The 57,671-nt window shown below is 39.5% G+C and carries 46 protein-coding genes; 13 read left to right on the forward strand and 33 right to left on the reverse strand.

Annotation, left to right across the window (positions count from 1 at the left end):
- Positions 1-523: N-acetylmuramoyl-L-alanine amidase (locus FL972_RS13170; RefSeq protein ID WP_222116039.1), on the forward strand; the 523-nt coding region annotated here is incomplete at its 5' end.
- 170 nt (positions 524-693) lie between these two features.
- On the opposite strand, the gene FL972_RS13175 is transcribed toward FL972_RS13170, so the two are convergent.
- The 8 genes from FL972_RS13175 to FL972_RS13210 all read right to left on the reverse strand — a co-directional run bounded on the left by FL972_RS13175 (position 694) and on the right by FL972_RS13210 (position 12,355).
- Positions 694-1,968 (reverse strand): M57 family metalloprotease, encoded by a 1,275-nt coding sequence (locus FL972_RS13175; protein ID WP_144605924.1) that lies wholly within the window; start codon positions 1,966-1,968, stop codon positions 694-696.
- 1,101 nt (positions 1,969-3,069) lie between these two features.
- Entirely contained in the window at positions 3,070-3,951 is an 882-nt protein-coding gene (locus FL972_RS13180) for a class I SAM-dependent methyltransferase (protein ID WP_144605925.1), read from the reverse strand.
- The gene (locus tag FL972_RS13185) at positions 3,948-5,333 is read right to left on the reverse strand and encodes an O-antigen ligase family protein (RefSeq protein WP_144605926.1); all 1,386 of its coding nucleotides are present in this window, start codon (positions 5,331-5,333) and stop codon (positions 3,948-3,950) included. The genes FL972_RS13180 and FL972_RS13185 overlap by 4 nt, the downstream gene beginning before the upstream one ends.
- On the reverse strand, positions 5,324-6,295 hold the full coding sequence (locus FL972_RS13190; RefSeq protein ID WP_144605927.1) for a glycosyltransferase family 2 protein: 972 nt from the start codon (positions 6,293-6,295) through the stop codon (positions 5,324-5,326). The genes FL972_RS13185 and FL972_RS13190 overlap by 10 nt, the downstream gene beginning before the upstream one ends.
- Positions 6,279-7,568 carry an oligosaccharide flippase family protein gene (locus FL972_RS13195; RefSeq protein WP_144605928.1) on the reverse strand — a complete coding sequence of 430 codons (1,290 nt, stop codon included), beginning with the start codon at positions 7,566-7,568 and terminating at the stop codon, positions 6,279-6,281. Before FL972_RS13195 ends, FL972_RS13190 begins: the two co-directional genes overlap by 17 nt.
- 12 nt (positions 7,569-7,580) lie before the next feature.
- Positions 7,581-8,648, reverse strand: a complete 1,068-nt coding sequence (locus tag FL972_RS13200; RefSeq protein WP_144605929.1) for a GumC domain-containing protein — start codon at positions 8,646-8,648, stop codon at positions 7,581-7,583.
- 2 nt (positions 8,649-8,650) lie between these two features.
- The gene (locus tag FL972_RS13205) at positions 8,651-11,233 is read right to left on the reverse strand and encodes an SLBB domain-containing protein (RefSeq protein ID WP_144605930.1); all 2,583 of its coding nucleotides are present in this window, start codon (positions 11,231-11,233) and stop codon (positions 8,651-8,653) included.
- A 117-nt stretch (positions 11,234-11,350) separates the two neighbouring features.
- Positions 11,351-12,355 carry an SPASM domain-containing protein gene (locus FL972_RS13210; RefSeq protein ID WP_144605931.1) on the reverse strand — a complete coding sequence of 335 codons (1,005 nt, stop codon included), beginning with the start codon at positions 12,353-12,355 and terminating at the stop codon, positions 11,351-11,353.
- A 114-nt stretch (positions 12,356-12,469) separates the two neighbouring features.
- On the opposite strand from FL972_RS13210, the gene gldB reads away from it, so the two are divergent.
- A complete protein-coding gene (gene gldB, locus FL972_RS13215) occupies positions 12,470-13,474 on the forward strand; it encodes a gliding motility lipoprotein GldB (RefSeq protein ID WP_144605932.1) in 1,005 nt (334 codons plus the stop codon).
- Here gldB and FL972_RS13220 read toward each other — a convergent pair.
- From FL972_RS13220 to nth, 3 genes are read right to left on the reverse strand one after another with little or no spacing between them, the layout of a single operon-like run.
- Entirely contained in the window at positions 13,437-14,660 is a 1,224-nt protein-coding gene (locus FL972_RS13220; RefSeq protein ID WP_144605933.1) for a glycosyltransferase family 4 protein, read from the reverse strand. The two genes, gldB and FL972_RS13220, sit on opposite strands and share 38 nt — an antisense overlap.
- On the reverse strand, positions 14,657-16,432 hold the full coding sequence (gene asnB, locus FL972_RS13225; protein WP_144605934.1) for an asparagine synthase (glutamine-hydrolyzing): 1,776 nt from the start codon (positions 16,430-16,432) through the stop codon (positions 14,657-14,659). Before asnB ends, FL972_RS13220 begins: the two co-directional genes overlap by 4 nt.
- Entirely contained in the window at positions 16,433-17,104 is a 672-nt protein-coding gene (nth, locus tag FL972_RS13230; protein ID WP_144605935.1) for an endonuclease III, read from the reverse strand.
- A 112-nt stretch (positions 17,105-17,216) separates the two neighbouring features.
- On the opposite strand from nth, the gene FL972_RS13235 reads away from it, so the two are divergent.
- The 4 genes from FL972_RS13235 (at position 17,217) to FL972_RS13250 (ending at position 22,645) form a co-directional block, all read left to right on the forward strand.
- Complete coding sequence (locus FL972_RS13235) at positions 17,217-18,329, forward strand: DmpA family aminopeptidase (RefSeq protein WP_144605936.1); 1,113 nt, start codon at positions 17,217-17,219, stop codon at positions 18,327-18,329.
- A 263-nt stretch (positions 18,330-18,592) separates the two neighbouring features.
- Entirely contained in the window at positions 18,593-20,386 is a 1,794-nt protein-coding gene (locus FL972_RS13240) for a patatin-like phospholipase family protein (protein ID WP_144605937.1), read from the forward strand.
- 56 nt (positions 20,387-20,442) lie between these two features.
- A complete protein-coding gene (locus FL972_RS13245; RefSeq protein WP_144605938.1) occupies positions 20,443-21,957 on the forward strand; it encodes an amidase in 1,515 nt (504 codons plus the stop codon).
- Between the two features lie 22 nt (positions 21,958-21,979).
- Positions 21,980-22,645 (forward strand): heme exporter protein CcmB, encoded by a 666-nt coding sequence (locus tag FL972_RS13250; RefSeq protein ID WP_091653335.1) that lies wholly within the window; start codon positions 21,980-21,982, stop codon positions 22,643-22,645.
- Between the two features lie 324 nt (positions 22,646-22,969).
- Here the strand turns inward: FL972_RS13250 and fumC are convergent, their stop codons facing one another.
- Complete coding sequence (fumC, locus tag FL972_RS13255) at positions 22,970-24,370, reverse strand: class II fumarate hydratase (protein WP_144605939.1); 1,401 nt, start codon at positions 24,368-24,370, stop codon at positions 22,970-22,972.
- 77 nt (positions 24,371-24,447) lie between these two features.
- Positions 24,448-24,933, reverse strand: coding sequence for a hypothetical protein (locus FL972_RS13260; RefSeq protein ID WP_144605940.1), 486 nt, complete (start codon positions 24,931-24,933; stop codon positions 24,448-24,450).
- 102 nt (positions 24,934-25,035) lie between these two features.
- Here FL972_RS13260 and FL972_RS13265 point away from each other — a divergent pair, with 102 nt between their 5' ends.
- Positions 25,036-25,455, forward strand: coding sequence for a DUF2867 domain-containing protein (locus FL972_RS13265; protein WP_144605941.1), 420 nt, complete (start codon positions 25,036-25,038; stop codon positions 25,453-25,455).
- Between the two features lie 16 nt (positions 25,456-25,471).
- On the opposite strand, the gene FL972_RS13270 is transcribed toward FL972_RS13265, so the two are convergent.
- The 3 genes from FL972_RS13270 to FL972_RS13280 all read right to left on the reverse strand — a co-directional run bounded on the left by FL972_RS13270 (position 25,472) and on the right by FL972_RS13280 (position 29,520).
- Positions 25,472-25,852 (reverse strand): RidA family protein, encoded by a 381-nt coding sequence (locus FL972_RS13270; protein WP_144605942.1) that lies wholly within the window; start codon positions 25,850-25,852, stop codon positions 25,472-25,474.
- Positions 25,853-26,278: 426 nt separating this feature from the next.
- The gene (gene recG, locus FL972_RS13275) at positions 26,279-28,372 is read right to left on the reverse strand and encodes an ATP-dependent DNA helicase RecG (RefSeq protein ID WP_144605943.1); all 2,094 of its coding nucleotides are present in this window, start codon (positions 28,370-28,372) and stop codon (positions 26,279-26,281) included.
- An 86-nt stretch (positions 28,373-28,458) separates the two neighbouring features.
- The gene (locus FL972_RS13280; protein WP_144605944.1) at positions 28,459-29,520 is read right to left on the reverse strand and encodes a phosphotransferase enzyme family protein; all 1,062 of its coding nucleotides are present in this window, start codon (positions 29,518-29,520) and stop codon (positions 28,459-28,461) included.
- Between the two features lie 157 nt (positions 29,521-29,677).
- On the opposite strand from FL972_RS13280, the gene FL972_RS13285 reads away from it, so the two are divergent.
- The gene (locus FL972_RS13285; protein ID WP_144605945.1) at positions 29,678-31,453 is read left to right on the forward strand and encodes a sodium:solute symporter family protein; all 1,776 of its coding nucleotides are present in this window, start codon (positions 29,678-29,680) and stop codon (positions 31,451-31,453) included.
- Here FL972_RS13285 and gldD read toward each other — a convergent pair.
- Positions 31,450-32,022 (reverse strand): gliding motility lipoprotein GldD, encoded by a 573-nt coding sequence (gldD, locus tag FL972_RS13290; protein ID WP_144605946.1) that lies wholly within the window; start codon positions 32,020-32,022, stop codon positions 31,450-31,452. The genes FL972_RS13285 and gldD overlap by 4 nt on opposite strands.
- Positions 32,023-32,099: 77 nt before the next feature.
- Here gldD and FL972_RS13295 point away from each other — a divergent pair, with 77 nt between their 5' ends.
- A complete protein-coding gene (locus FL972_RS13295) occupies positions 32,100-32,630 on the forward strand; it encodes a DinB family protein (RefSeq protein ID WP_091653350.1) in 531 nt (176 codons plus the stop codon).
- Between the two features lie 39 nt (positions 32,631-32,669).
- Here the strand turns inward: FL972_RS13295 and FL972_RS13300 are convergent, their stop codons facing one another.
- The 4 genes from FL972_RS13300 to FL972_RS13315 all read right to left on the reverse strand — a co-directional run bounded on the left by FL972_RS13300 (position 32,670) and on the right by FL972_RS13315 (position 36,644).
- Positions 32,670-33,278 carry a nitroreductase family protein gene (locus tag FL972_RS13300; RefSeq protein ID WP_144605947.1) on the reverse strand — a complete coding sequence of 203 codons (609 nt, stop codon included), beginning with the start codon at positions 33,276-33,278 and terminating at the stop codon, positions 32,670-32,672.
- 14 nt (positions 33,279-33,292) lie between these two features.
- Positions 33,293-34,645 carry an FAD-dependent oxidoreductase gene (locus FL972_RS13305; RefSeq protein WP_091653353.1) on the reverse strand — a complete coding sequence of 451 codons (1,353 nt, stop codon included), beginning with the start codon at positions 34,643-34,645 and terminating at the stop codon, positions 33,293-33,295.
- A gap of 158 nt (positions 34,646-34,803) precedes the next feature.
- Entirely contained in the window at positions 34,804-36,090 is a 1,287-nt protein-coding gene (gene kynU / locus FL972_RS13310; protein ID WP_144605948.1) for a kynureninase, read from the reverse strand.
- 41 nt (positions 36,091-36,131) lie between these two features.
- On the reverse strand, positions 36,132-36,644 hold the full coding sequence (locus FL972_RS13315) for a 3-hydroxyanthranilate 3,4-dioxygenase (RefSeq protein ID WP_144605949.1): 513 nt from the start codon (positions 36,642-36,644) through the stop codon (positions 36,132-36,134).
- Between the two features lie 122 nt (positions 36,645-36,766).
- Here FL972_RS13315 and FL972_RS13320 point away from each other — a divergent pair, with 122 nt between their 5' ends.
- Positions 36,767-37,747, forward strand: coding sequence for a dipeptidase (locus FL972_RS13320; protein WP_144605950.1), 981 nt, complete (start codon positions 36,767-36,769; stop codon positions 37,745-37,747).
- Positions 37,747-38,367, forward strand: coding sequence for a thiamine pyrophosphokinase (locus tag FL972_RS13325; RefSeq protein WP_144605951.1), 621 nt, complete (start codon positions 37,747-37,749; stop codon positions 38,365-38,367). The genes FL972_RS13320 and FL972_RS13325 overlap by 1 nt, the downstream gene beginning before the upstream one ends.
- Here the strand turns inward: FL972_RS13325 and FL972_RS13330 are convergent.
- The 4 genes from FL972_RS13330 to FL972_RS13345 all read right to left on the reverse strand — a co-directional run bounded on the left by FL972_RS13330 (position 38,354) and on the right by FL972_RS13345 (position 41,557).
- Positions 38,354-38,839: a GAF domain-containing protein gene (locus tag FL972_RS13330; RefSeq protein WP_144605952.1), complete on the reverse strand. Its 486-nt coding sequence runs from the start codon at positions 38,837-38,839 to the stop codon at positions 38,354-38,356. The two genes, FL972_RS13325 and FL972_RS13330, sit on opposite strands and share 14 nt — an antisense overlap.
- The gene (ribD, locus tag FL972_RS13335; protein WP_144605953.1) at positions 38,832-39,857 is read right to left on the reverse strand and encodes a bifunctional diaminohydroxyphosphoribosylaminopyrimidine deaminase/5-amino-6-(5-phosphoribosylamino)uracil reductase RibD; all 1,026 of its coding nucleotides are present in this window, start codon (positions 39,855-39,857) and stop codon (positions 38,832-38,834) included. The genes FL972_RS13330 and ribD overlap by 8 nt, the downstream gene beginning before the upstream one ends.
- Complete coding sequence (locus FL972_RS13340; protein WP_186300116.1) at positions 39,857-40,657, reverse strand: DUF4382 domain-containing protein; 801 nt, start codon at positions 40,655-40,657, stop codon at positions 39,857-39,859. The genes ribD and FL972_RS13340 overlap by 1 nt, the downstream gene beginning before the upstream one ends.
- Positions 40,658-40,744: 87 nt before the next feature.
- A complete protein-coding gene (locus FL972_RS13345) occupies positions 40,745-41,557 on the reverse strand; it encodes a DUF4382 domain-containing protein (RefSeq protein WP_186300117.1) in 813 nt (270 codons plus the stop codon).
- Between the two features lie 104 nt (positions 41,558-41,661).
- Between FL972_RS13345 and dgt the strand changes: the two genes are divergently transcribed.
- On the forward strand, positions 41,662-43,005 hold the full coding sequence (dgt, locus tag FL972_RS13350; protein ID WP_144606219.1) for a dGTP triphosphohydrolase: 1,344 nt from the start codon (positions 41,662-41,664) through the stop codon (positions 43,003-43,005).
- A 110-nt stretch (positions 43,006-43,115) separates the two neighbouring features.
- Positions 43,116-46,118, forward strand: coding sequence for an AsmA-like C-terminal region-containing protein (locus tag FL972_RS13355; protein WP_144605956.1), 3,003 nt, complete (start codon positions 43,116-43,118; stop codon positions 46,116-46,118).
- Between the two features lie 60 nt (positions 46,119-46,178).
- On the opposite strand, the gene FL972_RS13360 is transcribed toward FL972_RS13355, so the two are convergent.
- The 8 genes from FL972_RS13360 to FL972_RS13395 all read right to left on the reverse strand — a co-directional run bounded on the left by FL972_RS13360 (position 46,179) and on the right by FL972_RS13395 (position 57,609).
- Positions 46,179-47,972, reverse strand: a complete 1,794-nt coding sequence (locus tag FL972_RS13360; protein ID WP_144605957.1) for an acyl-CoA dehydrogenase family protein — start codon at positions 47,970-47,972, stop codon at positions 46,179-46,181.
- A gap of 18 nt (positions 47,973-47,990) precedes the next feature.
- Complete coding sequence (locus tag FL972_RS13365; RefSeq protein ID WP_091653369.1) at positions 47,991-49,166, reverse strand: acetyl-CoA C-acyltransferase; 1,176 nt, start codon at positions 49,164-49,166, stop codon at positions 47,991-47,993.
- A gap of 91 nt (positions 49,167-49,257) precedes the next feature.
- Positions 49,258-49,629 (reverse strand): four helix bundle protein, encoded by a 372-nt coding sequence (locus tag FL972_RS13370; RefSeq protein WP_091653371.1) that lies wholly within the window; start codon positions 49,627-49,629, stop codon positions 49,258-49,260.
- Between the two features lie 61 nt (positions 49,630-49,690).
- A complete protein-coding gene (locus FL972_RS13375) occupies positions 49,691-52,096 on the reverse strand; it encodes a 3-hydroxyacyl-CoA dehydrogenase/enoyl-CoA hydratase family protein (protein ID WP_144605958.1) in 2,406 nt (801 codons plus the stop codon).
- A gap of 47 nt (positions 52,097-52,143) precedes the next feature.
- Positions 52,144-52,605 (reverse strand): MarR family winged helix-turn-helix transcriptional regulator, encoded by a 462-nt coding sequence (locus tag FL972_RS13380; protein WP_144605959.1) that lies wholly within the window; start codon positions 52,603-52,605, stop codon positions 52,144-52,146.
- 255 nt (positions 52,606-52,860) lie between these two features.
- On the reverse strand, positions 52,861-54,609 hold the full coding sequence (locus FL972_RS13385) for an AMP-dependent synthetase/ligase (RefSeq protein ID WP_144605960.1): 1,749 nt from the start codon (positions 54,607-54,609) through the stop codon (positions 52,861-52,863).
- Positions 54,610-55,141: 532 nt separating this feature from the next.
- On the reverse strand, positions 55,142-56,842 hold the full coding sequence (locus FL972_RS13390; RefSeq protein WP_250161354.1) for an Ig-like domain-containing domain: 1,701 nt from the start codon (positions 56,840-56,842) through the stop codon (positions 55,142-55,144).
- The gene (locus FL972_RS13395) at positions 56,839-57,609 is read right to left on the reverse strand and encodes a class I SAM-dependent methyltransferase (protein ID WP_250161355.1); all 771 of its coding nucleotides are present in this window, start codon (positions 57,607-57,609) and stop codon (positions 56,839-56,841) included. Before FL972_RS13395 ends, FL972_RS13390 begins: the two co-directional genes overlap by 4 nt.
- Positions 57,610-57,671: the final 62 nt, after the last annotated feature.

Consider the following 57,671-nt stretch of genomic DNA (forward strand, 5'->3'; position numbering starts at 1 on the left):
CTCAATCATACAAATACAAAATCACATGATCTCAAAAACCCGATATATCAAACACCTTGTAATTCATTGTTCTGCGGGATATGCAGGCAGAGAGGGAATCGAAAGATTTTGGAACGAGACACTAAAATGGAAAGTTCCAGGCTATCATTTTTTGATTGAAGTGGATGGCTTAATTCATCAATTGCTTCCATTGGATCAAGTCAGTAATGGAGTGAAGGGTTACAATCAGCACGCCATTCATATTTGTTATGTGGGTGGAGTGCATCCTGAAAATGTCCATTTGGCTATGGATACACGGACAGAGCAACAGCAAGCGGGTATTCTAAACTGTATTTTTCAATCCTTAGCATGGGCCAGGCAGTTTCAGGACATCTCAACCATCAAGATTTTAGGACACAGGGACTTTTCGCCTGACAAAAACGGGAATGGAATAATAGAACCTTGGGAACGAATCAAAGAATGCCCCTCCTTTGAAGCGATCTTAGAGTATCAGTGGATTATGAAGAGAGGGAATGAGGTTTAAAGTTGTTTCCGGAGTTACGAGGGCTTCATCTCTCAAAAAACATGTGATTGGTAAAGAGGAAAAGTAATTTTAAAAATTAGAATCTTTGAGTGAATCCAAAATATTTATAAAAAATCACCTCCTTGATTATAAGGAGGTGATCAAGCATTATGAGCTTTGAAAATTAGAAATTAATTAAACTGATCAACTTTAAGAACATAGAAGGCAATTCCCCCGCCAGTCCATCCGCCAGAAGATACAACACCATCGTTTAAAATTGTTGTAAAATGAAATCCTTTATCAGGATGATAATATTCGTAAACAGGAACTCTATCACTTGCAGGGCCAGAATAAACATAAGCTAATAGGCCTTGGTTTGCATAACTAGGGAATTCATTAGATAAATTTGGGTTAGTAGTCATGTAATCTACATGGGTAATCGTATTTCGGTATTTATAAAGTGGTACAGTATTTGGTTTTGATGAAGTAAATACATAGCCATTAAAACCCCAATAGGCGAAGCCTTGACTTCCAAATCCGTATAAATTCCAGTTAGGCGTCCAATTGAACCCTCCAGTTGCTACTTTTTGATAAGCATAAAATGGTTTTTCACTTAAATCCAAAGGATATAATGTTCTTATTGACAACTGATCTAAATAAGGGAACCCAGTCCAACCTTTAGTCAGTTGATGATTCATAATTGAATTAGGATCACTTGTCCATGTTCCTGCTATCAAAATTCCAACCGTGTTGTTTGGGTTTGCTCCTGGTGTATTATAATCAGTATGATGAAATCCAACAGTGTGGCCAATCTCGTGCGCCATTGTTTGAATTTTCCAATCCAAAGAAAGATAATTATAATATGTATTTATATAAATTTGACTTCCTGGATTTCCTAATCCATTAGGCCCTTGCGCAGCTGCTATACCAGATCCGGAGGAAAAAAAACCCGAAATTTCAATATCTGCAACCCCTGTTGTAGGCTCAAAATAAAGACTTGAGTTTCTTATTGAATTCCATTCATTAAATGCTGCTGTGGTTGCTGTTCTCCATTGGCCACCGTCCCCTGAAATTGGCACAGAAGAGGCAAACTTATATTTTATTCTTCTTATAACATTCGGAGTATAACTAACAATATTTTGAAAACGGTACTGTTGATTTTCTGAAGTTAAACCTTTCTTTCCTTCATTATCTCGTTTTTTTTCAGTGAAAATACTAAGATCTTGATTAGTGATTAATAAATCTCCATCGACAAGAAAATCATTATTGAATTTTTCAATTGACTTCCCTTTCAACCCAAAATACTCCATGTAGCTAATTAACCTTGGATCTGGATTTTCAATCTTTTCAATAAAAATCTCATTTTCATTTAAAGCTTTTGGTTCATCAATTTCTGTTTGACAACCAAATAAAATAACAGAGGCCAAAATAGTTACCCCTATAAAATTTTTAAATAAATTTTTCATATAAAATAAGTTTAAGTGTAGTAATTTAGAAAAGATTTAATAAAAACAAAAATCATTTTAAGTTTTCCTAAACTTTTTTGAGAAGAGAAAGTGAGTTTCACCCCTAACCCTCTATATCAACGTAGGAGACAGTCCCTCCGTAAAGTCGAAAGCTTCCAAAGTCTGCTCTCTTGCTCTTGCAAATGAATAATTGTAGCATTTGCTGATTTACCAATAGATTAAGGTTTCTTCGAAGGCCAATTTTAAAACACTTGATAGCTTTTATTTTCTTAATACTTCGTTTCTTCGTCATCTTCCACTTAATAACCTTTTTTTTCAGCCAAAGCCATATTCACACCGTTGATGTTGCCATTTATGAAACTTACTGTAATAATTAATCTAGAATTTTATCATCATATTGATGGCTAAAGCCAGTTCTTGTATAGCTCCTTTAATTTGTCCCCATCGAAAATCTTTAAAGTTTATTCTTGGCAAAGATCATAAAAATTTCACTTTTAAATCGGCGGAGATCTGTAACAGTCAATAGGTAGTCGGACGCCAGTAAACCTTTAAAGTTTTTCCCAGAAAAGTTAACTGATGATGCTATCTGAGGGTGGTATCTTTTTCGGTTATTTCGGCTGTTCACAATCATTATATTTACTTATTTAATGGAAAGTCTGAAAATGTACAGCCTTTCCGCTATTTGGTTATCATAAATACTGATGGGTTGTTGCTTAAGGAGTGATTTAAGGTCTCATCCTAGCAACCTTCAATAAGAATAAGCAGGCTTAGGGGAATAATTATTTATAGAAATTTGAATAACAAAGCTAGGATCTTCCTAAAAAGACATATTAGATAAGGATCTACTTCATTGGTTGGATACATATCTTTAAAATCTAAAACTTTATAAGTCATCTCACCAATTGCTGTCCTGATATAAATCTGGACCTAGAATTACTCTGTTCCGTAGGCTATGTTACAAAAACTTCAAAAAATCCAGAAGTTGTTTAAGCAAATAGGGCTTAATAAATTTTAGGTTTTATTAAGATTTTAAAATGTAGAAACGCCTTATAAAGTTACTAAAAACTAAAATAACTATTTTAGTCATTTGAGATATTCATATTAATTATTTTTCTCGCAAACAATCCATTGATTGACTTGAAACATATTTTGAACCAGTCTATTTAACTTTTTCCTCAGTGACATTTTATACTTGACCAAATTACTCAGCTTTTCGCCGTAGTTTTGAGTGAAATGTTGAACTACATTAAAACCCTGTTCTTCACAAATTTTTTGAAGCAACTCTTTTGGGAAAAGAAAAGTGTGTTCAACTCCATCTATAATATCAGGTACTTCCAGTTTAAGCAGCTTAACCCAACGATGAATCTTATACAGGTTGCTTGAAAAGTTAGGAGTTCCAATAGCTAAGTGCCCGCCAGGTTTAAGAATTCGCTTCATTTCTTGAATATATGCGATTGGATCCAGGACATGCTCTATAACATGGGAAATATGAATAAAATCAAAAGTAGAATCAGGATAATTAGCTTCCCAAATATCACCATGAAATGTAGTAACGGGAAAATGCGATTTAACAAACTCTAATGCACCACTATCAAATTCAGTTGCAAATAATTCGCAATTCATTTGATTAGCATAGGCAAGACCAAGCCCTAAACCACAACCTACGTCTAAAAATCTAGTCCCCCCACCCAACAATTTAAGAAACACTGCTTCTTTCCTGATAGACTCCTCATTTAGAGTAGAAATTCTAATAAAATGTTCAGAAATTAATTGCTTGTAATTAACAGCTTCATAATGTTCCTTTTCATAATAATTATTATAGTAGGATTCTAATTCCTTTTCATCTGCCATAGGATTTGCAAAAACTAAATTACAATTCACACACTTCACCCGAGAAATATGAGGACCTTTTCTTAAAGTATCTATTGCAAACCCTTTTAAAATCTTTGACCCACAAAGTGGACACTCTCTATGTAAAATCATTTATATTTTATTTTAGAATACTCCCTAACACTCAAACCTATCATCCACCAAGTTACCCAAGATATATAAGTGTAAATTTCAACATTTGCAGTGAATAGTGGCAAAAGCAATCCAACCTTAACAATTCCTCCTACAAAAGCAATTCTGGCATTGTAAGTATTATCTGTAAAATTAAAAACTATAAGTGCTGTCCTAATCCCGCTTAAAAGTGTAGCGATATACAGAATCATTCCTATCCATCCCAATTGTGCCCCAAAAATAAGAAATTGATTTTCTCCACCCACCCGAAGATCATCTTCCACACTTCCGAAATTCCCACTCATCGCTAAACCTATTCCCAATGGGTTGGCTATCATCGAATCCAAAGCCAAAAGCCATTCAACCACGTGTCCTATGCTGGATGTATTTTCAAAAGTCAGAGTGTCCAGTACAAAGAAGTAAAAGTCTTCTGAGGCGAAAAAGACCACGTAAATTGCAAATGCAACTAGAGCCAAAAATCCAGCTCCAATTAATTTGTAAAGCTTAAATACCAAGGCAATGAAAAAAATCATCACAAAAAAGGCGGCAAAGGCAGCTCTGGAGGCAGAGAACACCAAACTTCCCAGAGAACAGGCCATGACCAATAAGTAAAGCCAGTTGTATTCTCGTCTGCTGGTCAGAAACCAAATCAGTCCTGCAGCAAACCCCATCAAAACAGAGCTCGCCATTTCCAAAGGATCAGAGAAAAAGCTAGCTAGGCGCTTCATGGCATTGGTGGTTTCAAAAGTCCAAGTCAACCCGTAATTCCCTGTTGGCTCAATGTCGTTGATGTATAAATTAAAAAGGGCATAACCGGTGAATTGCTGTAGATGGGCATTCAATAGAAAATACTCTACTAAATTGACCAAAAAGGCCCCAATAGCCACGAAAAAGATGATTTTGAAAATGCGTCCTATTTCCCAATCCTGAAAAGAGCTGTTTCTTCCCAGAAAATAAATCAAGCCAGGAATCAACATACTTTTAAAATACAAAGCCTTATTTAAAAAGGAAGCTTCTCCTATGGGTAACAAAAGGTAGAAAAAAGCCAAAGCCAAAAAGGCCAGAAAAAACCAATCTGTGGCAAGCAATCGAAAGGGATATGAGCCAATTTTCTTATTATACAGAAGAAATACTGCTAAGGCTATAAGAATAATGAGCTCCTTCAAGATTTGAAAAAATCCTACTACAGCCGAAGATTCTGTAGCTAAATAAACTACGCTAAGACTAGTGATATAAATAGGAAGAAAAGCGGCTAAGAAATAGATAAAATAGCTCCATTTACCTTGAAAAATCATTTTTTCCAAAGTCCAAAGAAAGCCTGCGCTGACAGCCAAAGTGATGAGTAGAAATACGATTAAGGCCATTGGGGTGCTGGGCTAAGTGGTGTTGAAAACCCATCTCTAATGCCTTTGGCCACTGCTCTGAGCTTTCGAAAACGTCCCCTCAGCAGGAAATAGACCATCCATAAAGTAAACCTACACATATGATAGGCGAACCCTCCAAGGTTTCTCAAATAAGCCTCTAAAGGTTTGAAACCCTTGGAGGATTCATCTTGAGCTAATCCTCTCAAAAGGAAAAATTGATTACGCACGTGGAAATAGAATACCCGCGCATTGAGGGTTCCTTCTGAGTGTTTCTTTTTAGAAGAAGCCCCAGCTTCATGGTAAATTTTTGCATCTGGAACGAGACCGATTTCAAAACCTTCCTTTCGGATTCTCAAAGACCATTCTACATCTTCAAAATAGGCGAAATATTGCTCGTTCAATAAGCCTACTGCTAAAACAGCCTCTCTAGAAATCAGCATGCAACATCCAGTTGCCCAATCTAAATTAGAACTGGTAACTCTATATTTTTTTAAATTTTTTCTATCTCCCAGCGTTTTTGCCCGACCAAGTCCTTCAATCCATTTTCCGCCTGCAGACCATATTTTTTCTCTATCATCCAAAAAACAGATCATGGGTTGCACGACTCCCAATGAAGCTTTTTGCTGCATTTCAAGCACCATTTTTCCCAAAAAATCAGGCTCTACAAGCGTGTCATTATTGAGTAATAATAAATGGGAAAAACCCATTTCCAAAGCCTTTCTGATTCCAACATTGTTGCCTCCTGAAAAGCCTAGGTTTTCCTCATTTTCAATTAATAAAATATCTGGAAATTCATTTTTCAGGACTACTCCTTCAGGCTTTTGGGAATCATTGTCTACCAGAATAATTTTAAAATCCGGGAAGTCTAATTTCAGTAATGAATCCAGACAATTCCGGGTAAAATCTAACCCATTCCAATTGACTAGGATAATAGCAACCGATGGATCAGGAGTAAAAACCATGAACGAGATTTTTTTCGTGGCGATATAGCAAAACCAGACAAATCAAAAACACGATGATTTCGGTGGAAATAATCCCGAAACATAAACCTATTCCTCCAAAGTAATAGGTTAATATAGCGGATACAATAATCATATACACGCACATCATCCAACTGGCCTTGAAGAGTAATTCTTTCAAGTCTGCAACCAAAAGGAGCGTTACATTTCCCACATTTAAGCAGGCTAAAAAGGGGACCGCCGCTAATATTTTCAGATACATAACTGACTCTTGCAAATCACTTCGTGACAGAACCTGAATGATCCAAGGCGCAGCAAAATGGGTTCCTGCGGATATAAATATTCCAGCCAGTAAAACTCGGAGATATACGTTTTTGAGAAACTTGTAAAATCGAACAGGGTCGGCTTGATATAGTTTGGAGGCATTGGGAAAAATAGCCTGAATAATCAAGGCAGGGAATAAACGCAGAACCATTACAACACGCTCGGCCAAACTATACATTCCCAAGGTTTCTGCCACAGAGAAAAAGCTCAAAATGATTAGCCCACCATTTGTTGAAATAAAACTTGTTGCGCTACTTAAAAAAAGCAGAAAATTCTGAATATAACTTTTTAAAATTTCAGACCATTCTGGTTTAATAATTTTAATTCCAAAAACTCTATTTATATAAAAAATTAAAAGGATGTTGATAATCAATCCAAAAAGGCCTAACATAAAATTGACCCAATGGCTCTGCTCTGGTCTGTGGATAAACAAAACGATTCCCATTAAAAATAGGAGCTTTGAAAATATGTTGGCGATAGAGACCAACTTCATCTTTTCCATTCCCTGAAAAAACCAAAGGGGCAGGGTGGCTTCGGAAAATAATAGCAATGATGAGAAAACCAGAATGAGTTGATATTCCTGAAAAAGGTTGAACCCAAATGCTCCTACCAATATCAGAATTGTAGCAATGGCTGCCAAAATGATTTTGCCTGAAAAAACGTTGGAAACCAGATGTGATAAAGCTTCCTTATCCTGTTGACTGACTGCCACTTCTCTCGGAGCACTTAAGTTAAAACCATATACTACCAAAACATTCATTATCACAATTACAGAAAGCGCCAAATTAACCAGTCCAAATTGGTCTACCCCTATGCTTTGAATCAACAAGGGCATGGAAATAATAGAAATTAGCACATTGGAAGACTGAATAATGCCCAAAAAGAGAAAGTTCTGAATGGACTTATTGCGAATAAAATTGCTGAGCGGAAGTAATGTGAGTTTTTCAAACATGGCAGCTTTATTTTAGCTTTCCTGCACATGTTTTTGGTACAGTCTGTTGAAATACAAGCCAAAAAGCACCAGCAAACCTATAATAACTGCACCCAAAACAATCCCTTTCACCAAGCGGATTTCAGTTCTTTTTAATGGATATCTTGGAGAGTCGATAATCTGTATCAGCGGGGAATTGTTTCTGTGATTAACCCGGGCTATTTCCAGATTTTTCACTATCTCTTGATAAACAGCCCCCGAGGCCTGTACATCAATCTGTCTTTTGCGGCTTTCAATGGTAGCTGTGGAAAGTAAAGGGTTGGCATTGGGAACTCTATCCTGCGCACTGGCATATGCCCCTATACTCTCATCCAAAATCGCCCGAACAGAGTCAGCCTGAGATTGGAGAATAGCCAAATTTTCCCCTGTTTTTTTTGTCTTGGTTTCGTAATAGAAAGTATTGACTTTATTGACCAAGGTCTCATTGAAAACCTTAGCAAAAGCCTCATCCTTGGAAGAAATACTAACCTGTATGATGCTCAGCTTTCGATCAGGCTTGGTAACAGCCAGCTGCTTTTCTCTGATCAGTTTAGCAACTTCTTTTACCACGGAGTCCTGTGCCACGCTAAACTCCTCTCTTGGGATAGAAAAGTCCATAGACGGAATATCTACTTTTGAAGACCATTTTTCATCTAGCTCTTCAAAAGTAACAAAGCGATCAATCAATAGCTCTTCCTCAGAAAATGGGCTTAGCAAGGTTTCTCCCAGCATCCTATCGGACTTGTACAACTCCATGATATTGTCCCCTTGGAATAGACCGCTAGTACTTCCCAAAGAACCTAAATTAACACCTACGAGAGAAGCGAGTCCGGACATTTGACTCAAGCTGCCTGTATCTCCTTCTTCCAATACAAAGGAGGTTTCAGCATGAAATACGGGTTTCTTGAAAATTGAAACCAAAGCACCTAAGACCATACCTATTAGTCCGGCAAGCAATAATGTCTTCCATTGGGATAAAAAATACCGAAACCAATCTCTCAGGTTCTGAATGACTTCTTTCAAAGTGAACTGGTTATCAGAAAAATGCTTGTTTTCAGCCATAATTAATTCCAGTTGATTTGGGAAAGTACAAGAGCCAAAGTAGCCAAACCGGTAGTGACTCCAACTACATCACCCAATCGTAAAGGTATTTTTGGTCCCTTGGTTGGAACAATCACTTCTGCTCCTGGCTCCACAGGTGGATAACTCCTAATTCCCAAAAATCCTTTGGTTCTTTTCACGGCACCATTCGCATAGACCACATAGGTTTGTTTTCTATTGGCTCTCCTTTCAAATCCCCCAGCTCCGTTGATATAATGTTTCAAGCTTCTTCCGTTTTCATGTCGCAGTGTTGTAGGGTAAACTACATCTCCACGCATTCTCACTGTTTGCAGAAGTTTCGGAACAGATAGTACATCCCCTTCCTCCAAAATCAAATCATCTTCGGATCCCGGATTTTTTAAGATGGTTTCCAAGTCTATCGCTACAGCTTCAGTTTCTCTTATTTTCACATTAAAACCGGGAGTTTCAGCTGCAATTTGATCTAAGGACTCTCGCTTCGTATTGGCAACTGTTGATTGGGCAGCACTATCCCCTTTTGGAAGATTGGAAAAAAGCCTTTGAACCAACTCTTCTTGTGCTTCTGAATTGTTCGGGTCGCGCATGAGTTGCATGCGAAGTTCTTCCAAATTTCTTTGTCTTCGAATTTGCTCCGACTCGGTATTGAAAAACTCTGTTCTTCTGATCAGTGTTGCTCCCTTGGAATAGGCGAATTGATTGAGTCCACCTGCTCTTCGAACTAAATCAGAAATCCGCTCTCCGGAACTCTGAATCGCGAAAATACCGGGAGAATTAACCTGACCCTCTACAGCCACTAACCTTTGCATGGTAAAACTAGCCTTCTTACGAACAATGACTTGGTCATAGGGGATCAGCGTTTGGGAATCAGCTCTATAGGATAAATCTGGATTGACCTGAACAGGTATGATATCTGATAAAGTTCCTAAATCAGTATCCTCTAATCTCCTTGCAATTTCGATATCATTAGGATTGGCGGACTCCTGAAAACCTCCTGCCAAAATCAATAATTCCTCCACGGTCATATCAGAAGAGAATGGATAAACTCCAGGTCTTTTTACCTCACCCAAAACTTGAACATACTGCTCATTTCTAATATCGTAAATACTGGATATACGGACTACATCCTCTCTTTTTAAAGGAATATCAGCGATAGAGCCCGCCAAAACAGCTTTTAGATTCACCTGAATCATTTCAGTACTGAGATCAGGCTTGGTTCTTAAAATGCTAGCTTGCTCGGTGTAGGCATCGCCTCTCAGTCCCTCCGCATTTTTGATCAGTTGGGTTAAGGTCAGCCCATCAGACAGCGCAAAAGTACCTTCCCTAAACACCGCACCTTTGATTTGCACGCGATTAGAATACCTGTCCAGGATTTTTCCTACAGTAATCTCATCTCCCCCTTTGAGAATAAACATCCCAAATTGGTTCTTGTAAACATCTGATACGGAGCGCTGATTTTCTGTAATTCTGGATATTGCTACTCTGTCTTCAAATGCCAAATCAGTGAATCCACCAGCATAGTTTAAGAGGTCTTGGAATGTGTCACCTTTTTTAATTTCAAAGGTCAGCGGTCTTTTTACCTCTCCTTTGATGCTTACTCTGGAAATAAAGGGAGTAACCAAAATCACATCCTGATCGCGTAGCTGCAAGTCTAAATTGGCGGTACCATTAATCAATAAGTCATAAACATCGACCATCGCAATCTGCTTATTGTTTCTGACCACTTTAATTTGGCGCATGGTGCCATTATCATTGGGACCTCCAGCTGCATAAAGCGCATTGAATACAGTTGAAAAAGCACTGAGCGTGAAAGTTCCCGGCAACCTAACTTCTCCTAAAATGTGAACTTTGATAGTCTTTACATTTCCCAAGGTCACCTGTAAAAAGGTTTTTGGGTTCGGACCATTCAAGCTGGGGTAAAATCTACCCACTCTGTTTCTAATAATTCCAGAGGCTTCTTCAATGGATTTTCCTGATACTGAAATTGGGCCAATATTTTCCAGAATTACAAATCCATCAGGATTGACTGTGGCTTCATAATATTGCTCTGACTGTCCATAAATATCTACAAAAATGACATCTCCGGGACCGAGCACATAATTCTGAGGGGTGGCTTGGTTCAGGCTTGGCTCAAAGCTTAGCCTCCTGTTTTTCTGATAAAAAAGATTGCTGCCGAACAACTGACTATTTCCTGATTCTACTTCAGGCTGTACTTCATAAATGCCTTGAGTAATTTCATTCAGATCAATTTGTCTTCTAGGCTCCCTTTTGCTGGCATTTGTACTCCGACTGGCAGTTGCGCTCAGATCTAAGTCCTCAAGTCTTTTTCGTAGTTTTTCGATTTCGGCTCCAGACATTCCCCGCATTTGAGCCATTTGAAGAAATTGAGTCGTACTGAGTCCAGCCTCATTGGCTCTTTTGACAAGCTCTTGTAATTGTTCATCACTAAGTTCATCAACCTTGATACTTGAAATATCCGTGTTTTGCTGAGCAATAAGCGGCTCAGGGTTACTGAGAAGAATGCCTGCCAAAAGGCAGAAAAAGTACCAGAATCTTTTTAATTGAATCATGCGAAAATGCTGTCCCGGGTGAATTTCAAACAAATATGCAATTTAAAAATCCGTGAATTTCTGTTTTTAACCAAAAATAGTTCCAAAAAGCTACCAAAAACAAAGAGATAAGAAGTCTTATTCGGTGCAGTTTTTACAAATCTCAATTTGAGTTCGGTCATTTAGCAACTGTTTTCTAAAAGATTGGTAGTTAGCTGATTTCCAGATTTCCTTGATCGCCTGAGATTGAAAATCGCCCATCACATGGGTCGCGTCTTTATCAAAGCAACAAGGAACTACCTTTCCATCCCAAGTTACTACCGCTCCCTGCCACATTCTCCAGCATTTGTTTTCCACTTTCTTTTTCAATTTCCAGCGACCGTTCCCTGCAGGGATATACCTGGAGTAGCCCAAATCAGATGGAATCAATTCGGAGCCATTTTCAAAATCATAGATTTGTGTGCTTTTTAGCTGGAGCTCATCGACTTCCAGAGCTTTCGCCCACTTTTTTAATTCAGGAATCTGATGTTCATTTTGTCCGGTCACCAAAAACTGAAGTACAATTCGTGGAAAAAGCTTCCCTTGCCTTTTTCTCTCAGAGATTAAATTGTCTAATCCTTCCTGTACTTTTTTTAAGTTTCCTCCAATTCTGTATTGTTGATAGACTTCCTGAGTGATTCCATCCATGGAGACTATCAGTTGCTTCAGGCCACTGGCTAAAATCTGCTTTACTCTTTCCTTATCCAGATAATGCGCATTAGTGGAAGTGGAGGTGAAAACTCCCTCTTTATTTGCAAAACTGACCATTTCTAAAAAGCGTGGATTTAGAAATGGCTCTCCCTGAAAGTAGAGATGTAGCCAGGTCAAATGTTTTTTGGATTGTAGAATTACTTTTTCAAAAAGCCCATTTTCGAGCATTCCTGTAGGTCGGCTGAAAGACCTTAAGCCCGAAGGACATTCCGGGCAACGTAAGTTACAGCTAGTAGTAGGTTCAATACTTAATGTAGTCGGCTGACCCCAGATAATGGGTTTTTTCAGGATTCGGCTCAGTTGAAAAGAAAGGCCCAACATAGCAATATTGCTCACCTTTCTGAAGGAAAGCTGTTTGGAAAATGCAAAAGCGGTTAGGAGCTGATTTTTCACTTCAGAAAGAAAAGCAATCCTTAAGGAAAGGCCAAGTATGCATACTCAAAAGGGAAGGAATTCGTTTCCATTCATTATCATTGCAAGGATATTTTCGAATCAAAAGTGAATCACATGAAGGCTTCAAGGTTAATTCTTATTAGCAGTTTAATTCTATTGATATTTTCCTGCGGCAAAAAAGAAGAAACATGTCAGCTTGATGAAGATATTCTAGATCAAGAGCTGGAGCTTACTATTACCCGGCTGGAGCAGGAATTTTTTTCAGCAAAAACCCAAGAGGATTTCTCCTTCTTGTTGGAAAAACATCCAGAGTTTACCCAAATTTATTTACAGGCGGACTTATATCCCTCTTTGGATACATTGGCTTCCGAACTTTTAGCTATACATCAGGACTCAGCCATGCAGGTGCTGAATGACTCCGTGCAACAGGTTTTCACAGATTTTTCTGATGTGGAAAAGCAGCTGGAAAATGCATTTAAATACATCAAACACTACTTCCCAGAATTTAAAATACCCAAGGTTTACACATTTGTTTCGGGCTTTAACTCAGACTTGGTGGTGACTGAGGACATCATTGTCATTGGTTTGGATTATTACCTTCCTCCCAGCCACACATTTCAGCCAGAACTTGCACGCTATATGGCAGAACGATATGACAGGCCTTATATCGTACCGATGATTGTCACAGCAATTTCCTCCAGATTTAATCAAACAAACCCTCAGGATAAGACGCTTTTGGCAGAGATGATTTATTATGGAAAAGCTTACCATTTTACTAAAGCAATTTTGCCATGCACTTCTGACCAGTTTATCATTGGGTATACTCCTGAGCAGATTTCTGAGTCCTTTGCCAATGAGGAATTTATCTGGGCTCACTTTGTGGAAAATGAGCTGCTTTATGAAACCAACCCATTTGAAATCAGAAAATATATGGGAGAGGCTCCATTCACAGATGCCATCAGCACCAAAGCTCCGGGAAGATTAGGAAGATGGTTGGGATGGAATATTGTGGACGATTATGTATTCAACCAGGACGTGAGCCTATACCAATTGATGGGTAATCCGGATGCGGAGCAAATTTTCAGGCAGTCAGGATATAGACCTCGTCCCCCTGCTTAGGAGGGTTTTTTCCTGGATCTAATAGATGAGCAAGCCTCTCTACAGCATGCTCTTTGGTGAAATAGTTTTCTGCCAGAAGACGGCTATTTTCCTGGTAACTTTTCAGGGTTTGGGGGTGTTGTTCGAGTATTTCCAGTTGCTCAAAACATCTAGCCATTTTCCCTGGCAAGCAAGAAATCCCGAGCTGATGCTTTTTGACCAATTGATATACCCAGCCTTTGTGATTGACAATTATACCCTTGCCAGCTCCTAAGGCATCAAAGAACTTATTGGGACTATTTGTCTTTAATACAGGTAAGTGAGCAAATGAAATCCAGGCCAAGTCGGCTATTCCCAATAATTCGTTGACTTGTTCTTTTGAACCAAAGGGAAAGAAATGGACTTGTTTTAAACTCAATTTTTCAACGCTCTTTTCCAACGTTTGCTTTTCGCTACCATCTCCCATGATTAAAAATTGCCAGGTCTTACCCTGTTGCTGAGCGATTTTAGCCAAATCCACCAATTCGTCAACCGCATTAACTTTTCCCAAGGCTCCCGCATAGGCTATAGTCAAAGATGGATTTAATCCATGCTTCTGAAGTAGGTCTTGGTTTTTCTCCTGAGGAAAAAATTGCTTTAAGTCTGCGAAATTTGGTATGATCTGAACGTCAAACTGTGGATTGATTTGTCTGATGTAGGCAGCGATTCCGGGTGAAAGGGCTACTATTTTTAATGCATTTCGATAAATTTTGGCTTCAAGCCGAAAAAGGTACTTTTTAAGTAATCTATTTTGGATAGCCCCAACCTGAACAGGTGCTTCCGGCCAGAGATCACGAACTTCAAAAATATAGGGGATTGCTAATTTCTTCTTTGCCCAAAGCCCAATCCAACCCGTGGTCAAAGGAGTGGAAGTAATATAAAGTAAGTCTGGACGATTTAGCTTTGGAATTAGCTTTTTACATTGCTTTACAAAAATCCAGAATGCCTTGATCCTCTGAAAAAAGCCAAACTTTTGATCATAGGAAACCGGTAAATAATGGACCTTGATTCCTTCTATCCATTTTTGATCATAGTGCTGCTGATTCCCACCAGTAATAAGTTCAACTTCAAATCCTTTTTCTACCAAGCCCTTTGCCAAATGAAATGACCTAACTGCACCACCTTCTTCGGGCGTTCTGAAATACTGGTGGATGTAAAGGATTTTCATAGCTTTTGAATTTTCAGCCATTCAGCTAGTAAAAATAAGTTGTACAAAGTCAAAAAATGACTTTTGACATGGTTCTCTGGCTTTTCCAAAAGTTCATTGGTAACCTTTGGAAGTATATCCTGATAATCTTTTTTAAAAGTCGCTAGTTCCTGAAAGATCCTTTCCCGGAATTCTCCCTTCTCTGAAAACCATTCCAATAAAGGTAATCCAAATCCGGTTTTTTTACGATTGCCCACCCAACTTAATCCTCGATCCTTGAGAATTTGCCTCAACCATTTTTTCCCCAATAAAAGCTCATCAGATTTAATTTCTTTCCAAAATTGAATAACCCCTTCATCCAAGTAAGGCGACCTTCCCTCGATTCCATGCGCCATTAAGGCACTATCCTGAATTTTTAAGACATCCTGAACCAGATAAACTCTTCGATCGAAATCCAACATTTGCTTGTAAGATGATAATCGCTCATCAAAAATTCTTTCATGATCTGAAAAGAGGTCTTCTTGAAGACTTTCCAGTGCGGAAAAATTCATGAACGTTCTCTTAGGGTTTTCCTCTATACCTGTCAGAAACTTTTCCCAATTTCGGTTCAAAGGTAGTTTGAGAAGAAGTGGCTTTAGACGCAGGAGCCAATCCTTTCTTCTCCAATAGAAATCAAAAGCCTGATGCCGCTGATATCCTCCCCAGAGTTCGTCCGCACCTGCTCCGGACGCCAGTACTTTGACGTGTTTTTTAGCCTCCTTACCAATTAGCCAAGTTAAAAAGCTGGCCGAATCCCCAATAGGTAAATCCAAAGTCCTGAGATATTCCTCCCAGTTTTCCCAAAATATGGTTTGATCTACCTGGATCAAATGATTTTCCGAAGGAAGAGTTTTTCCAAGTTTTTTGACCGCCTCAGCATCTCCATATTTGTTAGAATACGCAGCTTCATGAGCGATGGTGAAAGTATGCAAAGGAACTCCTGTTTCCTGATACCAAAGCGAATAAAGCGAGGTGCTATCTATTCCTCCACTGAGTAGCATCCCCACAGGCACATCAGCATGAAATTGCTTTAAAACGGCGTCTAATAGCAGTTCTTGAAGACGATTTTTCGAGACTTCTTGTTGTGCTGATGGAAGAGAGGGAATATTATCCCAGCGAAAAGCGGAATGCTGTCGAATTAAACTGAATCTGGAGGGTTTCCATTCTTTGACACCCTTGAAAAATGTCTTTCCCTGAAGGGGAGTTCTCATGTAATAATAATATTCCAACTGACTTTTATCCAGCTTGCTCTTCGCGAGTTTGCCTACTCCTCTGCTTTCTGAGGAAATGATTAAGCGATCTTGATTTTGATGATAATAGAGCGGTTTTTCACCATTTTTATCTCTTGCCACCAAGACTGTTTGGTTGCTTAAATCCACAAAAATCAAGGCAAACATGCCCTGTAATTTTTCAAGACCTTTTGCACCAAAAATTCTCAGCCAATGAGTCAAAACTTCAGTGTCTGAATGGGTAACAAACTCTACTCCCATTTTTTGAAGTAAATTTCTCAGATCCTGATAGTTGTAGATTTCTCCATTCCAGATAAGCATCGACCTCCCATCTGGTGCCCAAAAAGGTTGATCAGCATCAGGTCCGGGATGTAAAATTTTGAGTCGATTAACACCAAGCCAAAGCCCCGGCCAAGGGCTAAAAGAGGCTTCCTGATCGGGACCTCTGTGCCTACTTTCGTTTAGAAGTCCCTGAATCGATTCTTCTTTGGCTCCTTTACCCCAAATCAGATGAATGCCACACATTTATTTTTTCTTTGGTTCGGCGGTTAATTTTTCTTGGTTTTTTTCAAAATACCTACAAAAATGGGTGATGCTACACTCTTCGCATTTGGGTCTTCTGGCCAAACAGGTATATCTGCCATGTAGAATCAACCAATGATGAGCCTTGTGAACATGTTCTTTCGGAATATGGCGGATCAAATGTTTTTCTACCTCTAGAGGTGTTTTTGCAGTTTGAGGAACCAGGCCGAGTCTTCTTGATACGCGAAACACGTGCGTATCTACGGCCATGTTGGGTTGATTCCAAACTACTGAGGTAATCACATTTGCGGTTTTCCTTCCCACGCCTGGAAGCTTGGTGAGTTCCTCTACAGTTTCAGGTACTTTCCCTTCAAACTCTTCTATGAGCATTTTGCCTAAACCCAACAGGTGCTTGGTTTTATTATTGGGATAAGAAACGGATTTGATATAAGGGAAAAGCTCATCAAAATGGGATGCAGCCAAATGAGCGGGAGTAGGAAAATCCCGAAATAAGGCCGGAGTGACCATATTGATACGCTTGTCAGTACATTGAGCGGATAGTACTACTGCCACCAAAAGCTGAAATGGATCCTCGTATTGAAGCTCCGTTTCTGCTACGGGCATGTTTTCCGAAAAGTAATTGATAAAGGCTTCGTATCGCTCTTTTTTTAGCATGGAAATCTAAACTTGTATGGAGGGCTTAAGATAGGTAATATTGGAAGAACTTCTCCAGCGCAACTGGATTGGAAAACTAAATTACATTTTCCTTTTAAAATTCTTCAAAGGCATGCAAAATCTACTTATCCTGACCCTATTTTGTTTATTTATCAATATGGAAATTTCTGCCCAAAGCCGCCCTAGAGAATTAGGCATTCAGTTTGGATTGCTTCCAACTGGACCCTTGAATGCAATTACGGATGTAAAAGGAGTGAAAGTAGGGCATCTTACTAAAATAGAAGGAACACCTATTCGAACAGGCATTACGGCAATACTAGCTCACGATGGAAATCTCTTTCAGGAAAAGGTGCCCGCAGCGATTTTTGTTGGAAATGGATTCGGAAAGCTAGCAGGAGTAACTCAAGTGCGGGAACTGGGAAACCTAGAAAGCCCAATAATTTTAACCAATACGCTTAGCGTGGCTGCTGGTATTGAAGGAGTGGTACGCTATTCTTTAGATCAGCAGGGAAATGAAAATATTCAGTCTGTCAATGCAGTGGTAGGTGAAACCAATGACGGTTTTCTGAATGATATCCGGGGGATGCATATCAGTCCCGAAGAGGTAATACAAACAATTCAGGCCGCAAAAGAAGGGAAAGTTACGGAAGGAAATGTTGGAGCCGGAACTGGAACGGTTTGCTTTGGCTGGAAAGGAGGAATCGGAACATCTTCCAGAAAATTACCAGAAAGCTTGGGTGGATACACGGTCGGAGTATTGGTTCAAACAAACTTTGGAGGAAACCTACAAATAGCAGGAGTTCCGGTGGGCGAAAAATTGGGAAAATACCCATTTAAAGATGCCTTGGAAAAAGCCGATGGAAGCTGCATGATCGTTGTCGCAACGGATGCACCAGTCTTAGAAAGGAACTTGGAAAGAATGGCTCAGCGTGCCATGATGGGCCTGGCAAAAACTGGAGGAATTGCTTCCAATGGCTCGGGTGATTATGTGATTGCCTTTTCCACAAATGAAGGTCTTAGAATCCCTTATACCTCTGATAAAAAACTGAAGTCAGAATTTTTAGCGAATGAGGAAATGAGTCCACTTTTTATGGCCGTAATTGACGCTACAGAGGAAGCAATAATCAATTCACTTTTTGCTGCAGAAACGATGATGGGCAAAGAGGGCAGAACTGTGGAAGCCTTGCCAAAGGAAAAAGTTTTGGAGATTATTAACTCTAATTGAAAAAAGGGTTGGCTTAAAGATGACTTTTTTTGATTAGAATTTTCATCAAAGGAATTTCTACGCCAGAGCTCAATTTACCTTTCAACTACAAATTTCTAAAATTATTTCGGCTCTCATTTTTTTATCAGATAATTTTATCGAGATTAGTTGAGATAACTGATTTTGAGAGTGATAAGTCAACATTTGAAGTTTATTTTTCGGGGTTTCGATCAATTTTTCCCAGAAGATAGGCTGATTAATAATTCAAAACCCAAATAACTCCGATGAAAGATTTTAATACGCATTATCATCATCTTTTTCATAAGCTTTTTGGAGGGATGAGCGATGAAATGCTGGATCAAATTTTTAAAATAGGTACTAAAAAAGAACTGAATACCGGTGAATATCTTTTCCATCAGGGTGCCAAAGAAAACATCCTTTACATAGTACTTTCTGGTAGGCTAAGAGCGATTAAAGAAGATATCAGTGGAACCTTAATTTTGGGAGATATTGGAGAAGGAGAGCCGGTTGGAGAGTTTGCCTTATTTACCGGTGAGCCTAGAATGGCCTCAGTATTAGCGATTAGAAAATCAGTGGTTTTGGAATTTAATCAGGAAGAATACCTGACTTTGGTAGCCAAAAACCCATCCTTAGCGAATTCCTTGACAGGCTTTGTAATCAACAGACTTAGAAGAAACACATTTCAAAAAAACCAGTCAACTCCACCTAAAAACATTGCTCTTATCAACCTCCAGGCTGATCATGATTTAAGTCCTTGGACAGCAGATATGGAAACCTTTTTTAGGGAAAATCAAATTCCGGTTCAGGTGTTTGATTATGATTCTCAGGCAGAGCATGCTGATCAGACATTCTTCGATTCACTGGAGCAGTATGAGGGAATCAACATTTTGGTCTGTAGTGAAACCCACCCTGAATGGTCTCACCAATGCATGGTCTATGCGGACTTGGTAATTTTGGCCACTGATTTCAAGGCAGATCCTCAAATCTATCCTATAGAAAAGGAGCTAGAACTCTATTCACAAAGTATCCTCAATAAAAAGATATATCTATTGATGTTGCATCCTCAAGATGCACCAATGCCAGAATCTACTTCCAATTGGCTAGAAAATAGGGATATCAATCTGCATATCCATGTGAGACAAGGGAATGGAAGAGATATCCGCAGGTTCTGTAGAATTATTACCAATACCGCTGTAGGCTTGGTCTTGGGCGGAGGAGGAGCCAAGGGTTATGCCCACCTTGGGGTAGTTAAGGCATTGCAGGAAAGAGGGATAGAAATAGACTTCCTGGGTGGTACTAGTGCAGGCGCGATATACGGTATTACCATGAGCTATGCTGATTTTGATTTTGATAAAATTGAAGAAATCACTCAGGTGGCTGTAAAATCCAAACTGACTTCCAATGATATGGCTTTGCCTATGATTTCCTTTTTAAGTGGAAAAAAAATCCAGCGCTTCGCCAAAACTCTTTTCAAAAATTATGACATGGAGGACATATGGATTAATTCCTACTGTGTGTCTACCAATTTTTCCAGAGCTACAACCAAAATCCACGAAAGAGGACTTCTCTGGAAGCAAATCATGGCCAGTATCGCGATTCCGGGAGTTTTTCCTCCTGTCGTTATTGATCAATATTTACATGTGGACGGGGCGGTAATGGATAATTTGCCGATAGAGCCCATGTATAAATATCCGGTATCCAAAATTATTGCCGTTTCCTTGTCAGGCTTGCCAGACCGCAAGGTGGATTATGAGGATTCACCGAATGGTTGGGCCGTTTTCATGGACAGGTTTAGAAAAAAGAAACGCTTTAAAATTCCCGGTATAGGTTCATTGATTATCAATTCACTTACGCTGAATTCCTTGCAAAAACAGGAAGTAACCAAGTCCAAAGTTTCCCATTATTTCGAATTGAATCTGAAAGGAATTGGCTTTATGGATGATAGAAAGTGGAAGCAAATTCTCCAAAAAGGATATGATCAGACCAATGAGTATTTGGAAAGTTTGCCGAAGGAAGAGCGGTTTTGGGATAAAAACAAAGAAGAGGAATTCGTATAAGGGAACTTTGAAATAAGAGAATAAATAAATCTCAAAATAAAATTCTAAATTCCCTGATGAAGCATTTCATCTGTATCATTGGAGTTTTAGGTCTTTTCTTTTCATGTAATACAAAGAAAGACATCTCTTTAGAGGAGCTCACGATTTCTCAAATCCATGAGGCCTATAAAAACGGAGACTATACAGCGGAGGATCTGGTCAGAGCCTATATCTATCGCATAGAGGAAAACGATTCTGCGATCAATTCCATTTCTGAGATCAATCCCGTGGCAATTGGAAGAGCAAGAGCCTTGGACGCAGAATTTGCAGCGACAGGAAATTTGCGCCCCTTGCACGGAATTCCAGTAATTGTCAAGGACAACATCAACACCATTGGTCTGCCAACTAGCGCTGGTACCTTGGCCTTGAAGGACTTTTATCCTGAAACGGATGCTTTTATCATTCAAAAACTGGAAGAGGCGGGAGCTATCGTATTGGCTAAATCCAATATGGCAGAGTGGGCTTTTAGCCCTATGCATTCTGAAAGTTCCACTAAAGGCATCACTAGAAATCCCTACAATTTAGATCATGTACCTGCAGGATCAAGTGGTGGAACAGGTGCTGCTGTTGCTGCAAATTTTGGAACTTTGGGGATTGGTACGGATACAGGAAATTCCATCAGGGGTCCTTCTTCTCATAATGCTTTGGTAGGTTTTCGAACTAGCTTAGGGTTAATTAGCAGGGAAGGCATTGTTCCGCTTTATTTAAGAAATGATGTCGTAGGCCCCATGTGTCGCACAGTTGAAGACGCCACTCGCATGCTGGATATCATGGCTGGAAAAGATCCCAAAGACCCGATTACCAATTTTTCCGAAGGGAAAATTCCTGAATCCTATATGGACTTTTTAGACAAGAATGGCCTTCAAGGAGCTAGAATTGGTGTTTTTAGGACCTTGAGTGAAAATAAAGTACATCCTGAAATTTCAGACCTTTTCAATCAAGCATTGAAAGATATGGCTGGCTTGGGAGCTGTAATTGTAGATTCGGTGGAGGTAGAAAATTTTCAAGAGCTTAGACAAAATCAGTGGTGCGCAGATTTTCGAAAAGATCTGGAGGAATTTTTAGCTGAATATGTCAAACGCGATACTTTGTCAAGATTGGAGGATGTAGTAAGAATAGGCACCAAGTCTGATTTTGCAAGGACCAGAATAGAAATGTTTATCACCAATTTAGGCAGAGGGCAAAATTCAGAGGTCCCTTGCGGAGATGCTTTCACGGACGTGAAAAGGGTAGCTTTTCGGGAAGCAATTGAAAAAACCATGGACTCTTTGAATCTTGATGTCTTGGTTTATCCGAGCTGGAACCAACCTGCTGCCACCATCGCTAATTTTCAGGAAGAATATAAGGGTGACAACTCTCAAATCATTGCACCGCATACTGGGCAGCCTGCCTTTACTGTACCTATGGGTTTTTTGTCGGGGAATTTGCCGGCAGGAATTCAGTTTTTGGGAAGGGTATTTGATGAAAAAACCTTAGTAAAGCTAACCTATGCTTATGAGCAAGGAACCAAACACAGAAAGGCGCCGAATTAAGTTCTATTCCTATCTTTGAGGCATGTTGAAGGAAATCGGCATTTTGATTCAAAAAGAAATCACCTTAGAGTGGAGGCAAAAATATGCCCTCAACGGAATACTGCTATATGTGATTTCAGCTGTTTTTATTACCTACTTAAGTGTAGGAGCTAAGATGGGTAACCTTTCGGTACCTACCTGGAATGCATTGTATTGGATTATTATTCTTTTTTCTGCAGTCAATGCAGTGGCGAAAAGTTTTGTACAAGAGCATCAGGGAAGGCAATTATACTACTACATGATTGCATCGCCTGAAGCGATCATCCTTTCAAAAATTATTTATAACACCGGCCTAACCCTGATTTTGGCCTTGCTGGGTTATGGGGTTTTCTCGGTGATTCTGGGTAACCCTGTGCAGGATCAGGGTTTGTTCTTATTGAATTTAGTCTTGGGAGCCATGGGCTTTTCCGCAAGTTTGACAATGGTCTCTGGTATAGCTTCCAAAGCCGGAAATAATGCCACTCTGATGGCAATTTTGAGTTTCCCGGTGATCATCCCCATATTGCTAATGGCTATCAGAATTTCCAAAAATGCCTTGGATGGATTGGATTGGTCCGTGAGCGTAGATAAGCTTTTGAGCCTTTTTGCAATTAATGCCATTGTGGCGGCAGCAGGCTATATTTTGTTTCCTTATTTGTGGAAAAGTTAAGAAAGTCAAAAGGCTAAAGTGAGAAGGCTGAAAGGGCTCACGCTTAATTAATGGCTTCCTTTCTTATTGAAATTGGCTTGATTTAAAAAATAATCTGATTATCCGCAATCATGCCAGTTGCCTTATTTTCCTTGCTTGACTGGTTGGAAGACCGATGACCGAAGACCGAAGCTTCCGGATTCTGATCCTTTCAGCCGACAATAAGCCATTTTTTTGTCAATACTGGTAAAAAAGCGGATATCCAAAAAATAAAAAAGCCTCCCCATCGCAGGAGAGGCTTTATAATCTTAGATTTTTTCAGAATTCAAACTTCTAAATTCATACTTATTTCAGGCTTCCTATCATATCCTCAGGCTTCACCCACTCGTCAAACTGTTCGGAAGTAAGAAGTCCCAAAGCAATGGCTGCTTCACGTAAGCTAGTACCCTCTTTATGCGCTTTTTTAGCAATAGCTGCTGCATTTTCATAGCCGATATGTGTATTCAATGCGGTTACCAGCATCAGAGAGTTTTCCAAATGACGCTGAATCATTGGCGTATTTGGTTCGATTCCCACAGCACAGTTGTCATTGAAGGAAACACAGGCATCACCGATCAATCTTGCAGACTGAAGGAAGTTGGCGGCGATCATTGGCTTGAATACGTTTAGCTCGAAGTGTCCATTGGAACCTCCAATTGATATGGCTACGTCATTTCCCATCACTTGAGCGGCCACCATGGTCATGGCTTCCACTTGAGTTGGGTTGACTTTTCCTGGCATAATGGAAGATCCTGGCTCGTTTTCAGGGATTAGAATCTCACCGATTCCTGATCTTGGGCCTGAAGATAGCATTCGGATATCATTAGCAATTTTCATTAGGGAAACGGCCAATTGTTTTAGGGCTCCGTGAGCCTCTACCATTCCGTCATGGGCGGCTAATGCTTCAAATTTATTTGGTGCCGTCACAAAAGGCTGACCCGCGAATTCAGCAATTTTCTTTGCTACTAATTCTGAATACCCTTTTGGAGTGTTGAGGCCTGTTCCAACAGCTGTACCGCCTAATGCCAATTCAGATAAATGGCTTAAGGTATTTTTCAAAGCTCTCAAGCCATGATCCAATTGAGCCACATATCCGCTAAACTCCTGTCCCAATGTCAATGGAGTTGCGTCCATAAAGTGAGTTCTACCTATTTTCACCACATCTTTGAAGGCTTTTGCTTTTGCGTCTAAGGTATCTCTCAATTTTTGCACACCAGGAATAGTGGTTTCGACCACCATTTTATATGCAGCGATGTGCATAGCTGTTGGATAGGTGTCATTAGAAGACTGGGACTTGTTGACGTCGTCGTTAGGGTGGATTTTTTTCTTTTCATCTTCCAAAGAACCCCCCATGAGCACGTGTGCTCTATAGGCGATGACCTCATTGGAGTTCATATTGGACTGAGTACCGGAACCAGTCTGCCAAACCACCAATGGAAACTGATCATCCAGTTTACCGGCAAGAATTTCATCACAAACCTTAGAAATCACATCGGCTTTTTCTTGGGAAAGAACGCCTAATTCTGCGTTAGTTTGAGCAGCTGCTTTTTTCAAAATGGCAAATGCCTGAATAATTTCAATTGGCATCCGGTTTTTTTCACCGCCGATTTTGAAATTATTAATGGAACGTTGGGTTTGTGCACCCCAGTATTTGTCCGCAGGCACCTCTACAGGTCCCATGGTGTCTTTTTCTATTCGAATGCTCATGCTATAGGATTTATCGAGTTCTTAATTCAGGCCGCTAAAATAATTCTAAAAGCCCTTTTTCCCTAGATAAGAAGGATTTAATCCTTGATTTGTAAGTTGATCAACTGATGGAATTCCTTTCGCGAGATCTTAACCTGACGATGAAAGAAAAAAAGCGCCAAGGCATAATTCAGAACTGCCAAAACTAAGCAAATGCTTCCATTCAAAAGATTTTGAGCTAATCCGAAGAAAAAGGCTGAAAAAGCCAAGAGGATGATGCTCCAGAAAACCACAAAAAAGAGAGCTCCTGGAAAAAGCTTGTATTCCAAAAATAAGATAGAACCTCTGGCAGTATCCTCCACTTCCCCCAGAATCAAAGGAAGGAAAGTATTGCTTCGATTGATGACTCTGGAAATTCGAAAACTGTTTTTTCCCACAATTCCATTAAAAGCCACATTTTTGGAGCTTTCAGTTCTTTTATCTAAAAAGTTGACCTCCAACGTTTTTTTAGAAATATGTTCCATGACCTCTTCCTTAGAAAGTGCGCTGACTAAAGTTTCGCTTTGAAAGGGAATGAAGTTCATGCTTAATTAACTAAATGTAGTCGATTGGGTTATCACTTTGTGAAAAAGTCTCCAATCAAAATTAAGATCTTTCAGTCCAATCCTCAGGAAATCATCGAAAAAATGTATTTTCCTATTGAGGTTAATAAAGACGCTGTTGTGGAAAAAGTTTGGAGAATCGGAGGGGAAAATGGCTGGTATTTTGGGACAAAATTATGGAGAATCAGGGGGCTTCTAGATCAATTCACAGGAGGAATAGGCTTTAGAAAAGGGAGAATATTGGCCACTGAATTGAAAAAAGGGGATCCAATTGACTTTTGGAAAGTTTGTCAGGCAGATAAAAGAGAGGGAATTTTAGAATTGGAGGCAGAAATGAATTTGCCGGGCAAAGTTTTTTTGGAGTGGAAGATAGGCTACAATGAGCTGATCCAAACTGTGCGTTTTTATCCTGAGGGAAAATGGGGACGCTATTATTGGAAAATAGTGAAGCCTGTTCACCGCTGGATTTTCCTAAATATGGGAAAGGAAATTGCCAAAGGGTAAACAGGCTTGACAAATTTTATTTCACCGCAACGCAAGAAATCTCAACATTCACATGTTTAGGCAATCGACTTACCTCCACTGTTTCTCTCGCTGGAGGGTTGTTTTTAAAATATTGACCATAGGCATCATTGATGACACCAAACTGATCCATGTTTTGAATAAATATGGTGCACTTGACCACATCGGAGAAACTAAAGTTGGCGGCTCTTAACACCGCTTCCAGATTTTTCATGACCGCATGTGTTTCTTCTGTAATATTCTCGTTGATTAAGTCGCCAGTTTCTGCATCCAGTGCTATTTGACCAGAAACATATAGGGTATTTCCAGCTAGAACTGCTTGAGAATATGGACCGATTGGAGCTGGAGCTTCTTTGGTAAAAATGATCGTGTTAGGCATGGGGATTTGGGTTTTTGGAGAAGTACAAAGGTAAGGTTTGTGGAGGAATTTACGATTTTTGAGTTACGAATTACGAGGGGAATAGGGACTTTTAAGGCTTTTTTAGCAATTGATTTCATTGTCGCGGACCTGTCTGAGGTCCTGGCAGGTTTCTCACAGATTTTTGAGAGCGGATAAAAATCTCTGCACTGTTGTTTTTAAGCAAGTTATTCTTTTAAACCACATAGGAATGATAGGAAACATAGCCATTAAAGAACTTTGCGACTTCTTTTCTTTGCGGGAGATCAAATCGCTGCATCTTGGCGAGAGAATTTGAGACTGCCGCGCTCCGCAAGCTGCGCTCGCAGTGACGACCAAACTTTAAACTTTTCCTTTGCCACTTCTTTTCTTTGCAGGAGATTAAATAGCTGCGTCGTTGCGAGCAAATTAGGATATCCTACTCCAATTCATGGCCGTTTTCTTCTGCTGCCTAACTTGCCTTAAGATCGGCGCATTCTCAGGCAATGCTAAATTCGGATCATTCGCTAAAATCTGTTGAGCAGCATCCCTCGCCAAAGTCAAAATTGGGGCATCTTTACTTAAATCCGCGATCAACAAATCCGTAACTCCACTTTGCTGTGTTCCCATCAAATCTCCCGGCCCCCTCAGCCTCAAATCTACATCTGCTATCTCAAATCCATCATTGGTTCTAACCATGGTCTCCAGTCTAACCCTAGAATCCTTGCTTAGCTCGTACTTACTCATCAAAATGCAATAACTCTGCTCGGCACCTCTACCCACCCGACCTCTCAACTGATGGAGCTGAGACAAGCCAAATCGCTCTGCATTTTCAATCACCATTACAGAAGCATTTGGAACATTCACGCCTACTTCAATCACTGTAGTGGCAACCATGATTTTGGTTTCCCCCTTCACGAAACGTTGCATTTCATAATCTTTGGCATCTGACTTCATGGATCCATGAACAATGCTCAGTGGATATTGTGGAAATGCACGGGCTATACTTTCATAGCCATCCATCAAGGACTTTAGATCTAAAGTTTCTGAATCTTCTATCAAAGGGTAAACAATGTATACCTGTCTCCCTTTTTGAATTTCCTGATTGATAAAACCAAATACTTTTAAGCGGTCTTTATCATATCGATGCACTGTTTGTATTGGTTTTCTTCCGGCAGGTAATTCATCAATCACCGACACATCCAAATCTCCATAAAGGGTCATCGCCAAAGTCCTGGGAATTGGCGTTGCAGTCATGACTAACACATGGGGGAGAAATTCCTCATTTTTTGCCCAAAGCTTCGCTCTTTGAGCTACTCCAAAGCGATGCTGCTCATCTACAATGGCCAAACCCAAATTTTGAAACTGTACTATATCTTCCAACAATGCATGGGTTCCAATGAGAATTTTCAATTCGCCCGACAGCAGTTCTTCATGTATTATTTTCCTGGCTGATTTTTTAACAGAGCCGGTGAGGATTGCGATTTTCAAACCCATCATATCCGCAAACTCTTTCAGGCCCTCATAATGCTGATTTGCCAAAATCTCAGTTGGAGCCATCAAACATGCCTGTGCACCGGAACTGATCGCTATCAACATACAAATAAAAGCGACCATGGTCTTTCCACTTCCTACATCTCCCTGTACCAGGCGATTCATCTGCTTACCTGACTTAAGATCATGATAGGCCTCTCGAATAACACGCTTTTGTGCATTGGTTAATTCAAAAGGAATATGATTTTGGTAGAAATCAGTCAACAATTCCGTGTTGTCCAAAACTTGTCCCTTGAACTTTTCAGTTCTGGCAACTTTCATCATCAAAAGCCTCAACTGTAAAAAGAAAAACTCTTCGAACTTTAGGCGTTTCCTGGCTCGGTGTAAAAGGCCTGGCTCCGATGGAAAATGTATTTCCTTAACAGCTTCTCTTTTTCCAATCAGTTGATATTGTTGAAGGATCTCCTGAGGAAGTGTTTCCTGAATATGAGGATAGCAGGCCTGCACCAACTGCTCCATGATTTTGGAAATCCCTCTACTATCCAAAAAGCGGGCTCTCAGCTTTTCCGTAGTTGAATAAACCGGCTGAAAATTATTTCTCTTTTCCGAAGCTTGGGATAGTGGTTCCATCTCTGGATGGGCGATACTCCATTTTCTCCCAAACTGAGCAGGCTTTCCAAAAAATATGAATACCGCCCCAGTTGGCAATTTCTTTTGGACCCATTGAATTCCCTTAAACCAAGTCATTTCCATTTCTCCGGTTTCATCAGCCACATGAGCTACCAGTCGCCTTTTTCCGCCCATTCCAATCAGCTCCACTTTCAAAATCCGGGCGATTACTTGGACATTTTCTAACTCCTCATGGAGCTCCCGGATTTTATAAAACTTGCTTCTATCTTCGTAGCGAAAAGGGTAATGCTGTAACAAATCTCCATAAGAAAAAATTGAAAGCTCCTTATTCAGCAAATCCGCCCGTTGGGGACCAACACCTTTTAGAAATTCAATTTTTGTGTCGAAAAATCCGGACAAGAGATTCTGGTTTTAGAGGAAAGCAAATTAAATCGGGTAAGCATCAAAAGCCAAGTTTTTGACTAAAATTGTCAGGTCCTACTGGTTTAAAGACAAACTTTATTTCCTATCTCTTCAAGAATCTTTCTTTTGGCTTGCTGATCTTTTAAAAAGATCATCTGATTTTTCGCTCTGTGAAGATTTTGCTCGGGGTACTTTACCTTATAATAGACATTCCCCATCAAATGATCCGTAAAAAATCTCAATCCCATGATACAAGTCATGATTTCTCCTGCCAATAGCAATGACTCTTTTTCCGCTGAAGTTGCAATACTTCTAATTCCTGACCAATACCCTTTTAGAAGCTCTTCATAAACGTCAATATTCAAATGGATAGCCGGCCAATTGATACTTGTTTCGGATACCGAGCAGCCAACTGTACGAATCAGGTCTCCCAAATCATAAAGCAGATATCCTGGCATTAAGGTATCCAAGTCGATCAAGGCTTTCACATTTTGAGCATTTTCAGAAAAAATCAAATTATTGATCTTGGTGTCATTATGGGTTAAGCGTAAGGGAAGATTGGAGATCCAGGATTTGTAAGCCTCCACTAAGGGCTTTTGGTTGATATAAAACATCAAAATTGACTGTTCCTCTTCATTAAGGTTTTGCTTTGAACTAGCCACCTCCAAAAACCTCTCATACCGCAAGTCCAACCGATGAAAATTGGGAATAGTTTCCTGATAAAGACTGAGGTCAACATCCTTCGCCCAGGATGCGAAAAATCCATACGCTTCCCCCGCAACATATGCCTGCTCTTTACTTTCGATTTCTTGAATAGTGGTGCCCTGAACAAAATCAAAAAGCCGATAGAGTTTCCCTTCCCAGTCTATCATATTTTTTCCTTCAGCAGACTTTAAAGGCAGAGGAAGATCATATTGAAATGGATGACTGTCTCTATATTCAGCCAGCAAGCTTAAATTGGAGGATATTCTTTCCGGGAATTGAAATACTTCCCGATTAAAGGCTTGGAGAACAAATAAACCTTCTGGAGTATTCAATAAAAAAGTCTGATGAATCAAACCCTCTCCCAATTCAGTGAGGGTAGCTTTGGAAATAGGTCCTAATTCATATTCCTTAAAAATGGCTGTAAAGAGTGCTTCATTCATAGTTTGAAAATACAACAGATCCCATTTTAGACATTGAATTCAGGAAATTTTATCAAAAGAGCGAAAATTTTTAATGTTTTTAAAATTTATTAAAAAAGCCAGAAGGCATTTTAATAAATTTTTTGTTATTTGGGCGAATTAAATAAACCCATCACCCATGAATGTCAGCACTTTAGACTGGGCCATCATTGCAGCCTTCTTTATCATATCCCTTTTGATAGGGATTTTCACTTCCAAAAAAGCCGGAAGCTCAGCAAAAGAATTCTTCCTTTCCGGGAGAAATATGCCTTGGTGGCTATTGGGGGTATCAATGGTAGCGACCACCTTTTCAGCAGACACTCCCAACTTGGTTACCGATATAGTCAGAAAAAACGGAGTAGGAGGTAACTGGGCCTGGTGGGCATTTTTGTTAACAGGGATGCTTACGGTATTTGTGTATGCAAAACTTTGGAGAAGATCCGAGGTCACCACCGATTTGGAATTTTATGAATTGAGATACTCTGGAAAAGGTGCTGCTTTCCTGAGAGCTTTCAGAGCATTGTATTTGGGTATTTTCTTTAATGTAGTCATTATGGCTACGGTATCATTGGCTGCGATCAAAATCGGTGGAGTGATGTTGGGGCTTTCTCCCGTACAGACTCTTTTGATAGCCTCAGTGGTTACGGTGATTTACAGTTCTTTGGGAGGTCTGAAAGGCGTTTTATTGACAGATTTCTTTCAGTTTTTTATAGCCATGATAGGTTCATTTGGAGCCGCTTATTTTATCTTGGATTTACCAGAAATTGGCTCTCTGAATAATCTTTTGGCACATGAAAATGTGGTAGACAAATTGGATTTTGTTCCGGACTTCACAGATCCCAATGTGTATATTCCTTTATTCATCCTTCCGATTGCAATTCAATGGTGGGCCACTTGGTATCCAGGAGCTGAGCCAGGTGGCGGTGGCTATATCGCCCAGCGTATGCTTTCGGCAAAAGATGAAAAAAATGCCGTAGGTGCTACTTTATTTTTCAATATTGCCCATTATGCCATGAGACCTTGGCCTTGGATATTAATAGCCCTTTCCTCATTGGTGATTTTCCCTAACATATCTGATATGCAGGAGGCATTCCCTCAGATTCCGGTGGATAAATTAGGAGATGATTTAGCTTATTCAGCCATGCTTACTTTCCTTCCTACAGGCCTAATCGGAATTGTATTGGCTTCATTGATTGCCGCGGTCATGTCAACTCTTTCGACACACCTTAACTGGGGATCCTCATATATCGTGAATGATTTTTATCTCCGTTTTGTAAAGCCGGAAGCTTCTGATAAAGAATTGGTAGCTGTGGGTAGGATTTCCACGGTAGGATTAATGGTATTGTCAGCATTCTTGGCTTTAGCACTTTCTTCTGCTTTGGATGCGTTTAACATTCTGCTCCAAATCGGTGCGGGTACCGGCTTGATATTTATACTTCGTTGGTTTTGGTGGAGAATCAACGCTTACACAGAGATTTCTGCTATGGCCATTTCATTTGTAGTAGCCATATTTTTTGAGGTAATCAATCCTAAAGTCAACTGGATTTTAATTCCTGAAAATCAAGCTTACCTCAAACTCATCTACTCAGTTTCCATCACAACTGTAGGCTGGTTATTGGTTACTTTCCTGACTCAACCGGAAAAGGACGAGGTATTACTCAGCTTTTATAGAAAAGTATATCCGGCTGCTTATGGTTGGAAAAAAGTGTTGGATAGATATCCTGAGGAGAAGCAGACCGTTGGCCAACTTCCAAAAGAAATTGGTTTGATGCTGATTGGTTCCATCATGGTATACGCCGCATTATTTGCAACTGGCTTCTGGATCTACAGTGAGACCTTTCCAGCAATCATCGCTTCAGCAGTGGCAATAGTGGGTGGAGTGATAATTATTAAATCCTGGAAAAATCTGCGTTAATCCCGAAATTTCACTGAATTCATCAGGTGGGCCATGTCCACCTTGATGTATTCTATTACAGGTGCCAACGAATCATTTTTCATAGCTGTATTAAAATACAAGGCTCCACGAAGGAAATGCTCTGTGGAATCTGTAACAAAGAACTGAAATTGGGTAGGTACTTCTCCCTGTAATTCTGCCACGACACCCGTATATCCATTGGGCGTTACCAAGACCGACTCTTCGATTCCATAGGCTTTGATTTGATGCTTGGCTGTCAACTTAAAGGCATCCGTTGACAAAGTTCTGAAATCCTGAGTCTGGGTGATCGGCTTGTAGGTCAAGTGAACTTTAGCTCCAAAGTTCGGATAGCTTAAATTAATCCAATTTTTCTCCGCCAAATTAAAGGAATCTGGCTCAACTCTACTGTGAACGGATAACTCAAATTGATATGCATAATCACCTGATAGAGGCTGGTAGCTATGATTTGGTAAATCAATTCTATTATATCCTGGAGGTTTGGGAAGATAGTTTTCCTCACATCCCATTAGAGCAATTAAAAATATGCCAGCCAATACCATTCTCTTCATGCTTTAAAATTAGTCTTTTGAATTTGATTTGAACTTGGAATAATGGAAATTTAACATGTAACCAACCATAGTTTCCTATGAAAAAGACAATAAGTACCCTGATTTTCAGCCTAGCTGCAGGAATGATGATGCTGGCTTCAGGCTATGCGAATGCCCAAACTACCATGGAGGAGTTTGTGAGCAAATGGAACAACAGTAAGCAGTTTACGATTGATGTGTTAAATAAAATGCCTGACTCAGGAATGGATTACAAAACTGATCCGGATGCCATGAGTTTCAAGGAGCAAATTCATCATATTGGTTCTGCCATTGTAGGCATCTCGAAAGGATTCCTTGGAGGCGGAGATTTTGATTTTACAATCGATGTGGCAACCGCGTCAAAAGCTGAATTAGCAGATTATGTTGCCAAATGCTATGACTATGGAACAGCAACCGCCAAGGCATTAACACCCGAAAAAGCTGGGGAACAAATAGAGGTTTTTGGAAATAAAGTAACTCGAAGACAAGTTTTGGCCCTAATCATGGATCACAGCACTCATCATAGAGGAGCTGCCATTGCATACCTTAGAGCAAATGGTGTAGAGCCTCCTGCTTTTGTGGGATTTTAAATCAAAAGAGGCTGGTTTGATAGAAACCAGCCTCTTTTTTTATTCTCTTATCCAGCCAACTTTATCAGCAATTGGCTCTCTTTTTCCTGCTGGCCAGTTTTCAGTAGCTGGCTTTGCAACATAAAAGAAGCCCATCAGCATATCTTCGCCCTCCAGTCCAAAATCTTCTCTGGCTTCTTCCCAAAACGTCGGTCCACCAGTACCCCAATAAGCTGCTAAGCCATGAGCGGAAGCAGTGAGATACATATTTTGAACGGCCATAGAAACTGCTGCGATTTCTTCCATCACAGGAATACCAGAACCCTCGGTTCTTTTCATCAAAATTGCAATGACATGAGATGCTTTTAGAGGATTCTCTTTGAATTTTTGGTAGGTAGCTTCAATAAATGGGGTCCTATTCTTTTCTGCCCTTTTCTTGTACAACTCGGCCTGATAATCAGCAAATTTTTTCAAGCCCTCACCAGTGTAAACAATAAATCTCCAAGGTTGGGTCAATTTGTGAGTAGGTGCCCAATTTGCGTTTTCCAACATTTCTTCAATGATGCTGTCATCTACGGGGTCATTCTCTTTGAATTGAGCTACGAACATGGATCTTCGTCCACGGATAATCTTATTAACTTCTTCGATGTTAAAATCGGGTTTCTGCATATTGCTATTAAAAGTTATACTGCTTTCGCAGTTTCCATGATATTGATGATTTCTTCGTAGTCCAGCTTGTCCCAATTTTCGGTGATTAAAGGATCTGCCATCACCTTATCCATTACTGCTTCCTGTAATTTTCCTTGAGCATAGGCTTCTGCATATCCCATATCGGAAAAAGTAACCATGGAATACAAAGGAATCCAGTCATTAGGATATAAATCGTGCAATTTTGCCTCAATCTTTTTCCTAAGAATAAATTTAGGATCTGCTACAGAATCACGCATTTCCACGAAGTTTTCCATCGCTAATTGGCAAATTGCGTCTGTATCAGGCTTACGTTGCTTCTGGAATTTTTCAAATACCAAGTCCCAAGAATTGTGACCGAATTTATCCAGATAGCTATTTAAAATATAGCAGTCCTCAAATCCGCAATTCATTCCCTGACCATAGAATGGAACCATCGCATGGGATGCATCTCCCAATAAGATACTGTGCCCTTGAACCCAAGGATAACACTCAATATTGATTAGTGCTGCTGTAGGGTTTTTAAAATATTCCTCCTTTAAGTTGGGCATCAACTGATAAGCATCATCAAAATAATGCTTGAAAACAGATTCCAAATCTGAATCATCATTGATTTTTTCAAAGCAAACTTTACTTCCCTCAAAAGGAAGAAACAAAGTGCAGGTAAAGGACTTGTCTGGATTGGGAAGTGCTATCAGCATAAATTTTCCCCTTGGCCAGATATGCAAGGCATTAGGGTCCATTGCAAACTCCCCTTTGGAAGTTGCCGGAATCGTCAATTCCTTATAGCCATGAGAAATATATTCCTGCTTGTAATTAAATCGAATTTGCTTTTGCATAGCCATTCTCAAAGAAGAGTAGGCTCCATCTGCACCAATAATTACCGGTGCTTCTTTCTTATAAATTCCTTCTTTGGTTTCGAAGGTTATTTCCTGATTAGAAAAATCAACATCCACGCATTTGTGCTCAAAATTGATCACAGCACCTAAGCGCTCTGCCTCCTCAGCGAGAAGTTGATTGAATTTTCCTCGGGAAATAGAATAAATCGCTTGCTTGTTTTTCCCATAAGGAATGAAAGTGGTTCCTCCATGCTCATCATGGACTTTTCTTCCATACATTGGAATCGCTAAAGGAAGAACTTTATCTTTCAGACCAACCTGCTCCAAACTTTTCCATCCTCTATGGCTCAGAGCCATGTTGATAGATCTTCCTCCTTCGTAATAAGGCGTTTTGCGTTTATCAGGCCTTTTGTCGTAGACAGAAACATCCAGACCTTGACGCTTAAGATATATGGCCATCAATGATCCGATTAATCCGGCGCCAAGGATGGTGATTTCGTTTTGTTTCATGAGATTATGATCGCTTTTTAAAAGGCCTTAAGCCTTTCCCGAATAGCTCCACTTGTTGGATGCTCCACTCGGAAATATCTCGCATGCTGGGTGATTAGACTTCTGTTCATCAACTGTATCATGCTCGAACTCATAAGGATTGGTTGATCCTCGCTCTTTTAAGCGAATTTTTCTATAGATTGTTCCAATATCTGTGCAAATCGGAATACATCCTCAAAGCTATTGTAAAGTGGAGTAGGAGCCAGACGAATCACATTTGGATTTCTCCAATCTCCAACAACTCCGTGTTTGTACCATTCATCAAAGACGGCTTTTCCGCCTCTATGAATGTGCAAAGATAACTGGCAACCTCTTTCCAATTGATTTTCAGGGGTAATTATTTCCAAAACACCGGATTCACCACTGATTTTCTTGATCAAAAACTCCAGATAACCAGTTAGCAAAAAGCTTTTTTTCCGAAGGTTTTCAATTCCAGCCTCCTGAAAAATATCTAAAGAGGCCTGATGAGCCGCCAATGCCAAAACATTACTGTTGGCCAATTGCCAGCCGTCTGCTCCATGCATGGGGATAAATCCCTTTTCCATCAGAAAGCGCTGTCCCTCATCATGCCCCCACCAGCCTGCAAACCTAGGTAAATCCGGACTTTCGGCATATTTCTCATGCACATAGATCCCCGAGACATTTCCCGGGCCTGAGTTCAAATACTTATAACTGCACCAAGTAGCGAAATCCACTTCCCAATCATGAAGCTTCAGAGGAATATTTCCTGCAGCGTGGGCCAAATCAAATCCAGCGAAAGCTCCAACGGAATGTGCAGCTTGGGAAATGGCTTTCATATCAAAAAGCTGACCTGTGTAGTATTGAAGGCCTGCCATATTGACCAAAGACAATGAATCTCCCTGCTTTTTAATCTCTGCAAGAATATCTTCGGTTCTTAGCGTATGCTCGCCTTCTCTTGGCTTCAACTCAACGATGACCTCAGCGGGATTTAAACCATGAAATTTCACCTGGCTTTCCAACATATACTGGTCTGAAGGAAATGCCCCAGCTTCAATAATGATCTTATTTCTGGACTTAGTGGGTCTGTAAAAAGAAACCATCAAAAGGTGCAAGTTCACGCTCAGGTTGTTCATAGCCACTACCTCATGCTCATGTGCACCAAATAGTTCTGATAATGCAGGCTTAGACTTCTTTCGGATATGGTACCAGGCATCTTCCCCGTGAAAATGTCCATCCACGGCTAAATTACCCCAGTTTTCAAGTTCTTTTTCCAAATAGCTTTTGACTGATTTGGGTTGTAAGCCTAGAGAGTTTCCACAGAAATAAATGGCTTCTTTTCCATTTACTCTAGGGAATAGAAACTCATTTCTAAATTTTCTCATAGGATCTTCCTGATCCATTTTTTGAGCGAATGCTTCTGAATATTGATAGTCTGGAAATTGCATATGTTTGAGGATGGGTGAAAAGATAAGTTTGAATTTAAACCTTACTTTTCCATGACAGTACCGCAGTTTTTACAAGTAGTGTGTTCGGGATTGTTCCAGAATCTCTCCATGATTGGAGGCAATTGATTTACTATATCCGTCAGCTCGACATATTCTTCATACAGCAAATCACCGCAGTTTTCGCAATGCCAAATAAAGCCATCCTTTTCCCCTGGCCTTCTATAGCGTTCAATTACCAGGCCGACAGTATTAGCAGGTCTTCTTGGAGAGTGAGGAACCTTGGGCGGTAAAAGAAAAATCTCTCCCTCTTTGATATGAATATCTTTAGGCTTGCCGTCTTCAATAATTTTTAAAGTAATATCTCCTTCCAACTGGTAGAAAAATTCTTCTCCCTCATCGTAATGGTAATCTTTACGGGAATTGGGACCTCCCACTACCATCACGATAAAGTCATCATTCCCTTTAAAAACTTGCTGATTTCCAACAGGCGGCTTTAGCAAATGCCTGTTTTCATCTATCCATTTTTTGAAATTAAAAGGTTGGGATACTGCCATTTTGTTTGCTTTTAGGATGATTTGGAAAATATGCTGATATCTAAACTAGTAACAAGATTCCAGCCTAAAAGTATTAAAAAACACGCGTTTTTTTGGTTTACTTTGTCCAAATGCCAGAATTCATGCCCTTCCCAATAGTCGACCTACACTGTGATTTATTATCCTATCTAGCCAAAATACCAAATGCTAGTCCTTTTGCAACAGAGGATATTGCCTGTGCTTTTCCTCATCTGATCAATGGAAATGTAAGATTGCAGATTTGCGCAATTTATACGGATGTACGCCCTAGTTCTATGGATTTGGGTTGGAAACAAGCTGTGATTTTCAGAGAATTAATCGAAAAAGAGTCTACTTCTTTTATGGAGTTCGATGGAGAAAATTTAGCTCCTTCTGAAAAAGTGGGCATTATGGCATCCATAGAAAATGCGGCTGGAATTGGACATGAGGACGCTTCCTGGAAAGAAATTTACGAGCAGTTTGATCGGATTTTGGAAAAAACAGGAAAGCTGGCCTATATCAGTCTTACTCACCATACCGAAAATCGATTTGGTGGTGGGAATTACACGGAAGGAATTGGTCTGAAAGATGATGGAAAAAAATTGCTCGACTACATGAGTGGCAAAAAGATTCCCATTGATCTTTCACATACCTCCGATTTATTAGCAGAAGGAATTTTAACTCACATCAAAAAAGAAAATCTTTCCATCCCTGTTATTGCCAGTCATTCCAATTATAGGGCGATTTGGGATCACAAACGTAATTTGTCAGATGAGTTTGCTCAAGAAATTATCATCCAAAAAGGGATTATTGGGGTGAATTTTCTCCGGGCATTTTTGGATAATGATGTGCCGGATAGATTATACGAACATATCCTTCATGGATTTGAAATTGGTGGAGAAGAGGCGCAATGTTTTGGTGCAGACTTTTTTTACACACTGGATTTTCCTGATCCCAATCGATTCCCTTTCTATTTTCCACTCGCTGAAAATTCTGGAAAGTATCCTGCTATTTTGGAGGCACTTCAAGCTAATTTGGAGCAGAGTTCACTGGAAAAGCTAGCTTATAAAAATGCTCTTAATTTTTACCAAAACCTGTACCGCTAATGTCTTCCCATCATTTTGTCAAAGAGCAACAAGAGCCTGCAGTTTTAATTTTAAATACGGAAGGCTTCAGTTTTGATTCAATCAGTCCCTTATTGGAATGGGTGCCTACTGTATTGGTCGCCGAAACTTGTGTGGAGCAGGTATTGACTTGGGTTATTAAAATAGATGTGATCCTTGCAAGCCAAGAGTTTCAACAAAAGAATTTGCAGCTTTTAGAAGAGCAATATCCCCTGAAATTTTACACTTCTTCTCCTCAGGAATCTTTGGAAAATGCTCTCCACTATTTATTGGCCTCCGCTCATCAAGCAGTACACCTGGTTGGTTTTCCTCATGAAAAGGCTTTGGAATTATCTCTTTTTTTAGAAAAAATGGACCTCACTATTCTGGAGCCAGGATGGAAATTTTACCCAGTAAAAAACGGTGCTTTCAAAAAATGGCTGCCCGAAACTATTTTGGAGATTTTTGGAAAGGAAAATTTGCCTCTAGAAATTGAAAACTCCAACGGAAAAATAATTCTTCCTCTCACATACATCACTAGAATAGAAGTGCCAGAAGGCTTTACCAGCATTCAATCCTCAGAGCTTTTTTGGGTGGGAGAACCTTTGATTAGCTCAAAGTAGCACTCAGAGATTTCATCAGTTTCTCCAAATATTCTTGATCTGTGTTGTCAAAATCATTCAATTGATCAGAATCGACATCCAAAACCATCGCTACCTGATCCCCTTTAAATACAGGAACTACAATCTCTGATCGAGAGGCTGAACTGCAAGCAATATGTCCTGGAAATGCATCCACATCCGGTACCAGTTGCGTTTTTCCTTCTTTCCAGGCGGTTCCACAAACCCCTTTTCCAAAAGAAATTCTCGTACAGGCAATAGGTCCTTGGAATGGACCCAAAACCAGTTGATTTTCTTTGACTAAATAAAAGCCAACCCAAAAGAAATCAAAGGCCTGTTTTAAAGCTGCGGCTACATTGGATAGGTTGGCATATAAGTCCGGCTCCCCCGAAATCAAGGCTTCAATTTGAGGAAGCAAGGCTTCATATTTTTCAGCTTTGGTGGCTGTTTCAGGGATGAATAAATTTTCAGACATGATAATAAATGGCTAGTTCGTCTTCTTGGAATTGGATTCGTTCGGTGGCAGAAATAGGAAGCTGTGGAGCTTCGACACCTTCTTTGAATCTGGTTTTGGAGGTAAACACTCTTGCTTCGTCCCAAAGTTCGGATTCAATAAATTTATTCAAAAGGAAAGCCCCTCCCTCCACCAAAACACTTTGAATTTTTCGCTTTTGAAGGTCTTCCAAAAGTGCGGAAATTTTAAAGTTGGGAGAAAGCTTTACCCATTCAATATTTCCTTGGATTTCTGATTTGACTGTATTGTAACAAATGGTAGGTATCGCTTGATCGAAAATTTTCAAATCAGGTTTAAGTTCCAGTTTCGGATCAATGACCAAGCGAAGTGGATTTTTACCTACCCAATCTCTCACATTCAAAGCTGGATCATCATATAATGCTGTATTTTTCCCTACCAAAATAGCATCTTCTTCGGCTCTCCATTTATGCACCATTTGCCTACTTTGGGAATTGGATATCCACTTGGAGGAGTAATCTTTTCTAGCTACAAATCCATCCAAAGTTTGGGCCCATTTCAATATGACATAAGGTCTCTTTTGCTCGATTTGAGTGAAAAATCTTCGGTTTTGCTTTCGCGCTTCCTTTTCCAAAATGCCTGTTTCAACTTCAATTCCTGCATTTTTTAAGATTTCTATTCCTTTCCCTCCAACAAGTGGGTTAGAATCTGTTGCGGCAATCACCACTTTTTTCACCTGCTTTTCTACCAAAAGGTTGGCGCAAGGAGGAGTTTTTCCAAAATGAGCACAAGGCTCCAAGGTGACGTAGACTGTGGATTTTTTTAGCATTTCAGAATCAATGACAGAATTGACTGCATTGACCTCTGCATGGGGACCACCGTATTTTTGATGATAGCCTTCTCCGATAATTTTATCATCGTAAACAATTACGCAGCCTACCTGTGGGTTGGGGCTTACATTTCCTCTTCCCAATTCCGCTAGCTCTAGAGCTCGCTGCATATATGTGGCATGCATTTCCATCAGGGTCTAGGTCTAAATGTCAAACGATCCAATGCAAGTGTTTCTCCAGCTTCAACCTCGACGTTCTGAAGGGTATCTGGAAGGAAGTTTTGATTTTTGGGATCAAAGTAAAGCGTATAAGTACCTTCTGGCAATCTGAAAAGATACGTTCCGGAACTGTTTGCATGAGTACTGGTGCTATCTCCATTTGCAATGGCAAAAATGGCTGGACGTAATTGATTTTGAGAAAATGTACCTCTGATTTCTCCAACATTTCCCGGAATGACCAAGTCTATGGAAGGAGTAAAATTTAATCTCAAGGGATTTGTAGAAATGGTCTGAATGGATTTTTCCAGATCAAAATCCAGAATCACATCATAGGAAAACCCAGTTTCTATATTCAGGCTTAAAGGTAAAACCACCTCTTCCGAAACGCCATCTGCGTAATTTAAAGCATATCTGTTTTCTCGTTCCCAAAGGAAATTTCTTGTACCTAACCTGACAGCTAATTGGGTGATTTGACCAACAGGCAAGGGACTTCTACCCAGAAGTAAAACCTCTCCGCCTACTAAATCAGAAACCTTGACTTGCTTATTTCCCAGTTCATATGGTATGAAAAATACTTCTTGCGTGCTTTCTCTGCCCTGAACATTCATACTCACATCAACCCCTAGAATTTCCACGAAAACAGAATCATAGGCTGGAGGAGCATCTACCAAAACCAAATTGAGAAGGCCTTCTTGTCTGTCTGCGATGCCATCGCAAGATCCAAAAAGAAGTGTCAGGGCCGAAAAGAAAAAGAAATATGCTGATTTATTCACAATGCAAATTTAGTCCAAAAAGTCAAACTCAGGCCTTAAAAACAAAAAAGCCGGCGAACCGGCTTTTGAGGGTGTATTATTAACAGCTTATTCTTCTTTCAAAGTCACTGTGACTGGATCTAAAACAGTGATTTCGCCTTGCTCAACCACTACCGCTTCCAAACTCACTGGAGTATATCGCTCATTTGGAGTGATCAAAATCGTATATGTTCCAGGCTCTAAGCCTTGAATTTTAAAGTTCCCGGCTTCATCAGTAAAAGTGTTGAAGCTTTCTCCATTTCTGCTAGCTGAAACAGCTATGGTCTGCGCATCCAATGGTAATACCAATCCAGAAATCCCTGCTGCTTCCTCTAAATAAGCTCTCAAAACAGGCTTAAGAATAATGTTTCCTGAGTTTCCTGCAACTACAATTGACTTGGCAACATCGAAATCAATTACCAAATTATAGGATTGTCCTCCTTCAATAGGCTGATTTACCTTAATTTTTAGACCATTTTGTTGAGCACTTGGTGTCTTCAAACCGAACTCATTTCCGTCAGAAACTACGTAATTGTTTTCTCCAAGTACCAATCTGATTTGATCAATTTCCCCTTCTTCAAAATCCTCGGTTCCCAACAACAAAGAATTGTTACCGGTAAGGTCCAAAAGGTTGACCATTTTATCTCCTGGCTCATAATTCATTTCTCTCCAAGATGAATCATCATTCTCATCCGAGTTATCAGATTTCATTCGAACTCTTACGGAGAGGACTTCCACCCAAACTTCATCAAAATCTCCAGGGGCATCCACTAAGTAAAAATTTACGCGGGCCATTCCTTTATCCGGCGAATCATTGTAATCACAAGCGAAGCAAAAAAGGGCAGTTATCGCAAGAAGAAAATTAGAAATATGTTTTTTCATTGGTTTTAGTTTTAGTGCTATTAAAACCCGCCCAATGTCCATGCCAAGTTCAATATTCTATTCTTTTGAGGATTTAAGTCTAGACCTTCTTATTTTTGGGCATGATGAAATGGGAAAGACTCCTCACCCGAGGAAGATTTGGAGACAAACCTGGATTTATTCCAACTCAAGCCGCAAGAAGTGAATTCGAAATCGATTATGACAGAATTATTTTTTCTGCCCCATTCCGAAATTTACAAGATAAGACGCAAGTTTTTCCACTTCCTGAGCAGGCTTTTGTTCATACCCGACTTACTCACAGTCTAGAAGTTTCTTCAGTTGGCAGATCATTGGGAAAAAGTGCGGGGGAATATTTGATTGGAAAATATCCAAGCCTTCAGAAATTAGGAATCAGCAGTTCAGAAATCGGAGGAATCGTAGCTGCAGCTGCTTTGACTCATGACATTGGAAACCCTCCTTTTGGCCATGCTGGGGAAGAGGCTATTTCTGATTTTTTTAAATTTCATCCTGCCGGAAAAATATGGGAAAACCACGTCAGATTAGAGCAATGGGCTGATTTATGTAATTTCGAAGGCAATGCCCAAGGATTCCGGATGCTTGTATCGAAGCAGTTTGGGCTCAAGCTTACCTATGCTACTTTGGCAGCATTTACCAAATATCCAAGGCCTAGTCAGATTGCCCATAGGGATATCGCCCGAAGAAGTCAAAAGAAATTTGGCTTTTTCATCAATCAATTGACTGATTTTGAGCAGATGGCTTCTTTTCTGGGCTTAGAAAAAGCTACGGATGAATGTTGGTACCGGCACCCATTGGCTTTTTTGGTAGAGGCAGCAGATGATATTTGCTATAGCATTATAGACTTGGAAGACGGATGCACCATGGGACTGGTGGGCTTTGATGAAACCATCTCTTTACTTTCTCCTATCTTAAAAGATAGGTTTGATCCTAAAAAGCTGGAAAATAGAACCGCTTCTCAAAATTTAGGGGCGCTGAGGGCTTTGGCTATTGGTGAGTTGATTCAGGAAACTGTGGAAGCTTTTGTACAATATGAGGAAAGTATGTGCAAAGGAAATTTTGACAAAGCTCTTACTGACATCATTCCCTCTGCTAAGCATCTCCAAAAAATCACAGAAGTCTCTGTTAAAAAAATCTACCGGTCTAAAGTAGTTTTGGAAAAAGAGGCGGCAGGATTTCAGGTTTTGGAAGGTTTATTATCTGTCTTTTCAAAAGCACTGTATCATCAGTTTTATGCCCCAGAGAATTTCTCAGGCCAAGACAAAAGTATTCTTCGATTATTACCTGAAGACTTTCCCCTCAAAGGTTGGGGAGAAGAGGTGAACCCATATCCACTCTTGAGAGCGCTGATAGACTTTATTTCAGGAATGACTGACAAATACGCCCTCAACCTATACCGTAGAGTAAATGGTATTTCCTTTCCAGGAAGTTAATTCTTCTCAATTTCCGGGAAATTCGATTTTTTTTTAAAGAGTAGCAGAATCTTTACTTGAATCTATTAGGTTCATTTAGCGTTAGAATACTGACTTAGAATCAATCTTTTATGAAAAAAGCAATCTATATACTTCTGGCAATTTTTAGCTTTCTAATCCTGAGTGCAGTGGCGATTCCTATCATCTTTAAAGACAAGATAGTCGCAAAAATTAACCAGGAGCTCGACGAATCAATCAATGCTACAGTCTATTACAATCCTCAAAAAATATCTTTAAGCATTTTCCGAAGTTTTCCCGACGTCAGTGCTGGGTTAGGAGATTTTGGAATTATCGGAAAAGACCAATTCGAAGGAGATACACTGATTCAGGTAGATCAATTGGATCTGGACTTCAATTTAAAATCTGTTCTTTTCGGGGATTACCCTATGCTCACTGGCTTGCATTTGAATGGCGGCGATCTTTACATCAAAGTCTTAGAAGACGGAACAGCCAATTATGACATTACCAAATCTTCAGACTCTGAATCAGAATCATCTGAAAGCAACTTTAGAATAGGCATCGAGCAAATCGAAGTGAATCACGTCAACATGATTTATGATGATAGATCCTTGCAGTTTACCATGGCTTTAGCAGATATCATGGCAAGAGGCTCTGGCGATTTTACCTTGGATGTTTATGATTTGCCTGTCAAAGCTACTGCAACTATCGCAGATATGGCTTATGAAGGAACTCATTATCTAACCAATAAAAAATTTCAGGGAGATGCCAACGTTCAGGTCGACCTGGAAAACATGAAATTCAGTTTTGAAAATGGAAAATTTGGACTGAATGATTTTCTTTTTAACATGAATGGCTTTATAGCCTTACCCGAAGAAGGAGTCGATTACGACCTAGCTTTTGCTGCTCCTGATTCGGACTTTAAAAGTGTTCTTTCTTTAGTTCCGGGAATGTACACCGAAAGCTTCTCTTCAATCAAATCCTCAGGAACTATGAGTTTTGAAGGTTTTGTCAAAGGGCTTTACACTGAAACCAGTATTCCTTCTTTTGATATTAATCTTCAAATTAAAGACGGAATGTTTCAGTACCCAGAACTTCCTAAGCCTGTGGACAAAATTAATGTCAACATGGCGGTAAAGAATGAGACCTCCCAACTTGAGAATACCTCAATTCTAATTCCTACTTTTTCCTTGAATTTTGGTTCAAATCCCATCTCAGGGAATTTTACGCTTCAAAACCTCAAAGATTATCTGATGGAAGGGGAGCTAAATGGTAAGCTTAACTTGAAAGAACTGACTTCTATTTTCCCGATTGAAGGGACTAGCCTAGCAGGAAACCTGGACTTTAGCGCTCGTGCCAAAGGCAGATATGATTCCACCAATAAAGTTTTACCTGCTATTGCTGCCCAGTTTAAATTTTCTGAGGGATACGTAAAAAACGCAGAGTATCCTGCCGCGTTAGAAAAAATTCATGCGGTTGCCTCGATTCGAAATGATAAGGGAAGCATGCAGGATTTTGTAGCAGACTTCAGCAGTTTTGGTTTTGAGCTGGAAGGTGAAAAAATCGAAGGAAACCTGAGAATAGCGGATTTTGAGGCACTCAACTGGAAAGGTGCTGTAGCGGGAGCGGTGGACTTAGAGAAAATCATAGCGATTTTCCCAATTGCAGATATCGAATTGAAAGGAAAAATTCAGGCAAATATCAATAGCACCGGCTCTTATCAAGATGTGGAAAAAGAGCAGTTTTCCAGAATCAATACTTCAGGAGACCTGACTGTTTCCCGATTTTTCTTCAAATCCAAAGACTATCCTCAGGGAGTGGCAATCAATCAAGCTAAAGCCAATTTCAACCCCCAGCGAGCTGAATTGGTGGAGTTTGATTCGAAACTGGGAAAAAGCCCACTGACTGCTTCCGGTTTTCTATCCAACTATATGGATTATTTGCTTTCAGAAAACGGAACATTGAAAGGACAGCTTTCCCTGAACAGTTCTTATTTTGATATCAATGAATGGATGAGCGAAAGCAGTAGCTCAAGTACAGACAGCAGCAAACTGGAAGTGATCGCTCTACCAAAAAATATTGACTTCACCATGGCTGTGAGAGCGGATGAGGTAATTTACGATAATCTCAACCTCAAAGAAGTCCGAGGAACCATGGTTTTAAGAGAGGGAGTTCTCAGCTTCAATGAGGCAGGAATGAAAACCTTGGATGGGCGAATTACGCTGAATGGGAACTATGACCCTAGAGATATCGCCAATCCAAAATTCGATATGAGTTTGGATATATCTGAGTTAAGTATTGCCAAGGCATTTCAAAGCCTCACCACAGTCAAGGCTTTTGCTCCAATTGCCAAGGATATCACCGGCCGATTCAATACCAAGCTCAATTTCAGTGGCCTCTTGGGTCCAGACATGATGCCTGTGCTTTCCTCTTTGGATGTATCTGGAATTTTGGCGATTGCCGAAGCTGCCTTAAAAGAAAATAAAATACTGGAAGGCTTGACCAGCCTTACCAAATTAAAGGACGCCAACACCATCCAACTGAGAAATATCAAAGTTCCGATCAGTATTGAAAACGGGATGATGGAGGTAAAGCCTTTTGATGTGAAATTATGGGATTATCAAACCACCGTACAAGGAACAGCCGGGTTTGACGGGTCCATTAATTATTTATTGAACATGCAGGTGCCGGCTGGGAAATTTGGAGCACAGGCTAATAGTATTTTAGCTAGTATTTCAGGAAGCCAGGCAAATGAGTCCACATTGATTCCTTTATCCATCAATTTGGCCGGTTCTTATAATCAGCCTAAAGTGAGTTTGGCCGGAGGAAATAGTATAGAGACACTGCTGGCAAATGCGCTCAGATCCAGATTTGATTCCGAAAAACAAAACTTCCAAAATCAAGCGCAAGAACAATTTCAGGCAGCCCAAGACAGTATCAAAAATCAGCTGAAAATCAAAGCCGATATAGTTCAAGACAGTGTGAAGAAAGAATTACAAAAGAAAACAGGTGAAAGTGCAGAAAAGGTAGTACAGGAGGCAAAGAGCATATTGAAAGGAGTACTCAAAGGAACTCCCAAACCCACCAAGCCGGATACTACTTCTACCAAAAATTAATAAAAAAAACCTCCTGTCGCATTCATAACAGGAGGCCTTTCTCAATCTATCTGTGATTATTTAAAAAGGATATTTTCCAGCCTCAATCATATAATCAGCTATTTGTCTTCTCAGCTCTTTGGTATTGATCAGATCCATTTTAGTAAATCTCTTCAATCCCATCAACATCACTTTTTGCTCATCTCCTTTGGTAAATGAAGCAATAGCTTCTTTAGCTGCTACATTGATTTTTTCCACTGCTTCTGAAAGATAAACTTGAGCCATGGAAATTTGATGCTTGCAAGCTTCTTCTCCTTTGATACTTACCAGTTTTTCAGCTCTTAAAATCGCTGACTCTGCTGCATAAATTTCAATCATCACATCAGCAAGATTCATCATGATTTCCTGCTCATCTTCAATTTTATCCTGAAGAGCCATGGCTGCTTTTCCACCAACCATCAAGAAAACCTTCTTGAGCTTAACCAAAACATCTTTTTCAGATGCAAATAGCTCAGAAGTATCGATAGTTTCAAAGGATGGAACAGATGTCAATTCCTTGGAAACAGCCATTGCCGGCTCAAAAAGGTTGATTTCACCTTTCATCGCTCTTTTCAATAGCATTCCAACCATCAACATTCTGTTGATTTCATTAGTCCCCTCATAAATTCTGGCAATACGCGCATCTCTGTATGCTCTTTCCATCGGGGCATCGGCAGAATATCCCATGCCACCATATACCTGAACGCCTTGATCTACGACGAAATCCAAAACTTCTGATCCATGTACTTTGGCTATTGCTGCTTCAATTGCAAACTGTTCCAAAGCTTTCAATTTTGCTTCCGCATCAGGCATGCCTTCTGCAGCCAAAGCATCCATTCGATCTTCAATATCCTGTCCGGCACGATAGCAAAGTGATTCAGAAACGAAAGTACGGGTTGCCATTTCTGCCAACATACGCTTTACTGCTCCGAAAGAATTGATACTAACTCCGAATTGCTTTCTTTCTGTAGAATATTTTACTGCCAAAGAAGTCACAGTACGAACCCCTCCCAATACTCCGGCTCCTAGTTTTACCCTTCCGATATTCAGGATATTCACAGCGATCTTAAAGCCATTTTCTCTATCAGAAAGCATATTTTCCACAGGAACTTTGCAATCATTGAAGAAGACCTGACGGGTAGAAGATCCTTTGATACCCATTTTCTTTTCTTCTTCATTCATTGTAATCCCGCCAAAGGATTTTTCTACGATGAAGGCTGTCAGATTTTTATCATTCTCAATTTTTGCAAACACGATGAATAAGTCTGCAAAACCTGCATTGGAAATCCACATTTTCTGTCCATTGATCAGATAATGTTTTCCATCTTCAGTTAGAGTTGCTTTGGTTTTACCGCTATTTGCATCTGAACCAGCATCCGGTTCGGTCAAACAATAGCATGCCGCCCATTCACCAGTTGCCAGTTTAGGAAGGTATTTTTGCTTTTGTTCTTCATTGCCATAATACAAAATAGGCAATGTGCCTATACCCGTATGAGCACCGTAGGTAGTAGAAAAAGAACCAGCAGCTCCAATAATATCAGCAATCAACATGGAAGTGTTGAAGCTCATTCCCATTCCACCAAATTCTTCCGGAACAGAAATACCCAATAGACCAAGTTCACCCGCTTTTTTGAAAATGGAAGGAACTAAATCCGGATTTTTCATACTGTCAATTTCCTCGATATTCGGAGTGATTTCCGTATCGATAAAATCCTGACATGCCTGAGCCATCATTTTTTGCTCTTCAGTAAATTGCTCTGGAATAAAGATGTCCTGGGCATCTGTTTCCCGAATAAGGAATTCTCCTCCTTGGATTGATTTTGATAGAGTTGTCATTTTATTTTTTATATTCTTTTATTTCAATAGTTCATAAATTCCAGCAACTCCCTGACCACCACCTACACAGGCCGTGACCATTCCGTACTTGGAATTTCTTCTTCTCATTTCATTGAAGAGCTGCACTGATAACTTCGCTCCTGTACATCCCAGCGGGTGACCTAATGCAACAGCACCACCATTTACATTCACCAATTCTTCATCCATATCCAGTGATCTGATTACTGCTAAAGCTTGAGCTGCGAAGGCTTCATTCAATTCTACCAAGCCAATATCTGACATAGACAAACCAGCTTGTTTTAAGGCTTTTGGCACTGCTTCTTTGGGTCCTATTCCCATGATTCTGGGATCTACCCCAGCTACTGAATAGGACATCATTCTAGCAACGGGGTCCAAATTCAGAGATTTCATCAATCGCTCAGACATGACAACCACGAAGGCTGCACCGTCGGAAGTTTGGGAAGAATTTCCTGCGGTCACCTGCCCACCATTTTTAAAAGCCGGTTTTAATTTTGCCAAAACCTCCATGGAAGTTTCTGCTCGAGGACCTTCGTCTGTATCTACAACAAACTTTCTTGTTTTCTTTTTCCCTTTTTCATCCAGGTAGGTTTCTTCAACTTCTACTGGAACTATCTCATCTTTAAATTTTCCACCATTAATTGCAGCTAGTGCTCTCTCGTGGGATCGAACCGAAAATGCATCGGAGTCCTCTCTGGTAATGGAATATTCTTTGGCCAATTCCTCAGCTGTCAAGCCCATGCTTAAATAGTAGGACGGATGCTCAGAGGCAATTTTCCAGTTTAGGGCAGTTTTGTAGCCCATCATTGGTACCAAAGACATAGATTCTGTGCCACCTGCTATGATACAATCAGCCATTCCAGCCTTGATTTTACCAACAGCCAATGCAATGGCTTCTAATCCAGATCCGCAATAGCGGTTGATGATAAACCCTGGATTATCTATGCCTAAAGCCAGCAAAGAAATCATTCTTCCCATCTGCATTCCCTGTTCCGCTTCAGGTACTGCATTTCCTACTATGAGATCATCGACCATTTTAGCCTCCAGTCCTGGAGTGTTGGCCACCAAATGTTTGATTACATCTGCAGCTAAATCATCCGGTCTGTAAAATCGAAATCCTCCTTTTTTGGATTTTCCAACTGCTGATCTATATCCATTAATTATATATGCGTCCATGGTTAGTTTACTTGAGTGTCTATTGTTAATTTTTAAAGTGCATCTTTTAAATATGAAGCGAGAGATTAGATACGAGAAGCGAGAGCATGAGCTAATAAGGGTTTGACTCTATGTTAGATTTGAGACCAATCAGCATTTTCTGTATTTCGTCAAGTTCAAGATTGATAGATTCGAATGCTTCTTGGTTCAACAATCCTACTCTAGTTGCGATAATCGTTTGAGTCTCCAATTCAAAACTTTCACCTAAACTTATATCAAGACAATTTGAAAACGCTTTCGAAGAATTTCTTGCGGTTCCTTCAGCAATATTTGAAGGAATAGATACACTAGATCTTCTCATTTGAGAGGTCATTCCGAATCTCTCTTCAGAAGGAAATAGGGCCGTTGTTTCATAAACTTTTACTGCCAAATCCACCGATTTTCTCCAAACAGTCAGGTTTTTAAAATTATGTCTCAACTTCATAAGTCATCTGGTAAAAATGTTTACTAATGGTCTCTAGATTCTCGATTCTAGCTTCTCATCTCTAATTTCTAAGCGGTTTTCCTTTAAATAGGATGCTATGAATCCTTTCTAAAGTCTTTTTCTCTCCCGTCAAACTCAGAAATGCTTCTCTTTCCAGATCCAGTAAATACTGTTCTGAAACCTCTGTTGGGGAAGACAAATCTCCTCCAGACATTACCCAAGCCAGTTTTCTGGCAATTTTTGCGTCGTGCTCTGAGATGTAAGCACCATATCTCATTCCGGTAATTCCAGCTTCAAATAGAGCTAAAGAGGTTTTTCCCAAAACTCGAATATTGCTTTGCTGAACAGGCTGAGTATAACCGGCCTCATGTAGCTCTAATACTTTTGCTTTTGCTTCAGCCAGTTGACGCTTTCTGTTTAAGGTGATGCCGTCCTGATTTCTCAGGTAACCCAGGTTTTTTGCCTCGGCAGCTGAAGTGGACACCTTGGCCATAGCAATATTCATGAAGTATTCCTGTAATAGGTTCAATTCCACATCTCCATCTTTCACGGTATTGGCAAAGCGTTTGGTCATTTCTTTGGTACCACCACCTGCAGGAATGAGGCCTACACCTACTTCCACTAATCCCATGTACAATTCTGCATGCGCCTGAATGTGATCAGCATGAAGGGATAGTTCACAACCCCCACCCAAGGCCATATTATGAGGAGCAACCACAACCGGAACCGAAGAATATCTAGCTCTCATCATGGTGTTTTGGAATTGCGCAATCATCAGATTGATTTCGTCAAATTCCTGATCTCCGGCAAACATGAACAACATTGCCAAGTTGGCTCCGGCTGAGAAGTTTCCTCCTTCATTTCCGATTACCAAACCTTTGTGGGACTTCTCCGCCATTCCAATCGCTGTGTTGATTCCTTCGATTACCTCAGCGCCCAGGGAGTTCATCTTGGTATGGAATTCCAATCCTATGACATCATCTCCCATATCATATACGCTTGCACCTGCATTTCCCCAGAGTTTTTTACCTGAAGCCTTGAGAGTATCCAACAATATAAAATCTTCTATACCCGGAATTTCTACGTATGATTTGGATGGGATATCGTAGTAGAGTTTTTTACCATTTTCAACTTTGTAGAAAGATTCATTTCCTGCTTTTAGCATTTCATGAATCCAATCAGCAGCTTTTTCACCCGCCGCTTCCATTTTTTCTACAGTTTCCTTCACTCCGAGAATATCCCAGGTTTCAAAAGGACCCAATTCCCAACCAAAACCCGCGCATACTGCTTGATCAATCCTGTACAATTCATCAGATATTTCTGGAATTCTATGAGAGCAATATTTGAATAAATCATAGAAAGAAGCTCTATAAAATTCACCGGCTTTATCATCAAAATTCATCAAGAATTTGATTCTCTTTTTCATATCCTCGATATCCTTTGCTGCTTCAAGTGCTTTGATTTTTGGTTTTTCTACATCCTTGTATTCAAAGGTTTCGAAATCCAATTCCTTGAGTTCTTTACTTCCGTCTTTGTGACGGATCATTTTAAAATAGCCTTGACCTGTTTTATCCCCGAACCATTTGTTGTTATATAAGACCTCCATAATTTTTGGAAGCTTAAACTTATCTCTGGACTCGTCGTGAGGAAGTGCTTTGTATAAGTTGTTGGCAACATTGACAGTAGTGTCCAAACCTACCACATCCATCGTTCTGAAGGTTGCTGATTTTGCCCTACCGATTACTGGTCCTGTCATCTTATCAATTTCAGATACACCAAATCCCATCTTCTCGATGGTATGCATCCCAGAAATAATGGCATAAACTCCAATTCTATTGGCAATAAAGGCCGGAGTATCTTTACAAAGCACAGTTTCCTTTCCAAGGAATCTATCTCCGTAATCCATCAAGAAATCAACAATTTCAGGATCAGTCTTAGGACCAGGAATGATTTCTAATAATCTTAAATATCTAGGCGGATTGAAAAAGTGAGTTCCTGCGAAATTTTTCTGGAAATCCTCACTTCTACCTTCACACATCATGTGCATAGGAATACCGGAAGTATTCGAGGTAATCAAAGTGCCAGGCTTTCTGAATTTTTCGACTTTTTCAAAAAGTTGTTGCTTGATATCCAACCTTTCAACAACTACCTCAATGATCCAGTCATAATCCTTAATTTTCGACAAATCATCATCAAAATTTCCTGTAGTGATCCTTGATGCAAAGGTTTTGTCGTAGATGGCAGAAGGATTCGACTTCAATGTATTTTGAAGTGCAGCAGTGACAATTCTGTTTCTTACAGCAGGATGTTCCTGGGTAAGGCCTTTCTTTTGCTCTTCTTCTGTGAGCTCAAAAGGTACAATGTCCAGTAAAAGCACCTGTACACCAATATTGGCAAAATGACAGGCAATTCTGGAACCCATTACTCCGGAACCTAAAACGGCTACTTTTTTAATGGTTTTGTTCATTTTTTTGGGTTTTTTGGTAGTCTTGATTCCAAGAAGAATCTTGGAAATTATAGTTCATATATAGGTTTATTCACTTCAATTCCGCTGAACTGGTCAATGACCATCTGGATTTTTTCAAAGGTGGCAAAGAAGCTTTCCAAATCTTTTTCAGGAATAACCTGTCGGATCTGTTCATTAAATTCTTTAATCGTCTTTACTGATATTTCCTTTTTTCGTTTTCCCTCTTCAGTCAGATAAATTCTCACTGATCGCTTATCCACCAAATCAGGTTTTTTGTAGACCAATCCTTTTTCTTCCATAGTCTTCAGCATACGGGTAAGACTTCTTGTTTCCAAGCCAAGCTTGGGAGCAATTTTGGTCGCGGGGGTTCCTTCTTTGGAATTGATATTGATCAATACAAAACCAATGGCAGTGGTAAAGCCTTCTTCGGCTGCATGCTGATTGTACATCCTGGATATAGCATGCCAGGCACTCTTAATGTGAAAATCTACTGTTTCTTCTCTCTTCATACGGATCTCCCATTGTTTTGAGGAGACCTAATTTAAAAAAATTTTGTATGCATGCATACTATATTTGAAAAAAAGTTATGCATGCATCACAAATATTGATTGGAATTAACAAATATTATAAAATATTATTTTAATTAATCTCAATGATTTGAATTTATCAGAATATAATTAATAAACTGAGGTTCTTTCGGAATTTTCTTTTGATTACTGGGATTAAGGACTTAAAAGTCATTTACAGAAACTTTTTGACTCAAATCAAACCTGATAAATGGCTTCTATTTCATCGGCATATTTCTGATGGATTACTTTTCGTTTCAATTTCATCGTAGGAGTCAGTTCACCTGATTCTACTCCCCAAGCTTCAGGCAGTAATCTAAAGCGTTTGATCTGCTCCCATTTTCCAAAATATTTATTGAGGGAATCCACCTCAGATTGGTACTTCTCCAGAATATCTTCTCTTTGGATCATTTCTCTATCAGTGGTGTAAGGAATATCCTTTCGCTTACAATATTCTCTCAATCCATCAAAACTCGGTACGATCAATGCACCAGGGAAATTTCTGTTATCACCTACGACAATCAACTGCTCAATCAAGGTTGATTCCTTGAATTTATTCTCCATCACCTGAGGCGCTATATATTTTCCTCCGGAGGTTTTAAACATCTCTTTTTTACGATCAGTGATTCGGAGATAATTTCCGTCAAGCTCACCTATGTCTCCTGTGTGGAACCAGCCATTCTTAAGTACCTCTGCGGTCATCTCGGGGTTCTTGTAGTACCCTTGCATGACATTGGGTCCTTTGACTAGGATTTCACCATCTTCTGCGATTTTCACTTCCACATCTTTGACAATCTTGCCGACCCAACCAATTCTGATTTCCTCATGATTGGAAATAGAAGCAGTCACCACGGGAGACGTTTCCGTCAGACCATAACCTTCACAGACTTTTATTCCTGCAGCCCAAAAAACTCTGGCCAATCTAGGTTGCAAGGCGGAGGCTCCAGAATTAATCTGCATAATATTTCCGCCTAATGCCTCTCTCCATTTTGAAAAAATGAGCTGGTTGGCAATTTTGAGTTGAAAATTATACCATCCACCCATATCTGCAGCAGGATCATATTTTAATCCAAGATTTAATGCCCAGAAAAATAATTGCTTTTTAATACCTGATAGCTCATAACCTTTTGCTACAATTTTGTCATAAACTTTTTCCAAAAGTCTCGGAACTGTATTGAATACGTGTGGTTGTACCTCCTTTAAATTTTCACCAATACTATCCATATTCTCTGCATAGTAAATCGAGAAACCCAAGTAGAAGAAACAGAAGGATGCTGTCCTCTCGAAAATGTGGCAAAGCGGAAGGAAACTTAAAACTTTGGAGGTACCTTCTGGTGGACTCATGATATGAGAAACCGACAAAACATTACTTAATACATTATGATGAGTTAACATCACTCCCTTTGGTCTCCCTGTCGTTCCGGATGTATAGATAATCGTAAATAAATCCTCGGATTTCACGGCAGCTTTTGATTTTTCCAATATGGAAAGATCACCAGAAAGGCCAGTCTCCTTTAAGGAAGTCCAGTGCTCAACGCCATCAATTTTGTCAAAAGAATAAATTTTGCGATCTCCTGCTACCTCAATCGCTTTCTCATAAATAGTAGTATCCCCAACAAAAATCATTTTGACTTCAGCATGATCAAATATGTAAGCATAATCATCACTGGTAATCGTTGGATACATAGGAACAGAAATCGCTCCTATTTGCTGCAAAGCCAAATCAACAAAATTCCATTCCGGTCTATTTTCTGAAATAATAGCCACTCTATCTCCTGCAGCAATATTTGCTTTCATGAAAGCCAAACTCAGATTATCAATGATCTCTTTGACATCTCTCGAAGAATAAGTAATCCATTCTCCATTTTCTTTTCTGGCAACGGCATCTGTTTTATCAAATTTGGCAATCTGATAAGGCACTAAATCAAAAAGACGGTTTAATTCCATGGGTTTATTGTTTATGAGCTAAGAGATCTATTGTCCGAAGGTTTGAGCTTTTCTTTTTAACTACTAACTCAAGTCTGCGGAAAACGGTTGATTTTTTGTTTGTATTGAAAATTGATTAGCTCCTAATATAACCAAAAAATAAAATTGAAAGGATAGCTATCCACAGTATTCACTTGCTTATAACTCTATTAGATTAATTTTTAAAAAATTTCTTATTAAGGTTATTAAGGCTGTGGAAATGTTGGTAAGTGTTGATTTCTTGATTCCCCACTTTCCTTCCAATCTTATACATTACTTATCTACGACTTATCCTCAGTTTATCCACTTGTATCTATTTGATCACAAAGATTTTATAGCTAACTCGATATTTTTGTGGATGAGCTCTGTGTTTTGAAAGGTGTCTAACTATGCTGTGGAAATCTTATGTGATCTCTGTTGATAGATCTTAGCTTATCCCCTTTTTCGTAGGCTTTACTTTTCAAACTCTTGCCTGTGGTGTATAAGTGTGAGTTAAGTCCACTTTATGCTTTACTTATCCACCGTCTTCTGATGGGTTGTCCACAGGTTTTTTCTGACTGATTCCAGTAGTTTTTGAAGGTTCAATGATGATTCCATCATTAGTCCATCCACCTCTGATGATGATATCCGTACTTGAATTTTCTGGATTTCTAAAATAGAAAATTCTTTCAGCCTGTCTGTTTTCAAAGAAGTTTCCTGGATCCCACCTTCCATTTCCATTTCTATCTTCTATGACTCTTATCTTATAAGTTCCTGCTTCTATCCGTTCAAAACGGAAATTATTGGTGTCTATAAGCTTCTTTTCTGCCTTTAATTCATCCTTGTTATCAATCAACTGTACCACAAATGGTGGTTCTGCATTATTAATTCTGCCGGCCAGTAAGTCTGCTAAAGTTTCTGGTCTGATTTTTCGATAATTAGCTTTTAATTCTTTTAGATTATACTGAAGCTGTATATCCTGAAAAGTAGAATCTGCAACTGTCAGAGTAACAACATCGGATTGTGTGCTGTCTGGAATGGATACCTTTAATCTGAGAACATTTCTCATACTTGAATCCTCAAAATAGTACATCTCTGGTCCTATTTTGATACTTCTCGCTGAGTCTAGTGGGATATAAAGAGAATCTGTGTGGATCTTTGTTATTGGCTTATTAAAGCTTAGAATGGCCTCCATAGTGCCAGTGAAATTTTTGCCCGAATTAGCTTTTACAGTTAATTCCTCTGGTTTTCTTTCATTGACTGGAAATTTGGCATAGATCAGCGTATCAATTTGATATCCTACAGAATCAATCAAATTAACCTTAAATGCTAAGCTATCAGGAATGCTTTTATCTGAAAATAAGCGAATCCTTTTGTCTTCTTTAGTGTAAAATATGCTCTTTCCCAGACTCTCATTTTCAAGCTTGATGTCTACCGCATTTTTATTGAGGATCAAATCATAGCTTCCATTAGTAAAAGATGATCTGAGTAATCTAATAGGTGTTAAATCCGCTTGAGATAGATTGAATATGGCTCCTTCAATATTTTCTTCAATGGTGATTGTGTCTTTTAAAAAATCGTGAGCCTCAGATTTGAATTCTGCCTTTAAACTGTTGTTAGCATCATTCCAAGCATAGGCTCTGTAATTTCCATTCTTGATATTGCTTATTTTGAATTGGCCTGTACTGTCTACTTGCGATATATAATAAGGTGCTGCAGCAAATAAATCTGTTGTGTCATTTTCTGGATATAAGCCTACCAATACGTTTTTGAAATCCGTCTGTTTATCTGGGAAATAGAAATTAACCTGACCACTCAATTCCAGGCTATCTATACTTGAACCTGTTGAAAAGACAATTTTTAGATTTTCTGCAGGATTTCCCTCTGATAAGTCCTGAACTGATTTTTGAAAATTGAATACGTAGGTAGTGTTATCTTCTAATTCCTGATTAAGTTCTATTGTGACAGTATTTTTTAAAGCGGTAGTTACCACCTCATCCTTTTTTACTCTTGGAGTAATGATGATATTTTTATTGGGGTTATCTAGTTTGATATATTCATCAAATACTAAGACTATCTCTTCGGGTTTGATATTTATTGATTGGTCTTTAGGATTTGCCTCCAATAATTTTGGTGGGTCTTCATCTCTAGGTCCTCCCTGAGGTGTACTTTGTTTTGCGCATTGAGTGAATAATGCAACAGAAAAAACTAATAGAAAGGTGTATTTTATCTTCACTTTTTCTGAAGGATATATAGGTTGCTTGAATAATTACCGGTCTTTCTTCCTGATTGATTTGATTTTAATCCTGTCCAAAATGACTTGCTGTAATTGCTTAGTATATTGGAATTTGGGTTCTGATATTTTTCTGATAAAAGCGACACATAATAACTGTCGAATATCATGGGCTTTTTTTCCTTGATACTTAAATCAAATTCTTCTGCCAGATAATTTATAGACTTTTCATTGAAATGATAAAGATGTCTAGGCACATCCCAACCTGCCCAGAATTTTCCATATCGATTTGCATCTTCACTTTCAAAATTTGGGATTGCTAAAATAATATAACCATCTGATTTTAAATGACTTAATACCTTTTTGAACCCTTTTCTTAAAGAATGAATATGTTCTAATACGTGGAATAGCGTAATAATATCAAACTCTTTCTTTAGATCTAAATCAATAAGATTTTTATGGACTTTTTGTTGCAGATTTTCTTTTGCCAGCTTCCTGGCATTTTTATTTGGCTCTAAGCCTTCTACATTCCATCCGTTCTTTTTGGTATAAGCTAAAAACTCTCCAGTTCCACAGCCTATATCCAAAATTGATTTCTCTGTTTTTAATGATTCTATCAACTTGAATTTTTTCTTGATAGAATATTTTCTGACTTTAGAATAGATCAGAGCTGTTAAAGATTTGCTCTTAGTAGAATGGGAGTAATATTCTGGAAAGTCATAATAAGGAGCTATCGCTTTTTCTGTTGGTCTAGGATTGGTAAATACCAACTGACATTTCGTGCATTTACACAAAATGAATCTCTCCTTACTTACAGCGAAATCCGGGATCT

It is taken from the genome of Algoriphagus algorifonticola (genome assembly GCF_007655305.1).
Taxonomy (GTDB): Bacteria; Bacteroidota; Bacteroidia; order Cytophagales; family Cyclobacteriaceae; genus Algoriphagus; species Algoriphagus algorifonticola.

Excerpts from the sequence above, each read along its gene's own strand:
- FL972_RS13175 (WP_144605924.1), bottom strand. The coding sequence starts at position 1,968 with ATGAAAAATTTATTTAAAAATTTTATAGGGGTAACTATTTTGGCCTCT.
- FL972_RS13180 (WP_144605925.1), bottom strand. The coding sequence starts at position 3,951 with ATGATTTTACATAGAGAGTGTCCACTTTGTGGGTCAAAGATTTTAAAA.
- FL972_RS13185 (WP_144605926.1), bottom strand. The coding sequence starts at position 5,333 with ATGGCCTTAATCGTATTTCTACTCATCACTTTGGCTGTCAGCGCAGGC.
- FL972_RS13190 (WP_144605927.1), bottom strand. The coding sequence starts at position 6,295 with ATGGTTTTTACTCCTGATCCATCGGTTGCTATTATCCTAGTCAATTGG.
- FL972_RS13195 (WP_144605928.1), bottom strand. The coding sequence starts at position 7,568 with ATGTTTGAAAAACTCACATTACTTCCGCTCAGCAATTTTATTCGCAAT.
- FL972_RS13200 (WP_144605929.1), bottom strand. The coding sequence starts at position 8,648 with ATGGCTGAAAACAAGCATTTTTCTGATAACCAGTTCACTTTGAAAGAA.
- FL972_RS13205 (WP_144605930.1), bottom strand. The coding sequence starts at position 11,233 with ATGATTCAATTAAAAAGATTCTGGTACTTTTTCTGCCTTTTGGCAGGC.
- gldB (WP_144605932.1), top strand. The coding sequence starts at position 12,470 with ATGAAGGCTTCAAGGTTAATTCTTATTAGCAGTTTAATTCTATTGATA.
- FL972_RS13220 (WP_144605933.1), bottom strand. The coding sequence starts at position 14,660 with ATGAAAATCCTTTACATCCACCAGTATTTCAGAACGCCCGAAGAAGGT.
- asnB (WP_144605934.1), bottom strand. The coding sequence starts at position 16,432 with ATGTGTGGCATTCATCTGATTTGGGGTAAAGGAGCCAAAGAAGAATCG.
- nth (WP_144605935.1), bottom strand. The coding sequence starts at position 17,104 with ATGCTAAAAAAAGAGCGATACGAAGCCTTTATCAATTACTTTTCGGAA.
- FL972_RS13235 (WP_144605936.1), top strand. The coding sequence starts at position 17,217 with ATGCAAAATCTACTTATCCTGACCCTATTTTGTTTATTTATCAATATG.
- FL972_RS13240 (WP_144605937.1), top strand. The coding sequence starts at position 18,593 with ATGAAAGATTTTAATACGCATTATCATCATCTTTTTCATAAGCTTTTT.
- FL972_RS13245 (WP_144605938.1), top strand. The coding sequence starts at position 20,443 with ATGAAGCATTTCATCTGTATCATTGGAGTTTTAGGTCTTTTCTTTTCA.
- FL972_RS13250 (WP_091653335.1), top strand. The coding sequence starts at position 21,980 with ATGTTGAAGGAAATCGGCATTTTGATTCAAAAAGAAATCACCTTAGAG.
- fumC (WP_144605939.1), bottom strand. The coding sequence starts at position 24,370 with ATGAGCATTCGAATAGAAAAAGACACCATGGGACCTGTAGAGGTGCCT.
- FL972_RS13260 (WP_144605940.1), bottom strand. The coding sequence starts at position 24,933 with ATGAACTTCATTCCCTTTCAAAGCGAAACTTTAGTCAGCGCACTTTCT.
- FL972_RS13265 (WP_144605941.1), top strand. The coding sequence starts at position 25,036 with ATGTATTTTCCTATTGAGGTTAATAAAGACGCTGTTGTGGAAAAAGTT.
- FL972_RS13270 (WP_144605942.1), bottom strand. The coding sequence starts at position 25,852 with ATGCCTAACACGATCATTTTTACCAAAGAAGCTCCAGCTCCAATCGGT.
- FL972_RS13280 (WP_144605944.1), bottom strand. The coding sequence starts at position 29,520 with ATGAATGAAGCACTCTTTACAGCCATTTTTAAGGAATATGAATTAGGA.
- FL972_RS13285 (WP_144605945.1), top strand. The coding sequence starts at position 29,678 with ATGAATGTCAGCACTTTAGACTGGGCCATCATTGCAGCCTTCTTTATC.
- gldD (WP_144605946.1), bottom strand. The coding sequence starts at position 32,022 with ATGAAGAGAATGGTATTGGCTGGCATATTTTTAATTGCTCTAATGGGA.
- FL972_RS13295 (WP_091653350.1), top strand. The coding sequence starts at position 32,100 with ATGAAAAAGACAATAAGTACCCTGATTTTCAGCCTAGCTGCAGGAATG.
- FL972_RS13300 (WP_144605947.1), bottom strand. The coding sequence starts at position 33,278 with ATGCAGAAACCCGATTTTAACATCGAAGAAGTTAATAAGATTATCCGT.
- FL972_RS13305 (WP_091653353.1), bottom strand. The coding sequence starts at position 34,645 with ATGAAACAAAACGAAATCACCATCCTTGGCGCCGGATTAATCGGATCA.
- kynU (WP_144605948.1), bottom strand. The coding sequence starts at position 36,090 with ATGCAATTTCCAGACTATCAATATTCAGAAGCATTCGCTCAAAAAATG.
- FL972_RS13315 (WP_144605949.1), bottom strand. The coding sequence starts at position 36,644 with ATGGCAGTATCCCAACCTTTTAATTTCAAAAAATGGATAGATGAAAAC.
- FL972_RS13320 (WP_144605950.1), top strand. The coding sequence starts at position 36,767 with ATGCCCTTCCCAATAGTCGACCTACACTGTGATTTATTATCCTATCTA.
- FL972_RS13325 (WP_144605951.1), top strand. The coding sequence starts at position 37,747 with ATGTCTTCCCATCATTTTGTCAAAGAGCAACAAGAGCCTGCAGTTTTA.
- FL972_RS13330 (WP_144605952.1), bottom strand. The coding sequence starts at position 38,839 with ATGTCTGAAAATTTATTCATCCCTGAAACAGCCACCAAAGCTGAAAAA.
- ribD (WP_144605953.1), bottom strand. The coding sequence starts at position 39,857 with ATGGAAATGCATGCCACATATATGCAGCGAGCTCTAGAGCTAGCGGAA.
- FL972_RS13345 (WP_186300117.1), bottom strand. The coding sequence starts at position 41,557 with ATGAAAAAACATATTTCTAATTTTCTTCTTGCGATAACTGCCCTTTTT.
- dgt (WP_144606219.1), top strand. The coding sequence starts at position 41,662 with ATGAAATGGGAAAGACTCCTCACCCGAGGAAGATTTGGAGACAAACCT.
- FL972_RS13355 (WP_144605956.1), top strand. The coding sequence starts at position 43,116 with ATGAAAAAAGCAATCTATATACTTCTGGCAATTTTTAGCTTTCTAATC.
- FL972_RS13360 (WP_144605957.1), bottom strand. The coding sequence starts at position 47,972 with ATGACAACTCTATCAAAATCAATCCAAGGAGGAGAATTCCTTATTCGG.
- FL972_RS13365 (WP_091653369.1), bottom strand. The coding sequence starts at position 49,166 with ATGGACGCATATATAATTAATGGATATAGATCAGCAGTTGGAAAATCC.
- FL972_RS13370 (WP_091653371.1), bottom strand. The coding sequence starts at position 49,629 with ATGAAGTTGAGACATAATTTTAAAAACCTGACTGTTTGGAGAAAATCG.
- FL972_RS13375 (WP_144605958.1), bottom strand. The coding sequence starts at position 52,096 with ATGAACAAAACCATTAAAAAAGTAGCCGTTTTAGGTTCCGGAGTAATG.
- FL972_RS13380 (WP_144605959.1), bottom strand. The coding sequence starts at position 52,605 with ATGAAGAGAGAAGAAACAGTAGATTTTCACATTAAGAGTGCCTGGCAT.
- FL972_RS13385 (WP_144605960.1), bottom strand. The coding sequence starts at position 54,609 with ATGGAATTAAACCGTCTTTTTGATTTAGTGCCTTATCAGATTGCCAAA.